Source organism: Pseudomonas sp. GW822-FHT06B12 (assembly GCF_058799675.1).
Window position 1 is genome coordinate 170,355 of record NZ_JBXALR010000003.1, and the last position, 54,198, is coordinate 224,552.

The 54,198-nt window shown below is 59.0% G+C and carries 57 protein-coding genes, 2 tRNA genes and 1 pseudogene (1 of these 60 cut by a window edge); 39 read left to right on the top strand and 21 right to left on the bottom strand.

Annotation, left to right across the window (positions count from 1 at the left end):
- Positions 1 to 266 carry the 3' portion of an MAPEG family protein gene (locus AC1RKH_RS08175; protein WP_493063641.1) on the top strand. Its footprint begins 136 nt before the window's first position, so the window shows 266 of its 402 coding nt (coding positions 137-402); its start codon lies off the left edge, out of view; the stop codon is at positions 264 to 266.
- A gap of 67 nt (positions 267 to 333) precedes the next feature.
- On the opposite strand, the gene AC1RKH_RS08180 is transcribed toward AC1RKH_RS08175, so the two are convergent.
- Positions 334 to 573: a hypothetical protein gene (locus AC1RKH_RS08180; protein WP_493063640.1), complete on the bottom strand. Its 240-nt coding sequence runs from the start codon at positions 571 to 573 to the stop codon at positions 334 to 336.
- 160 nt (positions 574 to 733) lie between these two features.
- Between AC1RKH_RS08180 and AC1RKH_RS08185 the strand changes: the two genes are divergently transcribed.
- From AC1RKH_RS08185 to AC1RKH_RS08200, 4 genes are all read left to right on the top strand, one after another.
- The gene (locus AC1RKH_RS08185) at positions 734 to 1,210 is read left to right on the top strand and encodes a PaaI family thioesterase (RefSeq protein WP_493063639.1); all 477 of its coding nucleotides are present in this window, start codon (positions 734 to 736) and stop codon (positions 1,208 to 1,210) included.
- Positions 1,207 to 1,659 carry a PaaI family thioesterase gene (locus AC1RKH_RS08190; protein WP_123423259.1) on the top strand — a complete coding sequence of 151 codons (453 nt, stop codon included), beginning with the start codon at positions 1,207 to 1,209 and terminating at the stop codon, positions 1,657 to 1,659. Before AC1RKH_RS08185 ends, AC1RKH_RS08190 begins: the two co-directional genes overlap by 4 nt.
- 89 nt (positions 1,660 to 1,748) lie before the next feature.
- Positions 1,749 to 3,653, top strand: coding sequence for a molecular chaperone HtpG (gene htpG, locus AC1RKH_RS08195; protein WP_123423413.1), 1,905 nt, complete (start codon positions 1,749 to 1,751; stop codon positions 3,651 to 3,653).
- A 66-nt stretch (positions 3,654 to 3,719) separates the two neighbouring features.
- A complete protein-coding gene (locus tag AC1RKH_RS08200; protein ID WP_493063638.1) occupies positions 3,720 to 4,448 on the top strand; it encodes a dienelactone hydrolase family protein in 729 nt (242 codons plus the stop codon).
- Positions 4,449 to 4,610: 162 nt separating this feature from the next.
- On the opposite strand, the gene AC1RKH_RS08205 is transcribed toward AC1RKH_RS08200, so the two are convergent.
- The 7 genes from AC1RKH_RS08205 to AC1RKH_RS08235 all read right to left on the bottom strand — a co-directional run bounded on the left by AC1RKH_RS08205 (position 4,611) and on the right by AC1RKH_RS08235 (position 13,055).
- Positions 4,611 to 5,471 (bottom strand): pirin family protein, encoded by an 861-nt coding sequence (locus tag AC1RKH_RS08205; RefSeq protein WP_493063637.1) that lies wholly within the window; start codon positions 5,469 to 5,471, stop codon positions 4,611 to 4,613.
- 62 nt (positions 5,472 to 5,533) lie between these two features.
- Positions 5,534 to 5,950, bottom strand: a complete 417-nt coding sequence (locus tag AC1RKH_RS08210; RefSeq protein WP_123423256.1) for an OsmC family protein — start codon at positions 5,948 to 5,950, stop codon at positions 5,534 to 5,536.
- 161 nt (positions 5,951 to 6,111) lie between these two features.
- Positions 6,112 to 7,332, bottom strand: a complete 1,221-nt coding sequence (gene fabB / locus AC1RKH_RS08215; protein WP_123423255.1) for a beta-ketoacyl-ACP synthase I — start codon at positions 7,330 to 7,332, stop codon at positions 6,112 to 6,114.
- Positions 7,333 to 7,343: 11 nt separating this feature from the next.
- Positions 7,344 to 7,859 (bottom strand): 3-hydroxyacyl-[acyl-carrier-protein] dehydratase FabA, encoded by a 516-nt coding sequence (gene fabA, locus AC1RKH_RS08220; protein WP_010211704.1) that lies wholly within the window; start codon positions 7,857 to 7,859, stop codon positions 7,344 to 7,346.
- 246 nt (positions 7,860 to 8,105) lie between these two features.
- Positions 8,106 to 10,004 carry an ATP-binding protein gene (locus tag AC1RKH_RS08225; RefSeq protein ID WP_493063636.1) on the bottom strand — a complete coding sequence of 633 codons (1,899 nt, stop codon included), beginning with the start codon at positions 10,002 to 10,004 and terminating at the stop codon, positions 8,106 to 8,108.
- Positions 10,001 to 10,930: an ABC transporter substrate-binding protein gene (locus AC1RKH_RS08230; RefSeq protein ID WP_493063635.1), complete on the bottom strand. Its 930-nt coding sequence runs from the start codon at positions 10,928 to 10,930 to the stop codon at positions 10,001 to 10,003. The genes AC1RKH_RS08225 and AC1RKH_RS08230 overlap by 4 nt, the downstream gene beginning before the upstream one ends.
- Before the next feature lies 1 nt (position 10,931).
- Complete coding sequence (locus AC1RKH_RS08235; protein WP_493063634.1) at positions 10,932 to 13,055, bottom strand: TonB-dependent receptor plug domain-containing protein; 2,124 nt, start codon at positions 13,053 to 13,055, stop codon at positions 10,932 to 10,934.
- Between the two features lie 197 nt (positions 13,056 to 13,252).
- Here AC1RKH_RS08235 and AC1RKH_RS08240 point away from each other — a divergent pair, with 197 nt between their 5' ends.
- From AC1RKH_RS08240 to AC1RKH_RS08285, 10 genes are all read left to right on the top strand, one after another.
- The gene (locus AC1RKH_RS08240; RefSeq protein ID WP_123423251.1) at positions 13,253 to 14,278 is read left to right on the top strand and encodes an NAD(P)H-dependent glycerol-3-phosphate dehydrogenase; all 1,026 of its coding nucleotides are present in this window, start codon (positions 13,253 to 13,255) and stop codon (positions 14,276 to 14,278) included.
- A 31-nt stretch (positions 14,279 to 14,309) separates the two neighbouring features.
- Positions 14,310 to 14,657, top strand: a complete 348-nt coding sequence (locus tag AC1RKH_RS08245) for a DUF4389 domain-containing protein (RefSeq protein WP_493063633.1) — start codon at positions 14,310 to 14,312, stop codon at positions 14,655 to 14,657.
- Positions 14,654 to 15,103 carry a phosphohistidine phosphatase SixA gene (gene sixA, locus AC1RKH_RS08250; protein WP_493063632.1) on the top strand — a complete coding sequence of 150 codons (450 nt, stop codon included), beginning with the start codon at positions 14,654 to 14,656 and terminating at the stop codon, positions 15,101 to 15,103. The genes AC1RKH_RS08245 and sixA overlap by 4 nt, the downstream gene beginning before the upstream one ends.
- Before the next feature lie 122 nt (positions 15,104 to 15,225).
- Complete coding sequence (locus tag AC1RKH_RS08255; protein WP_493063631.1) at positions 15,226 to 16,893, top strand: AMP-binding protein; 1,668 nt, start codon at positions 15,226 to 15,228, stop codon at positions 16,891 to 16,893.
- A 30-nt stretch (positions 16,894 to 16,923) separates the two neighbouring features.
- Complete coding sequence (locus tag AC1RKH_RS08260) at positions 16,924 to 17,367, top strand: hotdog fold thioesterase (RefSeq protein ID WP_493063630.1); 444 nt, start codon at positions 16,924 to 16,926, stop codon at positions 17,365 to 17,367.
- A 125-nt stretch (positions 17,368 to 17,492) separates the two neighbouring features.
- Complete coding sequence (locus tag AC1RKH_RS08265; protein WP_493063629.1) at positions 17,493 to 18,299, top strand: alpha/beta fold hydrolase; 807 nt, start codon at positions 17,493 to 17,495, stop codon at positions 18,297 to 18,299.
- Positions 18,296 to 19,147: an alpha/beta hydrolase gene (locus AC1RKH_RS08270; RefSeq protein WP_493063628.1), complete on the top strand. Its 852-nt coding sequence runs from the start codon at positions 18,296 to 18,298 to the stop codon at positions 19,145 to 19,147. Before AC1RKH_RS08265 ends, AC1RKH_RS08270 begins: the two co-directional genes overlap by 4 nt.
- A 50-nt stretch (positions 19,148 to 19,197) precedes the next feature.
- Positions 19,198 to 19,857, top strand: a complete 660-nt coding sequence (locus tag AC1RKH_RS08275) for a glutathione S-transferase family protein (protein ID WP_493063627.1) — start codon at positions 19,198 to 19,200, stop codon at positions 19,855 to 19,857.
- A gap of 23 nt (positions 19,858 to 19,880) precedes the next feature.
- Positions 19,881 to 20,687: a DUF4892 domain-containing protein gene (locus AC1RKH_RS08280; RefSeq protein ID WP_493063626.1), complete on the top strand. Its 807-nt coding sequence runs from the start codon at positions 19,881 to 19,883 to the stop codon at positions 20,685 to 20,687.
- Between the two features lie 73 nt (positions 20,688 to 20,760).
- Entirely contained in the window at positions 20,761 to 21,813 is a 1,053-nt protein-coding gene (locus AC1RKH_RS08285; protein WP_493063625.1) for an AI-2E family transporter, read from the top strand.
- A 116-nt stretch (positions 21,814 to 21,929) separates the two neighbouring features.
- Here the strand turns inward: AC1RKH_RS08285 and xopAW are convergent, their stop codons facing one another.
- The 3 genes from xopAW to AC1RKH_RS08300 form a co-directional block, all read right to left on the bottom strand.
- Positions 21,930 to 22,718, bottom strand: a complete 789-nt coding sequence (gene xopAW, locus AC1RKH_RS08290) for a XopAW family type III secretion system calcium-binding effector (RefSeq protein WP_493063624.1) — start codon at positions 22,716 to 22,718, stop codon at positions 21,930 to 21,932.
- A 113-nt stretch (positions 22,719 to 22,831) separates the two neighbouring features.
- The gene (locus tag AC1RKH_RS08295; protein WP_123423239.1) at positions 22,832 to 23,869 is read right to left on the bottom strand and encodes a sensor histidine kinase; all 1,038 of its coding nucleotides are present in this window, start codon (positions 23,867 to 23,869) and stop codon (positions 22,832 to 22,834) included.
- On the bottom strand, positions 23,869 to 24,633 hold the full coding sequence (locus tag AC1RKH_RS08300) for a response regulator (protein ID WP_493063623.1): 765 nt from the start codon (positions 24,631 to 24,633) through the stop codon (positions 23,869 to 23,871). The genes AC1RKH_RS08295 and AC1RKH_RS08300 overlap by 1 nt, the downstream gene beginning before the upstream one ends.
- Before the next feature lie 305 nt (positions 24,634 to 24,938).
- Here AC1RKH_RS08300 and pyrF point away from each other — a divergent pair, with 305 nt between their 5' ends.
- Positions 24,939 to 25,637, top strand: a complete 699-nt coding sequence (pyrF, locus tag AC1RKH_RS08305) for an orotidine-5'-phosphate decarboxylase (RefSeq protein ID WP_493063622.1) — start codon at positions 24,939 to 24,941, stop codon at positions 25,635 to 25,637.
- A 138-nt stretch (positions 25,638 to 25,775) separates the two neighbouring features.
- Here the strand turns inward: pyrF and AC1RKH_RS08310 are convergent, their stop codons facing one another.
- A complete protein-coding gene (locus AC1RKH_RS08310; protein WP_123423235.1) occupies positions 25,776 to 26,780 on the bottom strand; it encodes an NADP-dependent oxidoreductase in 1,005 nt (334 codons plus the stop codon).
- A gap of 232 nt (positions 26,781 to 27,012) precedes the next feature.
- Here AC1RKH_RS08310 and AC1RKH_RS08315 point away from each other — a divergent pair, with 232 nt between their 5' ends.
- From AC1RKH_RS08315 to AC1RKH_RS08330, 4 genes and pseudogenes are all read left to right on the top strand, one after another.
- Positions 27,013 to 27,774, top strand: coding sequence for an SDR family oxidoreductase (locus AC1RKH_RS08315; protein ID WP_123423234.1), 762 nt, complete (start codon positions 27,013 to 27,015; stop codon positions 27,772 to 27,774).
- 227 nt (positions 27,775 to 28,001) lie between these two features.
- Positions 28,002 to 29,408 (top strand): aminotransferase-like domain-containing protein, encoded by a 1,407-nt coding sequence (locus AC1RKH_RS08320; RefSeq protein WP_493063621.1) that lies wholly within the window; start codon positions 28,002 to 28,004, stop codon positions 29,406 to 29,408.
- Positions 29,409 to 29,578: 170 nt separating this feature from the next.
- Positions 29,579 to 30,646 (top strand): annotated as a pseudogene (locus AC1RKH_RS08325) (HAMP domain-containing protein); the annotation flags it as partial.
- A complete protein-coding gene (locus tag AC1RKH_RS08330; RefSeq protein WP_493140149.1) occupies positions 30,644 to 31,507 on the top strand; it encodes a methyl-accepting chemotaxis protein in 864 nt (287 codons plus the stop codon). The pseudogene AC1RKH_RS08325 and the gene AC1RKH_RS08330, both read left to right, overlap by 3 nt.
- 93 nt (positions 31,508 to 31,600) lie before the next feature.
- Here AC1RKH_RS08330 and AC1RKH_RS08335 read toward each other — a convergent pair whose 3' ends face one another.
- On the bottom strand, positions 31,601 to 32,359 hold the full coding sequence (locus AC1RKH_RS08335; RefSeq protein ID WP_493063620.1) for a hypothetical protein: 759 nt from the start codon (positions 32,357 to 32,359) through the stop codon (positions 31,601 to 31,603).
- 370 nt (positions 32,360 to 32,729) lie between these two features.
- On the opposite strand from AC1RKH_RS08335, the gene AC1RKH_RS08340 reads away from it, so the two are divergent.
- Positions 32,730 to 32,805, top strand: a tRNA-Glu gene (locus AC1RKH_RS08340).
- 2 nt (positions 32,806 to 32,807) lie between these two features.
- A tRNA-Gly gene (locus AC1RKH_RS08345) sits at positions 32,808 to 32,883 on the top strand.
- Positions 32,884 to 32,941: 58 nt separating this feature from the next.
- Here the strand turns inward: AC1RKH_RS08345 and AC1RKH_RS08350 are convergent.
- A complete protein-coding gene (locus AC1RKH_RS08350; RefSeq protein WP_493061389.1) occupies positions 32,942 to 33,805 on the bottom strand; it encodes a helix-turn-helix transcriptional regulator in 864 nt (287 codons plus the stop codon).
- Between the two features lie 432 nt (positions 33,806 to 34,237).
- On the opposite strand from AC1RKH_RS08350, the gene AC1RKH_RS08355 reads away from it, so the two are divergent.
- From AC1RKH_RS08355 to AC1RKH_RS08410, 12 genes are all read left to right on the top strand, one after another.
- Entirely contained in the window at positions 34,238 to 34,438 is a 201-nt protein-coding gene (locus tag AC1RKH_RS08355) for a Flp family type IVb pilin (protein ID WP_493061390.1), read from the top strand.
- Positions 34,439 to 34,594: 156 nt separating this feature from the next.
- On the top strand, positions 34,595 to 34,795 hold the full coding sequence (locus AC1RKH_RS08360; RefSeq protein WP_103317729.1) for a Flp family type IVb pilin: 201 nt from the start codon (positions 34,595 to 34,597) through the stop codon (positions 34,793 to 34,795).
- A gap of 30 nt (positions 34,796 to 34,825) precedes the next feature.
- Positions 34,826 to 35,356, top strand: coding sequence for an A24 family peptidase (locus AC1RKH_RS08365; protein WP_493061391.1), 531 nt, complete (start codon positions 34,826 to 34,828; stop codon positions 35,354 to 35,356).
- A 2-nt stretch (positions 35,357 to 35,358) separates the two neighbouring features.
- Positions 35,359 to 36,693: a DUF8689 domain-containing protein gene (locus AC1RKH_RS08370; protein WP_493061392.1), complete on the top strand. Its 1,335-nt coding sequence runs from the start codon at positions 35,359 to 35,361 to the stop codon at positions 36,691 to 36,693.
- A gap of 15 nt (positions 36,694 to 36,708) precedes the next feature.
- Positions 36,709 to 37,527 carry a Flp pilus assembly protein CpaB gene (gene cpaB / locus AC1RKH_RS08375; protein WP_493061393.1) on the top strand — a complete coding sequence of 273 codons (819 nt, stop codon included), beginning with the start codon at positions 36,709 to 36,711 and terminating at the stop codon, positions 37,525 to 37,527.
- A 75-nt stretch (positions 37,528 to 37,602) separates the two neighbouring features.
- A complete protein-coding gene (locus AC1RKH_RS08380; RefSeq protein WP_493061394.1) occupies positions 37,603 to 38,937 on the top strand; it encodes a pilus assembly protein TadG-related protein in 1,335 nt (444 codons plus the stop codon).
- Positions 38,938 to 38,945: 8 nt separating this feature from the next.
- Positions 38,946 to 39,440 (top strand): TadE/TadG family type IV pilus assembly protein, encoded by a 495-nt coding sequence (locus tag AC1RKH_RS08385; protein WP_493061395.1) that lies wholly within the window; start codon positions 38,946 to 38,948, stop codon positions 39,438 to 39,440.
- Positions 39,440 to 39,934, top strand: coding sequence for a TadE/TadG family type IV pilus assembly protein (locus AC1RKH_RS08390; protein WP_493061396.1), 495 nt, complete (start codon positions 39,440 to 39,442; stop codon positions 39,932 to 39,934). The genes AC1RKH_RS08385 and AC1RKH_RS08390 overlap by 1 nt, the downstream gene beginning before the upstream one ends.
- Positions 39,928 to 41,151, top strand: a complete 1,224-nt coding sequence (locus AC1RKH_RS08395; protein WP_493061397.1) for an AAA family ATPase — start codon at positions 39,928 to 39,930, stop codon at positions 41,149 to 41,151. Before AC1RKH_RS08390 ends, AC1RKH_RS08395 begins: the two co-directional genes overlap by 7 nt.
- A gap of 3 nt (positions 41,152 to 41,154) precedes the next feature.
- Complete coding sequence (locus AC1RKH_RS08400; RefSeq protein WP_493061398.1) at positions 41,155 to 42,597, top strand: TadA family conjugal transfer-associated ATPase; 1,443 nt, start codon at positions 41,155 to 41,157, stop codon at positions 42,595 to 42,597.
- On the top strand, positions 42,594 to 43,580 hold the full coding sequence (locus AC1RKH_RS08405) for a type II secretion system F family protein (RefSeq protein WP_493061399.1): 987 nt from the start codon (positions 42,594 to 42,596) through the stop codon (positions 43,578 to 43,580). Before AC1RKH_RS08400 ends, AC1RKH_RS08405 begins: the two co-directional genes overlap by 4 nt.
- Before the next feature lie 29 nt (positions 43,581 to 43,609).
- Positions 43,610 to 44,572: a type II secretion system F family protein gene (locus AC1RKH_RS08410; protein WP_493061400.1), complete on the top strand. Its 963-nt coding sequence runs from the start codon at positions 43,610 to 43,612 to the stop codon at positions 44,570 to 44,572.
- 198 nt (positions 44,573 to 44,770) lie between these two features.
- Here the strand turns inward: AC1RKH_RS08410 and AC1RKH_RS08415 are convergent, their stop codons facing one another.
- The 4 genes from AC1RKH_RS08415 to AC1RKH_RS08430 form a co-directional block, all read right to left on the bottom strand.
- Positions 44,771 to 45,043, bottom strand: a complete 273-nt coding sequence (locus tag AC1RKH_RS08415; RefSeq protein WP_103317710.1) for a DUF3613 domain-containing protein — start codon at positions 45,041 to 45,043, stop codon at positions 44,771 to 44,773.
- 19 nt (positions 45,044 to 45,062) lie between these two features.
- Positions 45,063 to 45,773, bottom strand: a complete 711-nt coding sequence (locus AC1RKH_RS08420; protein WP_493061401.1) for a tetratricopeptide repeat protein — start codon at positions 45,771 to 45,773, stop codon at positions 45,063 to 45,065.
- 35 nt (positions 45,774 to 45,808) lie between these two features.
- A complete protein-coding gene (locus tag AC1RKH_RS08425) occupies positions 45,809 to 47,050 on the bottom strand; it encodes a type II and III secretion system protein family protein (protein ID WP_493061402.1) in 1,242 nt (413 codons plus the stop codon).
- A gap of 103 nt (positions 47,051 to 47,153) precedes the next feature.
- Complete coding sequence (locus AC1RKH_RS08430; RefSeq protein ID WP_493061403.1) at positions 47,154 to 47,447, bottom strand: hypothetical protein; 294 nt, start codon at positions 47,445 to 47,447, stop codon at positions 47,154 to 47,156.
- A 570-nt stretch (positions 47,448 to 48,017) separates the two neighbouring features.
- Between AC1RKH_RS08430 and AC1RKH_RS08435 the strand changes: the two genes are divergently transcribed.
- The 4 genes from AC1RKH_RS08435 to AC1RKH_RS08450 all read left to right on the top strand — a co-directional run bounded on the left by AC1RKH_RS08435 (position 48,018) and on the right by AC1RKH_RS08450 (position 51,132).
- On the top strand, positions 48,018 to 48,797 hold the full coding sequence (locus AC1RKH_RS08435) for a transporter substrate-binding domain-containing protein (protein ID WP_123423214.1): 780 nt from the start codon (positions 48,018 to 48,020) through the stop codon (positions 48,795 to 48,797).
- Between the two features lie 57 nt (positions 48,798 to 48,854).
- On the top strand, positions 48,855 to 49,583 hold the full coding sequence (locus AC1RKH_RS08440) for an ABC transporter permease (protein WP_493061404.1): 729 nt from the start codon (positions 48,855 to 48,857) through the stop codon (positions 49,581 to 49,583).
- A complete protein-coding gene (locus tag AC1RKH_RS08445) occupies positions 49,580 to 50,290 on the top strand; it encodes an ABC transporter permease (RefSeq protein ID WP_493061405.1) in 711 nt (236 codons plus the stop codon). The genes AC1RKH_RS08440 and AC1RKH_RS08445 overlap by 4 nt, the downstream gene beginning before the upstream one ends.
- A gap of 77 nt (positions 50,291 to 50,367) precedes the next feature.
- On the top strand, positions 50,368 to 51,132 hold the full coding sequence (locus tag AC1RKH_RS08450) for an ABC transporter ATP-binding protein (RefSeq protein WP_123423212.1): 765 nt from the start codon (positions 50,368 to 50,370) through the stop codon (positions 51,130 to 51,132).
- A gap of 393 nt (positions 51,133 to 51,525) precedes the next feature.
- Here AC1RKH_RS08450 and AC1RKH_RS08455 read toward each other — a convergent pair whose 3' ends face one another.
- Both AC1RKH_RS08455 and AC1RKH_RS08460 read right to left on the bottom strand, forming a co-directional pair.
- Positions 51,526 to 51,903 carry a DUF6124 family protein gene (locus AC1RKH_RS08455; protein ID WP_493061406.1) on the bottom strand — a complete coding sequence of 126 codons (378 nt, stop codon included), beginning with the start codon at positions 51,901 to 51,903 and terminating at the stop codon, positions 51,526 to 51,528.
- 95 nt (positions 51,904 to 51,998) lie between these two features.
- Positions 51,999 to 52,625 (bottom strand): alanyl-tRNA editing protein, encoded by a 627-nt coding sequence (locus AC1RKH_RS08460; RefSeq protein ID WP_493061407.1) that lies wholly within the window; start codon positions 52,623 to 52,625, stop codon positions 51,999 to 52,001.
- A gap of 89 nt (positions 52,626 to 52,714) precedes the next feature.
- Between AC1RKH_RS08460 and AC1RKH_RS08465 the strand changes: the two genes are divergently transcribed.
- The gene (locus tag AC1RKH_RS08465) at positions 52,715 to 53,713 is read left to right on the top strand and encodes a LysR family transcriptional regulator (RefSeq protein ID WP_493061408.1); all 999 of its coding nucleotides are present in this window, start codon (positions 52,715 to 52,717) and stop codon (positions 53,711 to 53,713) included.
- Positions 53,714 to 53,795: 82 nt separating this feature from the next.
- Here the strand turns inward: AC1RKH_RS08465 and AC1RKH_RS08470 are convergent, their stop codons facing one another.
- Positions 53,796 to 54,194: a PA2817 family protein gene (locus tag AC1RKH_RS08470; protein WP_493061409.1), complete on the bottom strand. Its 399-nt coding sequence runs from the start codon at positions 54,192 to 54,194 to the stop codon at positions 53,796 to 53,798.
- Positions 54,195 to 54,198: the final 4 nt, after the last annotated feature.

The window sequence follows — 54,198 nt, forward strand, 5'->3', positions numbered from 1 at the left end:
GTTTCGGCGCTCGCGCACTGGCCGCGCATCAGAACAGTTTCGAGGCCTTCATATTGTTTGCGGTCGGGGTGTTGATGGCGCACACCACGCAAACGGCGGGGTGGCTGGTCGACTGGCTGGCAATCATCTTTGTGATTGTCCGGGTGATCTACTTGCTGTGCTACTGGGCAGACCTGGCCTGGCAACGAAGTCTGCTGTGGTTTGTTGGCTTGGTCTGTTCGTTGTTGCTGATGCTTAGTCCAACCTTGCGCACGGTGTTGCTCTAACGCTTTATCGACGCGCAAAGTAAAGCCCGCACTTGGCGGGCTTTACTTTTGCAGCGCTAAAACCGGATTAGTTGGTTTTAGGAGCGGCTTCTTCAGTGGCTGCTTTGTTCGAATCAACCTGAGCTTTGGCAGCATCGGCGGCTTCTTTCGCAGCGTCGTTCACTTTATCCTGAGCTTCACTCATTTTTTGCTGGGCTTGTGCAGCCGGTTGGGTGGCTTCTTGAGCTTTGTCCTCGGGTTTTTTACCGCAGGCAGCGATGCCGAGGGAAGCGGTCAACATCAAGGCAATAGCTAAAGTCTTACGCATGGGGTGTTTCTCCTGGTGGAAAATATCTACTTGCCCTTTCGAGCGCAGTACCACGGATTAAGTTCCATGTTTCCTACAGATATATAAGATTTATCTTGGAGGGAACTTTTTCTTAGTCCCTCTGCTGCTATGCAACAACACTAAAAAGAGCCTTTATCGAATGACCGATAACCCCATTTTCGAGCGCGCGACACGGTTTTTATCGGCGCTGAGGCATTGCCAGGTGCTCGGGTTACGCGTGCACAGCGCCAGTAACGACGGGCTGACAATCACGTTGCCGTACAGCCTGCAGATCGTTGGTAATCCGCAGACCGGTGTGATTCATGGTGGCGCCATCACCTCGTTGATGGACACTGCGTGCGGCATGGCAACGCTGTGTGTTTTGCCGGAGTTCGAGGTTTGTCCGACTCTGGATCTGCGTATCGACTACATGCATCCCGCCGAGCCGCATAAAGAGGTGCATGGCTTCGCCCAGTGCTACCGGGTGACGACCGATGTGATCTTTACGCGCGGGTTTGCCTACCAGGATGATCCGGAGCAGCCGATCGCCCACGTGGTCGGGACCTTCATGCGCATGGGCAAAGGCGTCAAAGGCACCAAAGGTTTTGGTGGCGTCATCAGTGGTGGTACGAAATGACTGATAATTTCAAAGAACAATTGCAGCAGGCCCACGAGCGTGGGGATTACGCCTCGCTGCTGCAGCTGATTCCTTACGCCAAGCTGATCGGCGTCGAGTGCTCGCGTCTGGGCGATGAGCTGCTTTTTCGTCTGCCGGCGAACAAGGACAATATCGGTAACCCTTTGCTGCCAGCGATTCATGGCGGCGTGATTGCAGGCTTCATGGAACTGGCGGCGGCCCTGCATTTACTGATCTTCACCGGTTCCCCCGGTGTGCCGAAGATCATCGATTTCTCGCTCGATTATCTGCGTGCCGGGCAGTTTCGCGACACCTACGCCAAATGCCAGGTGTGCCGCCAGGGACGGCGGGTCGCCAACGTTGCGATAACCGCCTGGCAGAGCACCCAGGCTGAGCCGATTGCCACGGCGCGTGCGCATTTCAAGATTGAAGAGACCCCCAGCCCTTGAAATCCCCGTCATAGCCCCCAACTCTGATGACATCCCGCCGCCACCCCCTCTGGGCGCGGCCACTGCCATCCAATCGGAGTTTGATGACCATGAGCGTGGAAACTCAAAAGGAAACCCTGGGCTTCCAGACCGAGGTGAAGCAACTGCTGCACCTGATGATCCATTCGCTGTATTCCAACAAGGAAATTTTCCTTCGCGAACTGATCTCCAACGCCTCCGACGCTGTCGACAAATTACGTTTCGAAGCCCTGTCCAAGCCTGAGTTGCTGGAAGGTGGCGCCGAACTGAAAATCCGTGTGAGCTTCGACAAGGACGCCAAAACCGTCACCCTCGAAGACAACGGTATCGGCATGAGCCGTGACGATGTCGTGACCCACCTGGGCACCATCGCCAAATCCGGCACTGCCGATTTCATGAAACACCTGTCCGGCGATCAGAAGAAAGACTCGCACCTGATCGGTCAGTTCGGCGTGGGTTTCTACTCGGCATTCATCGTTGCCGATAAAGTTGACGTATTCAGCCGCCGTGCAGGCTGTGCTGCCAGCGAAGGCGTGCACTGGTCGTCCAAGGGCGAAGGCGAATTCGACGTCGCCACCGTCGATAAGGAAGACCGCGGTACGCGCATCGTCCTGCACCTGAAGTCCGCTGAAGACGAATTCGCCGATGGCTGGCGTCTGCGCAACATCATCAAGAAGTACTCCGATCACATCGCTTTGCCGATCGAACTGCCGAAAGAAGTGACGGCTGCCGAAGGCGAAGAGACTCCTGCCGTTGAATGGGAAACCGTCAACCGCGCCAGCGCGCTGTGGACCCGTCCGCGTACTGAAGTAAAAGACGAGGAATACCAGGAGTTCTACAAACACATCGCTCACGATTTCGAGAACCCGCTGAGCTGGAGCCACAACAAGGTCGAAGGCAAGCTGGAGTACAACTCGCTACTTTACGTGCCGGCCCGTGCTCCGTTCGACCTGTATCAGCGTGAAGCGCCACGCGGCCTGAAGCTGTACGTGCAGCGCGTGTTCGTCATGGACCAGGCTGAGTCGTTCCTGCCGCTGTACCTGCGCTTCATCAAAGGTGTGGTCGACTCTAACGACCTGTCGCTGAACGTGTCGCGGGAAATCCTGCAGAAAGACCCGATCATCGATTCGATGAAGTCGGCACTGACCAAGCGCGTTCTGGACATGCTGGAAAAACTGGCGAAGAACGAGCCTGAGCAATACAAGGGCTTCTGGAAAAACTTCGGTCAGGTCATGAAAGAAGGCCCGGCTGAAGATTTCGCCAACAAAGAGAAAATCGCTGGCCTGCTGCGCTTCGCCTCCACCCAGGGTGAAGAGGGCGAGCAAGTGGTCGCACTGGCCGAATACCTGGCTCGCGCCAAGGAAGGTCAGGACAAGATCTACTACCTGACCGGCGAAACCTACGCACAGGTCAAGAACAGCCCGCACCTGGAAGTCTTCCGCAAGAAAGGCATCGAAGTGCTGCTGTTGACCGACCGTATCGACGAGTGGCTGATGAGCTACCTCAGCGAGTTCGACGGCAAGAGCTTTGTCGACGTGGCACGCGGTGACCTGGATCTGGGCAACCTGGACTCGGCAGAGGACAAGAAAGCCGCAGAAGAAGTCGCCAAGAGCAAAGAAGGCCTGGTTGAGCGGATCAAGACTGCGCTGGGTGAAACCGTCAGCGAAGTGCGGGTTTCTCACCGTCTGACCGATTCCCCGGCGATTCTGGCCATCGGTGAGCAGGATCTGGGCATGCAAATGCGTCAGATCCTCGAAGCCAGCGGTCAGAAGGTTCCGGATTCCAAGCCGATCTTCGAATTCAACCCGGCTCACCCGCTGATCGAAAAACTCGACGGTGAGCAGAGCGAAGAGCGTTTTGGCGACTTGTCGCACATCCTCTTCGATCAGGCAGCCCTGGCTGCCGGCGACAGCTTGAAAGACCCGGCCGCCTATGTGCGCCGTCTGAACAAGCTGCTGGTTGAACTGTCGGTTTAACCGCGTTAAATAAAAACCCGCTTCGGCGGGTTTTTTCATTCTGGTGTTTCTTTACGGGAGTTAGTCATGAGCCAGGTTACTGTGCGTTCCGTGGTCTATCAGGTTGATGGTCAGTCTTACGAAGGTCGTCTGGCGTTCGATGCCAGCCACACAGGTCCGCGTCCGGGCTTGCTGATGGCACCGAACTGGATGGGTGTCAGCGCCGGGGCCGAGAAAATTGCCCAGGAGGTCGCCGCCCAAGGTTATGTGGTGTTGATCGCTGACCTGTATGGGCAGACGGTTCGCCCGCAAAACGGCGATGAGGCGGGTGCGGCGATGATGCCGCTGAAGAATGACCGTGCGTTGCTGCGCAAGCGCATGCAGGCGGCATTCGCTGCCTTGCAGAGCCAGGGTGAAGCGGCAGTCGATACCTCGAAACTGGCGACATTCGGTTTCTGCTTCGGCGGTTGCTGTGCTCTGGAGCTGGCCCGTACCGGCGCGCCGCTCAAGGCTGCGGTGTCGTTCCATGGCACCTTGGACACACCGAATCCTGCCGATGCGAAAAACATCAAAGGCTCGGTGCTGGTATTGCACGGTGCATCCGACCCATTGGTTGCAAAAGAGCAGCTGCCGGCCTTCGAAGCTGAAATGAACGCTGCGGATGTGGATTGGCAATTGCTGAGCTACGGCGGCGCGGTGCATTCCTTTACCGACCCGCACGCCAAGGTGCCGGGCATGATGATGTACGACGCCAAGACCGCTAGGCGAGCCTTTGTGTCGATGCATAATTTGCTGGAAGAGGTGTTCAGCGGCTGATTGCTGTTTCTAGCCTTGGCGCTGTCGGTGTCAGGGCTGGCCTCATCGCGAGCAAGCTCGCTCCCACATTAGGTCTCCAGTGAGCACAGAATGTGTGCACGAATGCGATCCAGTGTGGGAGCGAGCTTGCTCGCGATGGCGGTGTAACTGACACCGAAGATCTTAAGGGAGTTCGATCCGCTCACTCTCACCCGGCACCGTCGGCCAATCCCTGGCCGCCCAGCGCCGGCGGGCCTCATCGATTACCGCTGGATCGCTGGCGACGAAATTCCAGTTGATCCGTCGCGGTCCGTCCATGGGCGCGCCGCCGAACAGCATGGCGTGGCAATCGCTTTCGGCGAACAGGTCCATTTCCTCCCCGGCGGGCAGCACCACCAGCGAGTGCGGTTCAATCGGCTCGCCATTGAGTTGGGCGTCACCGTCCAGCACGTAAAGTGCGCGTTCTTCATGTTCCGTGGGAATCAGCAACGTCGTCGCCGTTTTCAACTCAAGCTCTGCGTACAACGTAGGCGAGAGCACCGGCACCGGTGACTCCAGGCAGAACCCTTTCCCGGCAATCATCCTGATCTTCACCCCAAGATTCTCGCTGACCGGCAGGCTGGCGGCCGGGTGATGGCTGTAATGGCCCGGGCCTTGTTCGTGCTCTTTAGGCGAGGCCAGCCAGATTTGCAGGCCGTGCATCTTGAAATCGGTATCCAACAGCGCTTTCGGTGTGCGCTCGACGTGAGCAATCGCACTGCCTGCGGTCATCCAACTGACGTCACCCGGTTTTACGATCTGGTCGGAGCCCAGACTGTCCTTGTGCTGGAGTTCGCCTTCAAACAGGTAGGTGAGGGTGGACAGACCGATGTGCGGGTGCTGGCGGATGTTCATGCCACGACCTGCCGGATAGCGGGTTTCGAGCATGTGATCGAAAAACACGAAAGGCCCGACGCTGCGGCATTGGGCCGACGGCAACTGGCGCAGGATCGGTTGGCCTTCGACATCTTCGGTGCGTGGGCGGATCACGAGCGGACTGTTCATGGTGCATTCCAGGCTGTACGAGTGATGCCGTTGAGCATAACTCGCACAGCCTGTGCTTGCCGCTATTGGCTGAAGGCGCCTTCAGACAGGAGAGTCTCGATGGTCACTTCGCTGGTGGTCATCAGCTTGTGCACCGGGCAACGGTCGGCCACGCGGTGCAGCTCTTCACGCTGGGCGTCGGTGAGCACGCCTTTGAGGGTCAGTTTGACCTGCAGTGCGTATTTGCCTTTCTGCTCCTGGCTGTTGTCGCGTTTGACCTCGACCGTGACGCCGGTCAGCGGGATTTCCTTCTTCTGTGCGTAAAGCTTGAGGGTCAGTGCCTTGCACGCCCCCAGCGCCGCATCGAAGTAATCGTGGGGCTCTGGCGCGGAGCCTTCGCCGCCGAAGGCTTTGGGCACGTCGGCGAAAAGTTGATGGTCGTCGATCTGGATGCTGTGACGAAAACCTTCGCTGGATTCGGTATTGACGGTAATGGTCATGACAAACCTCATAAGCAGTAGGAAAGAGTACGCGTCAGGAAAAGACCTTGCAGTTATAGAACATCCGGCGATTCAGGCGTTCCACTGGCTTATCGATCGCCCAATAAAAAACGCCCCGAACCAGTCGGGGCGTTTTTATGTGCAGCGAAAGCAGCGGGGCGTTATTTGCCCTGCCAGCGCTTCAGGACCAGGGTGGCGTTGGTGCCGCCGAAGCCGAAGCTGTTGCTCATCACGGTGTTGATGGTGGCGTCTTCGCGAGTCTTGGTCAGGATTGGCATGTCAGCCACTTCCGGATCCAGTTCGTCGATGTTGGCAGAACCTGCCATGAAGTTGCCTTCCATCATCAGCATGCAGTAGATCGCTTCGTGAACGCCGGCGGCGCCCAGGGAGTGACCCGACAGGCTCTTGGTGGAGCTGATGGCCGGAGCCTTGTCGCCGAAGACTTCACGTACACCTTTCATTTCCGCGACGTCGCCGACCGGAGTCGAAGTGCCGTGGGTGTTCAGGTAGTCGATCGGCGTGTCGACGGTGGACATGGCCATCTGCATGCAGCGGATGGCACCTTCGCCGCTTGGAGCGACCATGTCGTAGCCGTCGGAGGTCGCGCCGTAGCCGACGATTTCCGCGTAGATCTTCGCGCCACGGGCCAGAGCGTGTTCCAGCTCTTCGACCACGACCATGCCGCCACCGCCGGCGATGACAAAACCGTCACGCTTGGCGTCGTAGGCACGGGAAGCTTTTTCCGGTGTCTCGTTGTACTGGCTGGACAGTGCGCCCATGGCGTCGAACAGGAACGATTGGCTCCAATGCTCTTCTTCACCGCCACCTGCGAACACGATGTCCTGCTTACCCATCTGGATCTGTTCCATGGCGGTACCGATGCAGTGAGCACTGGTGGCGCAGGCAGAAGCGATGGAGTAGTTCAGGCCCTTGATCTTGAATGGCGTGGCCAGGCAAGCGGAAACCGTGCTGCTCATGGTCCGCGTAACGCGGTATGGGCCAACGCGCTTGACGCCTTTTTCGCGCAGGATATCCAGCGCTTCCATCTGGTTCAGGGTCGATGCGCCACCGGAGCCGGCGATCAGGCCGGTGCGCGGGTTGGAAACCTGCTCGTCGGTCAGGCCGGAGTCAGTGATGGCGTCTTTCATGGCCAGGTAGGCGTAAGCCGCAGCGTGGCCGACGAAGCGATAGATCTTGCGATCGATCAGCTCTTCGAGTGGCAGGTCAATGGAGCCGGAAACCTGGCTACGCAGACCCATTTCGGCATATTCCGGGTTGAACCGGATGCCAGGGCGACTTGCACGCAGGTTAGCGGAGACGGTCTCTTTGTCATTGCCCAGGCACGAAACGATGCCCAGACCAGTGATAACGACGCGGCGCATGCGGATAACCCTTAGAAGTTGTCAGTGGATGTGAATACGCCGACCCGAAGGCCTTCGGCGGTGTAGATCTCGCGGCCGTCGACGCTGACCGAACCATCGGCGATGGCCAGGTTCAGCTTGCCCTTCAGAACGCGTTTGATCTGGATGTTATAGGTGACTTTTTTGGCGGTCGGCAGAACCTGGCCGAAGAATTTCACTTCGCCCGAGCCCAGGGCGCGGCCGCGGCCCGGCAGACCTTGCCAGCCGAGGAAGAAACCGACCAGTTGCCACATGGCGTCGAGGCCCAGGCAGCCTGGCATCACCGGGTCACCTTCGAAGTGGCAGGCGAAGAACCACAGGTCCGGAGTGATATCCAGCTCGGCGACCAATTCACCTTTGCCGTACTTGCCACCTTCTTCGCTGATATGAGTGATGCGATCCACCATCAGCATGTTCGGGGCGGGCAGTTGCGCGTTACCAGGGCCGAACAGCTCACCGCGACTGCAGCGCAGCAGGTCTTCCCGGGTAAAGGCGTTTTGTTTGGTCATGCGAGCTCCTCAATAATCCCATGCGGCAGGTGGGGCAAATCTTCCCGGCCGATCGAAGCATTCATGCTTCGAATTGGCAGCCTACTCATAGACTATTGCGTTGTGGTGAAAGTCACAGCACAAGGGACATGAATGTACACTTGTGCACTGAAATTATTTTTCAAGCCCAATTTCGAGCTGTCAAGGTGCCTAAGACTGCCGCACTTTCGCCTTTCACGCCAGTCGCAGATGGTCGATCACTCTGCACTAGCGTACCCAACGTTGCAGAATTTGCTGCAGATCAGTGCGTTTGAAAGGTTTGGCCAGATAATCATTCATCCCCACCGATAGACAGGCCTCGCGGTCACCCTGCAAAGCGTTGGCCGTCAGGGCGATAATCGGTAGATCGGCGCAGCCGGGCAGTTGGCGGATCTGCCGGGTGGCTTCGTAACCGTCGATGACCGGCAGCCGGCAATCCATCAGAATCGCCTCGAAAATCAGGCTCTCGGCGCTGCGTACCGCCTGTGCGCCGTCGGTGGCGACGCTGACAGTAAAGCCCAGGCTGCGCAGCATCGCTTCGATAACGGTCTGATTCACCGGGTTGTCTTCTACCAGCAGCACATTGCGCCCCTCTCCGTGGTCGTTGCCGGCCAGCGTGCGCGGTGTCAGGGCCGGCGGCGTCTGCCGGGACAGCGCCAGCGGAATCTCCAGAGTAAACACCGAGCCACGGCTTTCCTCGCTCTGGGCGCGCAGTGTGCCGCCCATCCGCTCGGCCAGCGTGCGCGCAATCGGCAGGCCCAGGCCGGTGCCGCCGTAGCGCCGGGAGATCGAGCTGTCGGCCTGCTGGAATGCGTTGAACATCAGCTCCAGGCTTTCGGCCGAAATGCCAATCCCGCTATCGCGCACGGTGCAGGTGAACCACAGCAGTTCGTGGTCCAGCGATTGCCACTGCGACTCGATCGTCACCCGACCTTTCTCGGTGAACTTCATGGCATTGCCGATCAGGTTGACCAGGATCTGCCGGATCCGTGTCGGGTCGCCCTGGACCTGCAGTGCCTGCATATCGTCGGGGATCTGCAGTTCCAGGCTCAGCCCCCGTTGCACCGCACTGTGCTGGAAGGCCTGGGCGCAGCTGCCGATCAGCTCGGCGAGGTTGAACGGGATGTGCTCCAGCTCCAGGGCCGAGCGTTCAATGCGCGAGAAGTCGAGAATGTCGTTGATGACCTTGAGCAAATGCTCGGTGGATTCCGACGCCAGTGCGGCGTACTCGATCTGTTCCTCGGTCATGTCGGTGGTTTCGAGCAGTTGCAGCATGCCCAGCACACCATTCATCGGCGTGCGCAATTCATGGCTCATCATCGCCAGGAAGTCGGACTTGGCGCTGTTGGCCTTTTCCGCTTCTTCGCGGGTCTGGATCAGTTGCGCCATGGCCTGATGCTGCTCGCGGCTGGCGAGTTCGAGGCCATCGGCGAGGTTGTTGATGTGGCGCGACAGGTTGCCCAGTTCGGCGTCATCGACGATGGGCAGCGGTGTTTTGAAATCGCCCTGCTGAATCGCCTTCACCGCATTACCCATGGCGCTGATGGGCTCTGACAGGCTGGCGGCCAGGCGCCGCGCGAGCAGGAAGGTAAAGAGCAGGGCGAACAGCGCAAGGATCGCGGCCTTGAGCAGGATTTCCTGTTGCCGCTGGCTGAAGGCATCGTTGGACATGCCGACGATGACCCGCCCCAGATAGTCTTCGGAGGGGCCAATGGCCGGTGGCGGCCCCTGCAGGAAATCGTCGCTGAGCTTGATCCGTTGCAAGCGCACCGGTGCCTGGAACTCTTCGATCTGTTGCGCGCGTTGGCGGCTTTGCGAGGGCTGCTCGACGTGTACCAGAACCTTGTTGGCGTTGTCCTGCACCTCCAGAAAACGCACATGCGGCGTTGTCAGCGACGCCTTCATCAAGCTTTCGAGCACCTCATTGTTACCGGAGATCACGCCGTACTCGGTGGCCGGGGCCAGTTGATTGGCGATCAGTTGGCCGGTGTGATTGAGCTCCTGGCGCAAGTCCTGGATTCGCACGATGGTAAAGAAGCTGATCAGCAGCAACGTCAGCAGCAGCGCCGGGCCGAGGCTGATGATCTGGGTGCGGGTATTGATGCCCCAATGGCGACGGAAGGTCATGGGCGGTTTTCTCCTTCGGCCAACTGTGTTGCAACAGCTGCGGGGTCAATCTGTTCGATGCCTAAGGAACGAGCGACTTGCGGATTACTTAACACCTTGAAGCGCTGCGGATAGAGCTCGCGCGGCCAACTGGCCGGTGAGCGGTCAAGCAAATCATCAAGGATGGCCAGCCAATCGCTCTGATCGCTGTAGCTGCTGGCCAGGCTGCCGGCCTTGACGAAGCCCGCGTTGGGACCGATCAACGCGAGCTGTCGGCCATAACTGGTGAGCAGCAGATTCTTGGCGGTTTTCGGGTTGTACAGGTCCGGGTCGTCGAGCCCCAGCAATACGTCGCTGTTCTTCAACAGGGTTTGCAGAGGCCGGCTGTCATTGGTGTTGTCCCAGCGTTCGGCGACGATCTCCAGCCCCAGTCGGTGCGCGGCGTAGTGCAGTTCCTTGAGCAGAAATTCGCTGTTCGCCCCGTACAGCACGCCGACTCGTCGCGCTTGTGGCAACAGGGCCTGGGTCAGGCGAAGCTGGCGGCTCAGCGGTGGGTCACTCCACAACAGACTCAGGTGCGGGGGCAGGGCATTACCCAAGCGCTGTTTGGCTTGCAGGCGGCTGATGCGCAGCACCAGAGTCACCGGCCCCTGGTTGTCTTGCAGGCGCCAGTCCAGGCTCGGCAGGTCGAGCAGGATCAGTCGGGTTGCGCTGGGTAGCCGGGACGGCGCGGGGAGGTCGGCAAGGCGTGTGAAGCGCACGCTGTCTTCGGGCCGCTGCTTGGCCAGGGCGCGGGTAAAGGCCTGCACGCCAGGACTGTCTTCGGCGCCGGTCAGCAACACCTCGGCAGCGCGCACGGGCAGACTGCTCAGGCAGACAAGCAACAGTCCCCAAACCCAAGGCCGGCGGCTTCGGGGGGAGAGGGTGCGAGTCTGGCTGTGGCGCATGTCAGAACTCTAACTCGGCGCTGAAGTAGAGCGCGTGGCGCGAGTCATAGTTGTTGTCGACGAAGGTGGTCGGCTGATTGTCGAGGCGTTGTTGCAGGATGCCGGCCAGTTCGAGGTTGGCCTTGCCCAGCGCAATGCGTTTGGCGATGCGCGTGTCGACACGTTCGAAGCGGTAGCCATTCAGTGCGTCGTCACCGTAGTAGAACAGCGCGCTATTCCAGCCGTCGCCCCAATCGCGCAGCCAACCGGCCGAGCCGCTGTTGCGCGCAGTGAATTGTGCATCCTGAGGGTTGCTGGCCTCGGCATCGACATAGGCGTAGGTCAGGCGCAGCCGGTCGGCGGCGCTGACGCGCCAGTCAAGCTGGGTTTCAGTGCCGCTGAAGCGCGAGGCATTGCTGTTGCTGGCAATGTACTGATTGTTGCGCAGCGGCTCGCTGATCATGTCGGTGATTTCGTCGTAGAACAGTTTCACGTCGACGTTCAGCCCAAGGTCAGCGAAGAAGCCGTTATACCCCAGTTCCCGCGAACGCATGTGTTCTTGATCGAGGTTGCCGGGACCACGGGTCTTGACGAAGTAACGGGCACTGGACTGACCGTAGGCAGCGGGACTGAGGTTGGTCACCTGGTAGCTCCAGTTGACGTTGTTCTCGAACATGTCGGGCGAGCGAATAGCCTCCGAATACACCGCACGCAGACCGTGACGAGGGTTGATCAGGTAATTGATCGCCACCCGTGGGGTTAGCGAATCGCCGATCAATTGGGTTTTTTCGTACATCGCACCGCCTTGCAGCAACCAGTGCTCGGTGGCACGCCACTCCAGTTGACCGAACAACCGCCAGATGGTGTCGTCTAGGGTGCCATTGAAGTACGTCTCTGAGTCGGCCCGGTCGTATCGATAGTTCATGCCACTGACCAATCGCAGACTGTCGGACAGGCTCAGGGTGTCCTGCAGTTCAAGGTCGTAACGCGACTCGCGGGTGCTCTGGTCGATGTCACCGCAGACCGTGCGTTTGGCGCCACCCTTCCATTGATCAAGCACCTGGTTGGCCAGCGTCTGCTCGGCGGGTGTGCCGCGCGGTGCCCCTGTGCCGGTATAGCTTTCCATGTGCCGCGCCAGTCGCTCGGAATAGTTGGGGTTGAGCTGCCAGAGTTCGGTGAGTTCAGGGCTGAAGGACACTTCGGCGTCGCAGGCGCGCCAGACCTGCTGACGATCCCAGTGCTGCGCCGAACCCTGGACGTAAAGACTGTGATCCGGATTGAGCTCCAGGTTCCAGCGCAACGAGCCGGCGTAATCCTTGGCTATCACGTCAGAGTTGTCGCCGGCCGAGGTAATCCCGGAAAACACCGGGCGGTAGGTATAAGGCCGCTGGTTGGTGCCGTCTTTGGCATTCAGTTGCCAATCGATGCTTTGCTGTTCGTTGAGCGTCTGGCTGACGGCCAGGTTGAAGCGGTTCAAGCGGCGACTGTCGCGGTAGTCCGCACCCCGGCGATCCGAGTCGAAACCGTGGTCTTCCTGACCGGACAGCGACAGGCGCAGGTCGCCGGTTTCCCAGCCGGTGCCCTGGCTGGCGTACCAGTCGTTGATGCCGCGTTCACCGCGGGTGACTTTCATCCGCGTGCCATGGCTGTTGGCCGGCGCGCGGGTGATGATATTAACCACTGCCATCAGCGCGTTGGCGCCATAGCTGACGGTGTTCGGGCCACGGAAAACCTCGATGCGCTCGATGTCCTCCATGGCCACCGGAATGTCGCTCCAGTCCACGGTCGCCAGGCCGGCGCGGTACACCGAGCGGCCGTCGATCAACACTTGCATGCGCCGTGCTTCGCTGGCATTGGTGCCGTGATAGTTCACCGCTGCCTGGTTGCCGCTGACGTTACCGACCATCATCCCCGGTACCAGCCGCAGCAATTCGCTGATGTCCCGGGCACCGCTGGCCTTGATCAACTCGCTGTCGATCACCGTCATGCTGCCGGGCACGGCGGCTGGCGACTGTTTCAGTCGGGTGGCGGTCAATACCTGGGGTAGCGGAGGGTTGTCGAGGAACAGGTCGTCGGCCAATAGCGGGTCGCTGAGCATCAACGCCAGAGCCAGCGATGAACGAAAGTGTGGGGGGCCAACAGACACGGAGCAGCCTTGATCGCGGTTGATTGCGGCGCATGTTAACCGAGCTGTTCGAGTTTTTCAGTCACGATGCCGGCATTTTCCTCGGATTTGGTGGTCTGCTTCCTACAAGTGCCGGTAATTGACACAGGGGCTGGCCGGCGCTGGACCGCTCCGTATAATGCGGTTATTGCCACTGGTATTGGATTAACGGATTACATATGACTGAACAGCGCCCGATTGCGGTCCTGGGAGGCGGAAGTTTTGGTACCGCCGTGGCTAATTTGTTGGCCGAGAACGGTCATCAGGTCCGGCAGTGGATGCGCGATCCTCAACAGGCCGAGGCCATTCGGGTCAACCGCGAGAATCCACGCTACCTCAAAGGCATCAAGGTTCACCCTGCGGTGGAGCCGGTCACCGACCTGCTGGCCACCCTGAATGATTGCGACCTGTGTTTCGTCGCACTGCCTTCCAATGCCCTGCGTTCGGTACTGGTGCCGTATGCCGAGCGCCTGAGTGGCAAGTTGCTGGTGAGCCTGACCAAAGGCATCGAAGCCCACACCTTCAAGCTGATGAGCGAAATTCTTCAGGAAATCGCCCCACAAGCGCGCATCGGCGTGTTGTCCGGGCCGAACCTGGCCCGTGAAGTGGCCGAACACGCGCTGACCGCCACGGTGGTCGCCAGTGAAGATGAAGAACTTTGTCAGCGGGTTCAGGCTGCGCTGCACGGTCGGACCTTTCGCGTGTACGCCAGTGCCGACCGTTATGGCGTGGAGCTGGGCGGGGCACTGAAAAACGTCTACGCGATCATCGCCGGGATGGCGGTGGCGTTGGGTATGGGCGAGAACACCAAGAGCATGCTGATCACCCGGGCATTGGCGGAAATGACCCGCTTCGCGGTGAATCAGGGCGCCAACCCGATGACTTTCCTCGGACTGGCCGGGGTAGGCGACCTGATCGTCACCTGTTCGTCACCGAAAAGCCGCAACTATCAAGTTGGTTTTGCTCTCGGCCAGGGCATGAGCCTGGAGGAGGCGGTGACGAGCCTTGGTGAAGTCGCCGAAGGCGTCAACACCCTCAAGGTGCTTAAGACCAAGGCACAGGAAGTCGGGGTTTACATGCCGTTGGTCGCTGGTTTGCATGCGATTCTGTTTGAAGGGCGCACGCTCAATCAGGTCATTGAACTGTTGATGCGCGGCGAGCCGAAAACCGATGTCGACTTTATCTCCACCAGCGGTTTCAACTGAGTAATCAATTCACAGGGGCAGGGAGCGAGACATGAACGATCCAAAAGTAGAAGCCAAGTACGAATCCATTCTGCTACGCGTGCTGTGGATGCTGGTGTATGTGCTGGTCTGGCAGGTCGCGCAATTTATCCTTGGCGCTGTGGTGCTGGTGCAGCTCATCTATCGGTTGATCTACGGCGCACCGAACGCCGGCCTGATGAACTTCGGTGACAGCCTCAGCCAGTTCCTGGCGCAGATCGGCCGTTTCGGCAGTTTCCACAGCGACCAGAAACCGTGGCCATTCGCCGACTGGCCAGCCCCGCGGACACCGGAAGGCGAGGCTCCGCACGCCGTACCGCCAGCGCCGCATCCGGCCCGTGATGAGGAGCCGAAGCTATGAAAGTCTGGGTGTTGCGCCACGGTGAAGCCGAGTCTCACGCCCGTAGCGACGCTGAGCGGGAGTTGACCGCGCAGGGTCGCGAAGAAGTGCTGCGCAGTGCCGCGCAACTGATCGGCCAGCCGATTCAGGCAATTATCGCCAGCCCGTATGTACGGGCGCAGCAGACTGCGCAATTGGTACGCGAGGCGCTGGGCTTCGAGCCGGAGATCCGCACCGAGGCATGGCTGGCGCCTGACAGCAATCCGTTGAGCGTCGTCGATCATCTCGACTCGGCGGATAACATCCTGTTGGTCAGCCATAACCCGCTGGTGGGGAGTTTGATCAGTTACTTGCAGCACGGCCATTTGCGTGAGCCGCAGCCGATGAGCACCGCCAGCCTGGCCGAGCTTGAGGCTGATTTACCGTTGGCCGGGGGCATGACGCTCAATAGCGTCAAGAACCCCTAGGTCAAAAGATCGCAGCCTGCGGATTGTGAGTACCACGTAGGAGCTGCCGCAGGCTGCGATCTTTTGATTTTGCCTGGTTGGACTACGCTTGCCGCCACACCGAACAAAAAGGAGCGCATCGCATGTCCGCCGCTTTTCGTTTGCCGCTGCAAGTGTTCTACGAGCGTGAAACTCGTCATCCCCGTCAGCGTTTTCTGGTCCAGCCAATTGGCGGTGGTCGGATTGAGACGCTGACCTGGGCCGACGTTGGCCACCAGGCGCGGTGCGCCGCTCACTGGCTGCGTGCCCGGGAGCTGCCCCAAGGCAGCCACATTGCCCTGATCTCGAAAAACTGCGCGCACTGGATCATCGCCGACCTGGCAATCTGGATGGCCGGGCATGTCTCCGTTCCGTTGTATCCCAACCTGACCGCCGACTCGGTGGCCCAGGTGCTTGAACACTCCGAAGCCGCGCTGGTGTTCATCGGCAAACTGGACGATTGGCCGGGCATGTCCCGGGGTGTCAAAGCTGATCTGCCGAGCATCAGCCTGCCGTTGTGTCCGGCGGGTGAATTCGATTTCAGTTGGGCCGACCTGCAGCGCAGTTCACCGATTCAGGATGATCCGACACCCGGCGCCGACCAGTTGGCGACGATTATCTACACCTCCGGCACCACCGGTTTGCCGAAAGGTGTGATGCACAGCTTCGGCAACCTGGGTTTCGCCACGACTCATGGCACGCAGCTGTTTGGTCTCGATGAGTCGGACCGCTTGTTGTCGTACCTGCCGCTGTGCCATGTCGCCGAACGGATGTTTGTCGAGCTGGCGTCGATCTACACCGGGCAAACGGTATTTTTTGCCGAAAGCCTCGACACCTTTCTCACCGATTTGCAGCGCGCGCGGCCGACGGCGTTGTTTGGCGTGCCGCGCATCTGGAGCAAATTTCAGATGGGCGTGTACAGCAAGATTCCGGCAAAGCGCCTCGACTTTCTCCTTGGCTTGCCGATCATCGGCAAGCGGATCGGGCACAAGGTGCTCGCAGGTTTGGGGCTGGATGCCTTGCGTATTGCCTTGTCGGGCGCTGCGCCGGTGCCGCCGGCCTTGTTGCACTGGTACAAGCGCCTTGGGCTGGAGGTGCTAGAGGTCTACGGCATGACCGAAAGCTGCGGTTACTCCCATATTTGCCTGCCGGGCCAGAACAAGCCTGGCTGGATCGGCAAACCGTGCCCGGAGGTGGAGGTGCGGATCGAGGACTCGGGTGAAGTGCTGGTGCGCAGTGGCGCGACCATGCTCGGCTATTTCAAGGAGCTGCAGAAAACTGCTGAGACGATCACCGAGGACGGCTTTCTGCGCACCGGTGACAAGGGCGAACAGGACGCCGAAGGCAACTTGCGTCTGACCGGGCGACTCAAGGAGATTTTCAAGACCAGCAAGGGCAAATACGTAGCACCGGCGCCGATTGAAAACCGTCTGGCGGTGCATTCACGCATCGAGCAGGTGTGTGTGGTCGGCGACGGTCTGAGTGCGCCACTGGGGCTGTGCGTGCTCTCGGCAGTGGGTTTGCGGGACGCCGCCAGCGTGGCGCGCAATGCCTTGCAGTCGAGCCTGGAAAGCTTGCTCGAAGAGGTCAACGGCGCCCTCGACAAACACGAACGCTTGCGCCAACTGGTGGTAGTCAAGGACAGTTGGGCGGTGGAAAACGGCTTTCTCACGCCGACCTTGAAGATCAAGCGCAACGTGATTGAAGCAGCGTATGGCGCACGGTTCGAAGAGTGGAGTGCACGCAGCGAAGCCGTGTTGTGGCAGGATTGACCTGAACTAAAACCAACGAAGGATGCAGCGATGAGTCTGTGGCGTACCGCTCCCAACATTGAACAGTTGAACGCGATTCAGAAAAACACTATCGGCGAAGTGCTGGATATACGCTTCGAGGCGTTTGATGATGAATCGTTGACCGCCAGCATGGTCGTCGACCATCGCACCCATCAGCCTTACGGTTTGTTGCATGGCGGCGCCTCGGTGGTGCTGGCCGAAACCGTCGGCTCCATGGCCAGCTTCCTGTGCATCGACACCAGCAAATTCTATTGCGTGGGCCTGGAAATCAACGCCAACCACTTGCGCGGCCTGCGCAGCGGTCGGGTGACGGCGGTGGCCAAGCCGATCCACATCGGCCGCACCACGCACGTCTGGGATATTCGCTTGAGCAGCGATGAAGGCAAGGCCAGTTGCGTGTCGCGGTTGACCATGGCGGTGGTGCCACTGGGTGAAACGCCGCCGGCTCGCTAAACCTGAAGATCAAAAGATCGCAGCCTTCGGCAGCTCCTACCACTCTTCTTGGCAGTTACGGTCATTGCTGTGAGCGTGCGTCTTACGGACAATCAACACCTGATTTCGTTTATGGACGCGCCGTTATGTCGCAGCAGATATTTTTCGCCCATGCCAATGGCTTTCCTTCAGGCACTTACGGCAAGTTGTTTGCCGCGCTGGCGCCGGAGTACCAGGTCGCGCATCTGCAGCAGCACGCCCATGACCCACGGTTCCCGGCCGACGATAACTGGTACAACCTGGTGGATGAACTGATCCATCACCTTCAGCTGCAACCCGAACCAGTGTGGGGCGTTGGCCATTCCTTTGGTGGCGTTTTGCACCTGCACGCGGCGCTGCGTTGCCCTGAACTGTATCGCGGCGTGGTGATGCTGGATTCACCGGTGCTGACCCGCCCCGATCAGTGGGTCATCCGCGCGGCCAAGCATTTTGGCTTTATCGATCGCTTGACCCCGGCTGGCCGCACCTTGGGGCGTCGCGAGGAGTTCGCGGACCTGGAATCGGCGCGCAGTTATTTCGCCGGTAAAACCCTGTTTCGCGGCTTCGACCCGGAATGCTTCGATGCCTATTTGCAACACGGCCTGCACAAGGTCGGTGATCGCCTGCGCCTGCGCTTCGATCCTGCCACCGAGATCAGCATCTACCGTGGCGTGCCGCACATCAGTCCAGGCCGTCCTCGCCAGTTGAAAGTGCCGCTGGCGGTGGTTCGTGGCCGGCAGAGCCGGGTGGTGATGCGCCATCACGCAAGCTTCGTGGGGCGTTTGCCGCAAGGCGAGTCGTTGACGATGCCCGGCGGCCACATGTTTCCCCTCGAACGTCCGCAAGACACCGCGACGTTGCTGAAAAGCCTGTTCAGCCGTTGGGAAGGGCGCAGCGAACGGAGTTGCGCATGAGCAACGTCGAAGAAGTTCGTTTGAGCCTGCCGCATATCGAGTTGGCCGCGCACTTGTTCGGCCCCGAAGATGGCCTGCCGGTGATTGCCTTGCACGGTTGGCTCGACAACGCCAACAGCTTTGCGCGCCTGGCGCCCAAACTTGAAGGTTTGCGGATTGTCGCGCTGGATATGGCCGGCCACGGGCATTCCGGGCATCGGCCGTTGGGCGCCGGTTATGCGTTGTGGGATTACGCTCACGACGTGCTGCAAGTCGCCGAGCAGATGGGCTGGAAGCGTTTTGCGCTGCTGGGTCACTCCATGGGCGCGATCGTTTCGGTGGTGCTCGCCGGTGCCCTGCCTGAGCGCGTGACGCACCTGGCGCTGATCGATGGGGTGATTCCGCCCACCGCCGCTCATGACAACGCCGCCGAACGCATGGGCATGGCCCTGCAAGCGCAGCTGGACCTGCAAGAAAAGCGCAAACCGGTTTACAACACCCTGGATCGAGCCATCGAAGCGCGCATGAAAGGCTTGGTCGCGGTCAGTCGTGAAGCCGCTGAATTACTCGCTCAGCGTGGATTGATGCCAGTGCCGGGCGGCTACACCTGGCGTACCGACAGTCGCCTGACGCTGGCGTCCCCACTGCGTCTGTCAGATGAACAGGCAATGTCCTTCGTTCAGCGCATCGGTTGTCCCACACAGCTAGTGATTGCCGCTGATGGCATGCTCGCCAAACATCCAGAATTGCTGGAGCGTCTACCCTTTAGCCGTGAACAGCTGCCTGGCGGCCATCATTTGCACCTGAATGACGAGCCCGGCGCCGCCCTTGTTGCAGACTGTTTCAATCGGTTCTTCGCCGTTCCTTGACTTGCAGCGGGCAACTGTCGAGGCTGTGCGGGTTGAAATGGGAGACAACCATGATAGATCTCTACACTGCTGCGACCCCGAATGGCCACAAGGTCTCTATCGTGCTCGAGGAACTCGGCATGCCCTACACGGTGCATGCCTTGAGTTTCGACAAGAAGGAACAAAAGGCTCCAGAGTTTCTCAAGATCAATCCCAATGGCCGGATCCCGGCGATTGTCGACCGTGCCAACGGTGATTTCACCGTATTCGAATCCGGCGCGATCCTCATCTATCTGGCAGAGCTGAGTGGAAAACTGCTGCCCAAAGACCCGAAAGGGCGCTCGGTGGCGATCCAGTGGCTGATGTTCCAGATGGGCGGCATTGGCCCGATGCAGGGCCAGGCCAACGTGTTTTTCCGTTACTTCCCGGAAAAGCTTCAGGGCGCCATCGACCGCTATCAGCATGAAACCCGGCGTTTGTATGAAGTGCTGAACACGCGTCTGGAAACCGTCGAGTACCTGGCCGATGAGTACAGCATTGCTGATATCGCCACGTATCCGTGGGTTCGTGGCTATGAATGGTCCGGTGTTTCGGTAGACGGTCTACCTGACTTGCAGCGCTGGATGGCCGCGATGGAGGCCCGTCCAGCGGTGCAGCGTGGCTTGCAGGTCCCGCCGCGTACCGAAGATGCCGATGTGGTCAAAGGCGCCCAGGCCATGCTGATCCGATGAGAGTACCTTCAAGGTTGAAAAGCATGCGTTTGATCGGTTTGTTGGGGCTGGGGTGTTTCAGTTCGCTGGTGTTTGCCGTCGATGTACCTGGAAGTCACGATTTGCCACTGGTGCCGCGTCTGGCCGATGCGCAGATCGTCGACTATCGCCCGGCGGCTGAGCTTGAACGGATCTATCCCGTTGGCTCGGTCCGCAAAATCAGCGGCCAGCTGCGTTTTGATGGTCAGGTCAGCGCCCGTGGAAAAGTAACGTCGGTGACCTACGAGTTGCCGCCGGAGCACTCATCCACCGAGGCCTTCACCGCCGCTCGCGAAGCCTTGCAGAAACAGGGCGCCGAGCTGTTGTTCTGGTGCCAGGCCCGCGATTGCGGCGAAAGCAGCCTGTGGGCCAATCAAGTGTTCGGCAACGCAAAACTCTATGGTGCCGACGATCAACAGGCTTATCTGCTGCTGCGACTCGCGGCACCGCAGGATAACTCGCTGGTGGCGCTTTACAGCATCACTCGCGGTAATCGAAAAGCCTATCTGCATGTCGAGCAATTCGAGGCCAGTACGCCGCTGGGCGAGTTGTTGCCGACTTCGGCGACCCTGTTGCGTCAACTCAAGGACACCGGCGTGCTGGATCTGCCGCGTCTGACGGGTGATCCGCAAGCGGTTTGGCTGACGTTGCTGTCGCGTGGCTTGAACCTCGATACCACCTTGCGCGTCAGTGTTTCCGGAATCAACGCCGAGGCCTGGCGTCAGGCGCTGGTCGGGCAGGGCGTGCGTGCGGCGCGGATGGAGCTTGGCAACGTGCCAGCAACCGGCCTGCACATCGAGTTCCTGCGCTAGGCTTTTCCCTTTGGCGAACGTGCCATTGGCCGTTCGCCTACTCTTTGTTGGTTGACCTTGCTCGAGACATTTCATGCTCAATAACGATCGACTGTTGGTGCAGATCCTGCTCCTGGTGTTGTTCGGTGCCAGCTTCTGGGTGATGGCGCCCTTCTGGTCGGCGCTGTTCTGGGGCGCGGTGCTGGCGTTTGCCAGTTGGCCGCTGATGCGCTTGCTGACCCGCTGGCTCCACGGTCGCGAATCCCTCGCGGCGGCGCTGCTGACGCTGGGCTGGATGGTGCTGGTGGCGGTGCCGTTGGTGTGGCTCGGTTTTAACCTGGCCGATCATGTGCGCGATGCCACGGTATTCATCAAGGACGTGCAGGTTGAAGGTTTGCCGGAAGCTCCGGTGTGGCTGGCCGGGATTCCGCTGGTGGGTGAGCGTCTGGTAGGACTCTGGAACAGCATTGACCAGCAAGGCGCAGCGCTGATGCTGGCGGTCAAACCCTATCTGGGGCAGGTCGGCAACTGGTTGCTGGCGCGCAGTGCGCAAATCGGCGGGGGGATTCTCGAGCTGACCTTGAGCATCGTTTTCGTGTTCTTTTTCTATCGGGACGGCCCGCGGCTGGCGACGTTCGTTCATCGTCTGCTGGAACGGCTGATCGGCGAGCGTGCCGGTTACTACATCGAACTGGTGGCCGGAACAGTGCAGCGGGTGGTCAATGGCGTCATCGGCACTGCCGCCGCCCAGGCGATCCTCGCGTTGATCGGCTTCCTGATTGCCGGTGTGCCCGGCGCGCTGGTGCTGGGTATCGTCACCTTCCTGCTCAGCCTGATTCCCATGGGCCCGCCGCTGGTGTGGATTCCGGCCACTGCCTGGCTGGCCTGGAAGGGCGAATACGGCCTGGCGGTGTTCCTCGGCATTTGGGGCACGTTCATCATCAGCGGTGTCGACAACGTGCTCAAACCTTACCTGATCAGCCGTGGCGGCAACTTGCCGCTGGTGATCGTGTTGCTTGGGGTGTTTGGCGGGTTGATCGCCTTTGGCTTTATCGGGTTGTTCATCGGCCCGACCCTGTTGGCCGTGGCGTACAGCCTGTTGATCGACTGGAGTAACAGTCAGGCGCGGATTGAAGAAAAGCGCTGATCACCTGTGGCGAGGGAGCTTGCTCCCGCTGGACTGCGTAGCAGTCCCATTTTTAGGGCCGCTTCGCGCCCCAGCGGGAGCAAGCTCCCTCGCCACAGGTTATGGGTTCAATAGCCTCAGGCTGCAGCGCTCAGGTTTTTGCTTGCGTTCAGCGAGTTGGTCTGTGAGTACTGCTGATTCATGCTGACGATCAACTTGCTCAGGGCCTCGGCGACGGCGCTTTGATCGATGGTGCCGCTGGTTTGGCTGCTGCCCGTTTGCAATGCCTTGAGCAGGGCTGCGCCATTGTCGGTGCTGCTGGTGGATGAGCTTGAAGCCAGGGCGCTGTTCAGTTCGCTGGCGCTGATACTGCCATCACCGTTTGTGTCGAGTTGACCAAACAAGGACTGGCTGGACAGTTGTTGCGGCGGCTGAGGCGGTGTGAGGGCGGCAACCAATTCGTCCTTGCTCACGGTCCCGTCGTTGTTCGTGTCCAGCGCGGCGAACAGGCTCTTGCTGTCGGCAGTGCTGCCGGCTTTCGTCAGGCCCGCGCTCAGCTCATCGCTGCTGATGCTGCCATTACCGTTGCTGTCCAGGAGACTGAGCATTGAGTCGGCCAGTTCCGTGCTGGGCGGCTGATCCTGATTGCTGCACTGTGACTGCGGGGTCATGGCGGCCATTTCAGTGCTGCTCAGGCCACCGCTGTTATCGGCATCCAGGCTGCTGAATTGCTGGCTCAGGCTGTTCAGTACGCGGCTGTCGCTTTTCTTCGCCAGGGCGGTGTTCAGTTCATCCTTGGAAACGGTTCCGTCGCCATTGGTGTCGAGCTTGGCGAACAGTTCTTTCTGACGCTGCTGGAGGCGGGCGGCATAGGCCGCACTGGTGGCGCTGGTATAGCTGGAGTTACTGCTGACGCTGCCGATCATGGGCTCACTCCCTGCGGATGGATAAAACCGGTGAAGGCACCGGCCCATGCAGCCTCGGGGGAGGAGTTGTCGTGGGTATGTGGAATTTGTACGAATCAGCACACAGAGGCTGTTCAGACCCTTGGCAGGCATACCACGGCGGTCAGACCGCCGCCCGGGGTTTCTTCCAGGCTTAACGCGCCGCCCAGCCGTTCGGCAGCTTCGCGCGCGATGGTCATGCCCAGGCCAACGCCGCCGGAGTTGCGATTGCGCGAGCCTTCCAGGCGATAGAAGGGTTCGAACACCGCTTCGCGTTTGTCGGCGGCGATACCGGGACCATGGTCGATCACTCGAATAATCAGCTGTTCGCGGCTGTCTTCAAGGTTGATCAGCGCCTGGCCGGCGTAACGCAAGGCATTGTCCAGCAAGTTGTTGATGCAGGACCGCAAGGCCATTGGCTGGACTTGCAAGGGCGCACAGTGCCCGCTGGCCAGCACGTCCGCGCCCTGGTCCTGGGCGTTTTCGCAGAGTGATTCGATCAGCGCCTGCACGTCCATCCACTGCAGGGCTTCGCTGGTACGTTGTTCGTGCAGGTAGCTGAGGGTTGCGTCGAGCATGCGAATCATGTCGTCGAGGTCCTGACGCATCTGCCCTTGCAGTTTGTCATCGTCGATCTGCTCCAGACGCAACTTGAGCCGCGAAAGGGGCGTGCGCAAATCATGGGAGACGGCGCCGAGCATGCGCGAGCGCTGCTGCACCTGTTCACGGATACGCTTTTGCATCAAGTTGAACGTGTGCGCCGCTTGCCGCGCTTCCCGTGGGCCGGATTCATCAAGCGGTGGGCTGTCGAGGTTTTCGCTGAGGCTCTCGGCGGCCGCGCTCAGGCGCTGAATCGGCCGGGAGAGCAGTTTCGCGCCGTACCAGGCGGCGATCACCAGCGAGATCATCTGAAAGGTCAGCGGTACGATCGGGCCGCCAAACCAGGGCCGCGGTGGTCTGTTTTTGAAGGGCGGCGGTTGCCCATTGAACCCGGCAGAAAACTCCGGCGGTGGAGGGGGCGGGGGATGGCCATAATGGTGGAACCAGAAGAACGCCAGCAGGTGCGCCAGGATAATCGCCAGCAACAGCACGCCAAACAGGCGGCCGAACAGCGTATCGAAGCGCGCACGCATCAGCCGATGTCTCGGGCGTCGAACAGGTAACCTTCGCCGCGAACGGTTTTGATCAGCGCAGGTGATTTGGGATCGTCACCCAGCTTTTGCCGCAAGCGCGAAACCAGCAAGTCGATACTGCGATCAAACGCTTCGATCGAGCGTCCACGGGCGGCATCCAGCAATTGTTCACGGCTGAGCACCCGTCGCGGGCGTTCGATGAAGACCCAGAGCAAGCGGAATTCGGCGTTCGACAGCGGCACCACCAGGCCATCGGCCGAGATCAACTGGCGCAGCACGCTGTTGAGGCGCCAGTTGTCGAAGCGGATGTTGGCGCGTTGTTCGGTACGGTCATCGCGCACACGGCGCAGGATGGTTTGAATCCGTGCGACCAGCTCCCGTGGCTCGAACGGCTTGGCCATGTAATCGTCGGCACCGAGTTCCAGGCCGATGATGCGGTCGGTGGGTTCGCAGCGGGCGGTGAGCATCAGGATCGGGATGTCCGATTCGGCGCGCAGCCAGCGGCACAGTGACAGACCGTCTTCGCCGGGCAGCATCAGGTCCAGCACCACTACGTCGTAATGCTCCGCTTGCAGCGCCAGGCGCATCGCGGCGCCATCGGTAACGCCACTGGCGTGGATGTTGAAACGGGCCAGGTAGTCGATCAGCAGTTCGCGGATCGGCACGTCATCGTCGACGATCAGTGCACGGGTGTTCCAGCGTTTGTCTTCGCCGGCTGCTGGGGCTTTTTGATCGTCGTTCAGAGGAGCGGGGCTATTATGCATGCGTACGTTCATCTGCCAGAGAGGCTGCCAACCACAAAAGATGGGCTGCGAGGTTGTGGCTTCAGCATAGGCGTCCGGCCGTGAGGCGGGAAGTGCTGTAGGAGGTCTTGCGGTTCGCGAGGCTAACCTTTGGCGGTGTTGAGGGCGTGTCGTGAGTGTATCGGACTCGACACAATTGCGCTGCCTGCGGGGTTTATCATCCGGTGTTCGGCACCGTTGAAGATGATTTACCGATCATCGGGTCCCGGACGGGCTCGCGTTCCGCTACAATGCGCGCCGATTTCGACTTGCCTGAGAGCCCACTCATGTCCGCCTGCCAGACTCCTATCATCGTCGCCCTGGATTTCCCTACCCGTGACGCCGCACTGAAGCTGGCCGACCAGTTGGACCCGAAACTGTGCCGGGTCAAAGTCGGTAAAGAACTGTTCACCAGTTGCGCTTCGGAAATCGTCGGGACCTTGCGTGACAAGGGTTTCGAGGTGTTTCTCGATCTTAAATTCCACGATATTCCGAACACCACCGCAATGGCCGTCAAGGCGGCTGCGGAAATGGGCGTGTGGATGGTCAACGTGCATTGCTCCGGCGGTCTGCGCATGATGGCAGCCTGTCGCGACGTGCTCGACCAGCGTAGCGGTCCAAAACCGCTGTTGATCGGTGTGACCGTGCTGACCAGTATGGAGCGTGAGGATCTGGCCGGGATTGGCCTGGACATCGAACCACAGGAGCAGGTATTGCGTCTGGCGGCACTGGCGGAAAAGGCCGGGATGGACGGTCTGGTGTGCTCGGCACTGGAAGCCAGGGCGTTGAAAACGGCGCATCCGTCGCTGCAACTGGTGACTCCGGGGATCCGTCCAGCCGGCAGTGCCCAGGACGATCAGCGCCGCATCCTGACGCCGCGCCAGGCACTGGATGCAGGTTCCGATTATCTGGTGATTGGTCGTCCGATCAGCCAGGCGGCTGATCCGGCCAAGGCCTTGGCCGACGTCGTGGCCGAACTGGCCTGATCAATCGCTGAAGATCCAAATGTGGGAGCGAGCTTGCTCGCGATGGGGCCATAACAGTCAGCATTGATGTTGAATGTCAGTCCGTCATCGCGAGCAAGCTCGCTCCCACAGGGTTTGCAGTATAAGTCAGGTGCTGGATTAAACCTTCAACACCAACTTGCCAAAGTTCTCCCCGCTGAACAGCTTCATCAGCGTTTCCGGGAACGTCTCCAGTCCTTCGACGATGTCTTCCTTGCTCTTGAGCTGCCCCTTGGCCATCCACCCGGCCATTTCCTGCCCGGCGGCGGCAAACTGCGCGGCATAGTCCATCACTACAAAGCCTTCCATTCGCGCACGGTTGACCAGCAGCGATAGATAATTGGCCGGACCTTTGACCGCTTCCTTGTTGTTGTACTGGCTGATGGCGCCGCAGATCACCACGCGAGCCTTCATGTTCAGACGGCTGAGCACGGCGTCGAGAATATCCCCGCCAACGTTATCGAAATACACATCTACCCCTTTCGGGCATTCGCGTTTGAGGCCGGCAACGACGTCTTCGTGCTTGTAGTCGATGGCACCGTCGAAACCCAGTTCATCGATCAGGAACTTGCACTTGTCCGCGCCGCCGGCGATACCCACCACGCGGCAGCCTTTGATCTTGGCAATCTGCCCGGCAACGCTGCCCACTGCGCCTGCCGCGCCCGACAGCACCACGGTGTCACCGGCTTTTGGAGCGCCAACGTCGAGCAGCGCGAAGTAAGCGGTCATGCCGGTCATGCCCAGCGCTGACAAATAGAGCGGCAATGGCGCCAGTTTCGGATCGACCTTGTAGAAACCTCGTGGCTCACCGAGGAAATAATCCTGCACACCCAGCGCACCGTTCACGTAGTCACCCACGGCAAAACCCGGGTTGTTCGAGGCAATCACCTTGCCCACGCCGAGCGCGCGCATGACTTCGCCGATGCCCACCGGCGGGATGTAGGACTTGCCTTCGTTCATCCAGCCACGCATGGCCGGGTCCAGCGACAGGTACTCGTTCTTGACCAGGATCTGGCCCGCCACCGGTTCGCCGACCGGGACTTGCTGATAGGTGAAGGTCTCGCGGTTCGCAGCTCCCACCGGGCGTTTGGCGAGCAGGAACTGACGGTTGGTCTGGGCGGTCATGGCGGGCACTCAAGGTTGAATGAAGTCTGATTGATAGACGCTCATGGCCGTTGTCGCAAGGTTTGCTGATGCAGCGAATACAGCCCGATCCAGCGGAGTGATAGTTGGATGGGGATATCCATCACTGCAACTCATAAGCAATCAACCGGCCCTCTGATAGTGCTGCCGCGTGACGGGGCCGGATGGCTAGACTGCGAAAACGCGATCACCCACATTTTTCGAGGACATAACAATGAGCATGACGTTTTCCGGCCAGGTAGCGTTGGTGACGGGTGCAGCCGCCGGTATTGGCCGCGCGACCGCCCAGGCGTTTGCCGCCGAAGGGTTGAAAGTGGTGGTCGCGGACCTCGATGTGGCGGGCGGCGAAGGCACCGTCGAGTTGATCCGGGCGGCCGGTGGCGAAGCGCTGTTCGTGCGTTGCAACGTGACCCTGGAAAGCGACGTACAAAATTTGATGGCCCAGGCGGTGAGCACTTACGGCCGCGTCGATTACGCCTTCAACAATGCCGGGATCGAAATCGAAAAGGGCAAGCTGGCCGAAGGCACCGTCGATGAGTTCGACGCGATCATGGGCGTCAACGTCAAAGGCGTCTGGCTGTGCATGAAGTACCAGCTGCCGCTGATGCTTGCCCAGGGTGGCGGCGCCATCGTCAATACCGCTTCGGTGGCGGGTCTCGGCGCGGCGCCGAAGATGAGCATCTACGCGGCGTCCAAGCATGCGGTCATCGGCCTGACCAAATCGGCGGCCATCGAATATGCGAAGAAGAAAATCCGCGTGAATGCGGTCTGTCCGGCGGTGATCGACACCGACATGTTCCGCCGCGCCTATGAGGCCGATCCGAAGAAAGCCGATTTCGCCGCCGCCATGCACCCGGTTGGACGTATCGGCAAGGTCGAGGAAATTGCCAGTGCGGTGCTGTACCTGTGCAGCGATGGTGCGGCGTTCACGACCGGTCACTCGCTGGCGGTGGACGGTGGGGTGACGGCGTTCTGATGGTTTGACGATAAGCCGTGCTTGCATGAGTGGAGCAGGCGGCAGTGACGTAGGAGAAAGCCCGCGCATTTAGGCGGGCTTTCTCATTGCGCGGTTTGCCTGCGGCGAATCACCGGACATTGTGTTTCAAAGGGTTAGAAGATCGCGTTTTGGCGGCGTTGTCGCACATCTTCATCAGAGCGCCTGTGCTTAACTGGCTCCAGAAAAACAGTTGGAGTTGGTCTCTCATGGAATTGAGAATCGATCGACAGGCGTTGGTGCCCGTCGTGCAGCAAATTGTTGACGCCCTGGCTGGCTGGATTCGCCAAAATGCCGTTGAGCCAGGAACGCGTTTGCCGTCTATTCGGCAATTGGCCCGGGATAACTTGCTCAGTCAGTCCAGTGTCATTGAAGCGTATGAACGCATGGTCGCCCAAGGCGTGCTTGCGTCGCGTCACGGCTCGGGCTTTTTCGTCGCCGGGCCTTTGGTTGCGACCTATCGTTGCGGTGATCAATCGGGCCCCGCGGGGGCTGACGCAAACAGCGTCTGGTTGGGCGATAGCCCGTTGGGCAAGCTGCCGCTAGGGCGCGGTGGTATGCCCGAAAGCTGGCGTGAAAGCGACGATCTCAGTTATGCCATTCGCCAGGTTTCTCGTACCGACATGGCTGGATTGTTCAACTACAGCACCTCGTATGGGTTGCCTGCCTTGCGCCAGCAGATTCTCAGGCGTCTGCAACAGATCAATATCTCCATCGATGAGAATCAGGTACTCACCACCGCGGGGGCCACTCACGGGCTTGACCTGATCGTACGGGCTCTGCTCAAGCCGGGTGATTGCGTGGTGGTCGAAAGTCCGGGCTATTCGAATCTGTTCGACCTGCTCAGGCTGCACGGCGTCAGAATGCTGGAGGTGCCACGCACCCCTCGCGGTCCGGACATTGAAGTCCTGGAGGCACTGTTGAGTGCGAATAATCCCCGCGCCTTGTTCATCAATAGCCTGTTCCACAATCCGACCGGCAGTAGCCTGGCACCCGCCGTTGCGCAACGGATTCTTGAGTTGGCGAAGCGTCATGAGCTCATCGTTATCGAAGATGACGTCTACGCTGATTTTCAGAGCAGTGTCGGTACTCGTCTGGCGGCGATGGACGCGGGGGAGAGCGTGGTCTATGTCGGCAGTTTTTCGAAAACCCTCAGCAGTTCGCTGCGGGTCGGTTATGTCGTGGCCAGCGCCGCAATCATTGCCCGCCTGGCAGAAGTGAAGATGATTACCAGCCTGGGGGCTTCGCGGTTTTGCGAGTCGGTGCTGAGCAGCCTGTTGGCCAATGGTGCCTATCGCAAACTGGTACAGCGTCAGCGTCAGCGTTTGAAGCGAGATATGGCGGCGACGTTGCTGGTGCTTGAAGACGCCGACTGGGAGGTGTTCGGCAAGCCCGCCGGTGGGTTGTACATTTGGGCCCGACCACGAGCGCACGAGCCGGCGCAGGTGCGCGCGCGGGCTCACGAATTCGGTATCGTGCTGTCCTCCCGAACGGCTTTCACTCCCGGTGGCGAGGCCAGCGACTGGTTACGCATCAATGTGGCTTATGCCAGTGATCCACGGGCACAGGCGTTTTTTCGGGCCTGCGGATTACCGGATCGACTTCGACCGTTCTGAAAACGACTTTTGCGTAGCTTTTTGCCATTATTGCGGCGGCAAAGACTTGTGCTTGAGTACGCCCCGTTGCGAACCTGCAACAACTGAAAATGGCCATGTTGCCATTGGGTATGGGAAGGGGGTTACGAGCAATGATTTCGGCCGTGCAAGGACGTTTTGCCAACCTCGGTATGGCAAAAAAACTGGGTGTCGGTTTTGTTCTGGTTCTGTTGTTGACGGCCCTGGTGGCCGCCATCGGCGTCTGGTCCTTGCAAACCATCAGTCAGCGCTTCGACGGGCTCAAGCAGATGTCGTCGCTCAACAGTGGTTTGCTCAAGGTACGTTTGCTGGAGCAGGAGTACGCCTTGCACAGTGATCCGAAAACCGTCGATGCCTTGCACAAGGGCGTTGATGCGTTGATCGCCCTCGCAACGCAACTCAAGGCTCAGTCGGCGGCTAACGTCCCGGTGATGAATGATGTCGAGCAATCGCTGGGGGCTTACCGCAAAGCCTTCGATGAGTTCGTTGAGCTGACCCAGTCCAAGGACCTGGCGCTGGAAATGGCCAGTTGGTCGGTGTCCAGCGTGGCGAATAACCTCGATGTGCTGCAGGCCGGTCTTGCCGACGATGGCGCTTATGCGCTCAAGGATTCGCAAGGCAAGGAGGGTGCAGAGTTTATCGAGCAGGCCAATCAGGTCAGTCAGGTGTCGCGACTGATGTTGCAGGCGATGAACGAGGCGCGGGTGCGCCTTGATCAAAGCCGCAAGGCCAGCGCCGAAAGCGCCGGGCAAGGCAAGATCGAGCAGGCCGATCAGGCGTTGACGCAGGCCGAGACGCTGAAGAACACGGTCAAGGATGCGGGCTACCAGACCGTGCTCAATGAAGTGACCGGGCATATCGCCAGTTTTAGCGAAAAACTTGCCGAGTACACGGGACTCCTTACTCAGGAAAAACAGGTTTATCAGCAGTTGCATGAGCGCGCCGCCGAAGTGGTGCAGCGGGTTGATCAGGCCTATGGCGCTGAGGACCAGTCGATGCAGGCAGAGCTGAAGAAGAATTCGCTGCTGATCATCGCTTCGTCGGCGCTGGCATTGCTGGTTGGGTTGATTGCAGCGTGGGTGATTACCCGCTTGATCGTTGCGCCACTGCGCAGTGTGATTCTCGTCGCTCAGCAAATTGCCTCGGGCGATCTGAGCGCGACCGTGCAGGTGACACGACGTGATGAAATCGGCCAGTTGATGCAGGCCATGCAGCAAATGGGTGCCGGGTTGAGCAGTATCGTCAGTGGTTTGCAGGCCGGCATCGAGCAGCTTGCGAGTTCCGCGCAATCACTCTCTGCGGTCACCGAGCAGACCAACCTGGAAGTCAGCAGCCAGAAGGAAGAAACCGAGCAAGTCGCCACCGCGATGAATCAGATGACCGCGACCGTACACGACGTTGCCCGCAACGCCGAGGAAGCGGCACTGGCGGCGCAGACGGCGGATGGCAAGGTCGAAACCGGTCAGCAGGTCGTGCGTCAGAGCATGCAGCGCATCGAACAGCTGGCTGATTCAGCGACGTCGGCCAGCTCCAGCATCGAAAGCCTCAGCGCGGAAATCCAGAACATTGGCACTGTACTGAGTGTGATCAAGAGCGTTGCCGAGCAAACCAACCTGCTGGCACTCAACGCGGCCATCGAGGCCGCACGAGCAGGTGAGCAGGGCAGGGGCTTTGCCGTGGTGGCAGATGAAGTTCGTGCCTTGGCCAAGCGTACTCAGCAATCCACCGAAGAAATCGAGCGTCTGGTGAGTGCCTTGCGTTCAGCTGCGCAGGCGTCGGTGCAGCAAATCCAGAGCAGCGGTGAGTTGGTCAAACTCGCCGTCAGTGATGCGCTACAGACTGAAAGTGCGCTGGGCAGTATCGCTGCGGCGGTATCGCTGATTCAGCAGATGAACCAGCAGATCGCTGCTGCGGCCGAACAACAGAGCTCGGTTGCCGAAGAGATCAATCGCAGCGTGACCAGCATCCGCGCCAGTGCCGATCAATCCTCGGTGGCCATGCAAGGCAATGCTACGTCGAGTATCGAGCTGGCGCAGTTGGGGGCTGAGCTGAAGGGGATGGTGGGGCATTTCAGGTTGTAAGCGTGAGAGAGCTCAGAGTCTGTGGCGAGCGAGTTTGCTCCCTCGCCACAGGTGTTGTGTCAGCCTTTAGAGCGGCCTTGCACAACATCGCTATCAGTCGTAGATAGCCTTCTTTTTCCAGTCAGCGTCGGCTTCCACGTCTTTGAGGCCTTCGGTCAACTCGTTAACTTCACCTTCCACCGGTGCAATGTTGGTCAGCACCATGGAGTTGGCGCGCGCCAGGAGTTTTTCCAGGTACTGCAACTGTTCGCTGTAAACCTGCGGGTCTTGCTGTTTACGCAAGTACTGCACGCCACGCTCGAACGCCAGGCGGGCTTGCCCCGGTTGTTCTTGTTGCAGCGCGTGTTGGCCGAGGTTGTTGAAGAACTCGATGTGCAGCAATACCAGGATGTGCCGAACTTCACGAATCCAGCGCTTGGCTTCGTTGGCTGGCAGGAAACCGTCCTGTGCCGCGCGAGTGATCTGGCCATGCAAGGCTTCAAGCAAAAAGCGTACGTCCTTGGCCTTGGCTTCGGTCTGGATCGGTGCCGGCGGGTTGTTGACCGGAATCGATTCGCCTTGTGCGACCAGCGCACTCAGTTCGTCAATGCGGGCTTTGGCCGCCGAATTGGCTTTATCCAGATTAAGCAGGCGTTGGCAGACGTTGAGTTCCAGTCGCGTCAGCAGCAGCTTGAGCGCCGGAGTCATCAGCTGGCCTGGGAAGGTCTCGGTGATTTCGCCACAGCGACGCAATCGATCATTGAGTTCGACCTTGGTGCGGGCCTTTTCCAGTTTATTGTTTTCCACCACATGGTTCATGTAGCCAATGGCGATCAATATTGCGATCCCGACTATTACTAGCAGGGTGATCATGAGTGGTGTCACCGTGAAGACCTCTTTATAGGGTTTGCGTGCGAGTGTAGTGGCTAAGCCAGAGAGCGCATAGGGTGGCGCGACGAGTTGAATCGAGCCTGTGCGCTGTCTATATAGGTAATGTGTGGATGGATGCACATTGCCATCATCTGCTGGTGAGGACTATAGCGTCTTGGCGAGTGACAGAATATAGGCGTCAAACCCTGGTCGGGCGAAAACCTCGAATTGCCCCTCAAAGGGCGGCGAAGTCATTGATTTAAATAAATTTATAGTTGGGGGTTGACGACCCCTCAATCCATCCATAGAATGCGCGCCACTTACAGCGTAAAGCACACAGCGAAACGCGGTAGGGAGTGAATGTTGTACGTGTGTCCCCTTCGTCTAGTGGCCTAGGACACCGCCCTTTCACGGCGGTAACAGGGGTTCGAGTCCCCTAGGGGACGCCAATGCGGGAATAGCTCAGTTGGTAGAGCACGACCTTGCCAAGGTCGGGGTCGCGAGTTCGAGTCTCGTTTCCCGCTCCATATTTAACAAAAACGCCGCTCATTGAGCGGAGTTTTTGTGTGCGCGTTAAAAAATACCTCAGCCGCCGAGGCTATGTACCAGGCTCTCGAGCACTTCGGCGGTTGTTTCATCCAACTCAGCGACTACCGACGCTCTAAGCTGGTGCGCCAAGCGGAATTCGCTCGGAGTGCAATTGGTGACCTGCTTGAAGGCACGAGCGAAGTAGGAAGGGTCCTTGAAACCGGCTTCATAGCCGATGCTGGTAATAGGCATCTGGCTGTTGTTGAGCAACTCCTTCGCGAAGCTCATCCGTTTGTTCAAAATGTAATCCATGAAGCCGAGTCCGTAGGCTTCCTTGAACAGGCGGCTGAAGCGAAAGGTCGTCATGCCGCAGCGCTTCGCCAATTCCCTCTGATCGATGTTGTCCCGAAAGTGCTGATCGATGTACAGCAGTACATTGCTGAGTGCCTGGTGTTTTTGGTGTCCTGAAGTCAGCCGGATGCTGTCCGGCAGGGTCGGTGAGTGGTCGATCAGCAACGTCTTGCGTTGGTCGTTGATATTGCGGCGCAACTCGTGCAGCTGAACGACAGCCGTCAGGTAGCGATTCTTTTCGGAGGCTGAAAGGGGCAGCACCATGTATTCCCAGACACAGGAACGCATCGCCCATACGGCCAGTTCTTCGGAGTGCTGCACGGTGAACATGGTGATCGGAATAGCCGGTGCGGTGCGTTTGATCTCCAGCAGCATCCTCAGGCCAGGTGTGTCGGGGCGATCAAAATGGATGCAGATCATGTCGGCCTGCATCCCGCTGGAAAATGCGGAGTCTTTCACCAGTTTGCAGTCGCAGGCGTGCTCGAACTGCGCCATGAGTTCTGGGGTGGACCGATCGTGGGTCCGATCGAACCAGAGTAGTGATGGTTTCCTGATCACGTTTGACGTCATGTGTTTGGCTCTGGCTTCTGAGGTTCTACGTGCCTCTCTCCGCTGAGTAGTATTGTCAATGTGATATCGCTTTGCAGACTAAATCCTGATAAGAAAAACCGAATTTAGTTCTATGCGCTCTATGGTTTGCTTGTCAGTCGGTGTCGGGCGGTTATTTATTGGCGCGTTGGCGGCGGATTTGCGATCAACCGTTCGTCGCTTGTGAATCAAGGGCAATGGCCTTTGCCCGCCGTTCCTTGTTTAGAGCCTTTCCTTTCCCTTCTTTTCCTTCTGCGGACAGCCACTACTCGCTAGTTGGCCGTGCCCGCAAAAAAGTCCTAGCGATGCGCAAAATCCTCCTAACCCCCTAGGGGATGCCCTGACTAAGGTAGCTACAAGCAGTGCAAAAAGTGCTGCTCCCCGGAAGAACAACATTCGAGTGAGGTGGGCAAAATGACTCTGCAAACTATCAAGGCTTCGGTACTGAAGTTCGCCAAAGATGAAGACGGTCTGACCATTGTGGAATACGCGGTGGCCGGTGGGCTGATTACGATAGCTGCGGTCGCAGCGTTCGGTCTTCTAGGTGGGGCAGTGAATACCAAGATCAGGGCGCTGTGCGGCGCGGTTACTAGTGCTGCTAATACTCCCTGCTGACAACAAACACTCACGGTGGGGGGACATGGCGATGTCCATGGAGTAACCGGTTGCTACTGTTTTGCTGATAGAGCTACCGGATAAATCAATGGACTTCGCGCTGTCCCTGCCAGTGGACGTTCTGAACGGTATGACCGCTGATGTGAGGTACGCAAAATGACTCTACAAACAATAAGAACTTCGATAGTGAAGTTCTCCAAAGATGAAAACGGCTTGACCATTGTGGAATATGCGGTGGCAGGTGGCTTGATTACGATTGCTGTTGTCGCAGCGTTTGTTGCTTTGGGCGGCGCAGTGGATACCAAAATCAGGGCACTGTGCGGCGCGGTTACTAGTGCTGCTAATACTCCCTGCTGACAACAAAAACTCACGGTAGGGAGGCACGCCATGTCCACGGAACTGCTGGTTTCTACCATTTTGCTAATAGGACTTTTGGGCGTGGCGGTGGTGAGCGATCTTCTTCGCCACCGTATTCCCAACACGCTGGTCCTATTGGGACTTGCCTTGGGATTGGCCGGTCAGATGTATTCAGGAGGGGTGAGCGGATTGGGTGACAGCCTGTTGGGCATCCTGATCTGTTTTGCACTGTTCCTGCCCATGTACGCCTTGGGTGGCATGGCTGCCGGTGACGTTAAGTTGATGGCCATGGTCGGCAGTTTCCTACCGTTCCATTACGCGTTATGGGCTGCTTTTTTCAGCCTGATCGCCGGTGGCGTGTGCGGTTTCCTGATAGTGCTGGTTCGCGGTCAGTTGTTACAGACCCTGGGGCGCTATTGGTTGATTCTGCGGGCGCAGTCTTATCTGGCGCCAACTTCAGACGAGGTGGCCGGGAAGCCTTTCCCTTATTCGGTTGCCATTTTGCTCGGTACTTTAAACGCCGTTTCCTGGCAACTCTTTGCCAGTGGATTGGGAGGTTAGCCATGCACGTCATTGTCGAGAGTGATACCTGCCACAATGAACGAGAGGCGGTGCAGCGTCTGGCTCCCCAACCTTGCACTATCAGCGAGACGGGTCTGACGGACAGTTTTCTCGGCGAGTTGGTGTGCAAACATTTGTACGATGCCGGCGTGCTGGACATGTCGCGGCTGGTAGAGCGCCTGGCGCTGACCGGAGCCGTATTGGAAGAGGTCCTGGTGTTTCTGCGCAAGGATGGTCGCGTCGAAGTACTTGGGCAGATGGGCGCGCAAACGGGAGGCGGGCAGTCGCTGCGTTATGGCCTGACTGAACGCGGTCGCAGTACCGCCCGTGATGCCCTGTCGCGTAGCGGCTATATCGGAGCGGCGCCGTTCCCGGTGAGTGCCTACCGTTCCCTGCTTAAGCTGCAGACCATTCACCATGGACGCATCAGCGCTCACGATATGCACACGGCGCTTAACGGCGTAGTGCTCTCGGAGGGGATGCTCGATCAGTTGGGTGTGGCACTGAACTCCGGGCGCGCGATCATGATTTATGGCCCCGCGGGGACCGGCAAGACCTATGTCAGCAGTCGGCTGATCCGCCTGTTCGCCGAGGCCATCTGGGTACCCCATGCCATCGTGATCAACGAGTCGGTGATCGAGATCTATGACCCGCAGGTACACCAGCGGCTGGATGATGGCAGTCAACAGAAAAATCTGATGCTCAACGAAGGGATCGACCGTCGACTGATTTGCTGCAAACGCCCGATTGTCATCACCGGTGGTGAGTTGAGCATGGAACAGCTGGACGTTCGCTATGACCCCTTCACCCGTCAGTACCAGGCCGCCTTGCAGCTCAAAGCCAGCAATGGCCTGTTCATCATCGACGACATGGGGCGCCAGCGCATGGCCCCCGCCGAGCTGCTGAATCGCTGGATCGTCCCGATGGAAGAGAAGCGCGACTTCCTTAACCTGGGGGGCGGGCGGCATTGCGAGCTGCCGTTCGATCTGATTCTGGTGTTTTCCACCAACCTCAATCCCCTGGAGTTGGCCGATGAAGCCTTTCTCCGCCGGATTGGCTACAAGCTGCAATTCGGTTACCTGAAACCCGAAGAGTACGAACGGATCTGGCAGCAGGAGTCCGAGCGTCTGGGCATTCGTTATGACCCGCTGCTGGTGCGTTATGTACTGCAGAGACTTTACGCCATTGAAGGCATGCCCCTGGTGCCTTGCCACCCCCGTGATCTCCTGAACATGGCGCTCGATCGTCAGCGCTACCTGGGCGGTTCCGGGTCACTATCGCCGCAGGAGCTTGAATGGGCGTGGCACAACTACTTCGTCCAGCTCGACTTTCTTTGAGTAGGAGATACAGACATGAGCTCTCGTACTGCAACGCTGATTGGTATTTCGTTGGTCATGGGCCTCGGCGCCGCGTGGATGGCCAATTCCTGGCTGAGCGCACGGCTCAATGCCAGCCCGGATGATCACCTTCGAAGCGTGGTAGTCGCCACGGTCGAGATTCCTTTCGGGCAGTTGGTCGAGGCCCAGCAGGTCACGACCGTGCGCATGCCCATGGATACGATCCCGGACGATGCCTTCGATTCCAGCGACAAGGCGGTGGGCAAGATCGCCACGTTCGACATCCTGCGGGGCGATATTGTGCGCGGCGCTCGCCTGAGTGAGCACCTGGGGGGCAGCACCCTGGCCTCGCTGATTGCCCCCGACAAACGCGCCATTTCGGTACGGGTGGATGATGTGGTCGGTGTCGGCGGGTTCCTGTTACCGGGTAACCGGGTCGATGTACTGGCAACCAAAACCACGAGTGCCGGCGGTAACAACGCTGTCTCCAGAACCATCCTCGAGAACTTGCGAGTATTGGCGGTGGATCAGACGGCGGGTACTGACAAGACCCAACCGGTGGTGGTGCGCGCAGTGACACTGGAGATGACGGCCACTGAGGCGGAAGCACTGGTCACGGCGCAGACGGAAGGGAAGTTGCAACTGGCGCTGCGCAATCCGCTGAACCTCACGAAAAAACCGACCGCCGCGCCTGCTGCGCCTGCGCCTGTTACACAGGTCATCGCGATGGCCACCGAAACTGCGCCAAGACGCGTAGTGCACCGGAGCGCCAGTGGCGGCGGGGCTGTCACCGTTATCCGTGGCATCGAAGCCCATGTCGTCAATGTGCGCTGACAGAGCGCCATAGTTTCCTGGGCACCTATGTAGTGGCGGAGCCGATCCGGGTCCGTATCGGTAAATGAGGGCTTGATGATGAATTCTCGAATTCAACGGCCGTTTCCGGTAACGCCAAGGCGCCAGCGGGGATCGGTGACCGTACTGATGGTGATCGCGTTGGCGGCGATTACCATGATGGCGGCATTGGCGCTGGATGGCAGCCACATGCTGCTGAACAAGACCCGCCTGCAAAATGCGGTGGACGCCGCGGCCCTGAGCGGCGCCAAAACCCTGAGTCAGGTCACCGGCGGTACCAGTATTGCCAGTACAACGCGCACTGCCGCACTGAATACGCTGACGCTCAATGCCAATGCCACGGGCAACACCGAACTGGCAACGGCCATCGCCAACAGCGCGGGCACCTTCGCGGTGGTGGAACTGGCCAGCAACGTCTACGGACCGTTCTCTTATCCAGGGCCGGCGAATGCCACTTACGTTCGGGTGACGGTACCAAGCTATCGCCTGACCGGTTTTTTCTGGAGTTTCGTCCAGTCATTGGGCACTGCCGGTCTGGGCAACAAGGCGGTGGCGGCGATGGCTACCGCCGGACCCAGCCCCACCAGCCCCTGTGATCTCGCGCCATTGATGGTCTGTGGTAACCCGACTCAATACAACCCGAGCACCGGGGTGTTCTGGGGCTATCACTTTGGCGATTTGCAGGATTTGAAAACGGGTTCTGGTACTACATCCGCCATTGGCCCAGGCAATTTTCAACTACTCGATTTTGGCTCGGGCGGCAGCACGGTCAGGGACGACCTGGCTGGAGGCGGCTCGGTATGCCGCAGCGTCGGGCAAAATGTCACGACCAAACCGGGCAACAACGTCGGCCCGGTGTCCCAAGGTTTGAATACCCGTTTCGGTCAGTACAGTGGAGGGCTCAAAATCGCGGATTATCCGCCAGACCTGATCGTCAGCTACAGCACGCCAGTGATCACCAACAGCTCAGGCACACTGCAATACAAGGGCCAGACCATCATTTCGAACAACGGCACACTCACTGCTGGCGGCAACGCGGTGCTTGGCTACAACGACTGGCTGGCGAGCTCCGCGGCGTGTATTGCCGGCTCAGGCACGGGTTGCCAGAACCCAGGAGTCTACGAACGACGGATGCTGAAAGTCGTGATTGGCAACTGCACCGGGCAAAATAATGGCGCGACCTCGATTCCGGTCCTGGGTTTTGGCTGCTATTTCGTGGTGCAGCCGGCCGGTAGCACGGGTAGTACCTCGGAGATCTTCGGGCAGTTCGTGCAGGAGTGTACAGGCGACAACGTGCCGGGTCCCAATCCTTCGGGTGATGCCGGCCCACGGATCATTCAGCTCTACAAAACCTATATCAATGGCAGCGGCACTCCGAGCTCTGACTCGTAGGAGGCGTCATGGAACTTCGCGCTTTTAAACAACCGCAGGGCCAGCGAGGAATGGCATTGGTGGAATTCACCATCGTCCTGCCGTTGTTGCTGCTGCTGTTGCTGGCCCTCGGCGAGTTCGGTCGAATGCTCTTTCAGTACAACACCCTGTTACAGGCCAGCCGTGATGCCGGCCGTTACGTTGCCAGCCAGGCCTGGAACTCGACGCTCGGCGCTGTCGCTCTGAGCAGCACGTTGCAGACCCAGACAAAAAACGTGGCGGTCTATGGCGTGCCTTCCAACACCGGTACCGCAGTGGTATCAGGGTTGACGACCGCTAACGTGGCTGTCACCGCGGTGGGCACCAACCCCCTCCAACCCGACCATGTGAAGGTTACCATCACCTATACCTTCTGCCCGGTGATTGGCGGCGGCAATTGTACCGGCTCGATTACTGGGCTCTTTGGTAATCCGATTGTGCTGAGTGTTCCGCTGGTCGCCACAACCGTCATGAGGGTTCTGTGATGAATCGCAAACATATGCGCGGCGTCTATGCGGTGGAGTTCGCCTTCATCGGCTTGCTGGTGTTCATTCTGTTGTTCGGCGTGCTGGAAATGGGCCGCCTGTACTTCACGGTGAATGCCCTCGATGAATCCGTGCGGCGCGGTGCGCGCCTGGCGGCGGTGTGCAATATCAGCGATCCGATCGTGTTGCAGCGGGCGATCTTCAATCCCGCGGGCAACACCGGCACCAGCCAGCTGATCACCAATCTGGGCACTGGCAACCTGACGCTGACCTACCTGGACGCGAACGGTGCAGTGGTGACGAACCCCACCGACACCGTCAGCGCCACGGGATTTCGTGCCATCCGTTATGTCCAGGTGAGCCTGCAAAGCTACGTTTTCAATCTGTTTATCCCCGGGTTTGGCGTGCCGATTACCCTGCCGGTCTTCAGGGCGACCTTGCCACGCGAAAGCCTTGGGCATCATTCCGAGTCAGGGGAGGTCACTCCATGCTGAATATAAAGGAAACATCGTTAAGCACCGCGACGACCGGCAAGCCCGGGCTGCGATTGCTGATCAGCAGCCGTGATGCCACGGCACTGCGTGATCTGCAAAGCGTTTGCCAGCGCATGCCGAGCCTGGAGGTGAGCACGCGCCTGGTGAGCAATGGGCATGTCGACCCGCTTTATGGTCTGGAGCGGATGCCCGATCTGTTGTTGGTGCGTGTCAGCCATCTATGGCGTGAGGAGCTGGCGGCACTGTTACAGCATCCGGCCCATGAGCGTCCGCCGCTGTTGGTGTGCGGCCTGTTGAACGAGCAGGAAGCCATGCGCCTGGCGATGCAGGCCGGCGCCCGTGATGTCTTGCCGGAACCGATAGCCGAGACGGAACTGGTTTCAGCCTTGAGTCGTCTGGTCACAGAGGTCCGGGTCAACAGTGGGGCGGAAGGGAAGCTGATTGCCGTGATGGGCGCCAAGGGCGGCTCCGGCAGTACCTTGCTGGCCTGTAACCTGGCTCACCAGCTCAGCGTCAAGGGCGGCAACACCCTGCTTTTGGACATGGACCTGCAATTCGGCAGCGTGACGCATTACCTCGATGTGGCGCAGTCGCACAGCCATCTGGAGGTGTTGCAGCAGGTCGAGGACATGGACAGCGTCGCGTTGCGCGGTTTTTGCAGCCACTTCAGCCCGACCTTGCATGTGCTCGGTGGCCGGGCCGGCGAGCTGTGCCTGCCGCAGGATGCCCAGCCCGAGCAACTTGACAGACTGTTGCAGTTGGCCCGTGCCAGTTATGACTGGGTGGTGGTCGATCTGCCGCGGCAAATCGACCACCTCACAGGTTCTGTACTGGAGCAGGCGGATCGAGTGTACGTCGTGGTGCAGCAGAGCGTCAGCCATCTTCGGGATGCCAGCTCCCTGACGCGGATTCTTCGCGAGGACCTGGGCGTGCGCGGGGATCAATTGCAGGTAGTGGTCAACCGCTATGACAAGGCGGCAGCCATCAGCCTCAAGGATATCGGCGAGGCGTTGCGTTGCGCGAATTTGTTGAAATTACCCAACGACTTCAACCTGGTCAGCCAGAGTCAGAACTCTGGCGTGCCGTTGGGGGTGCAAGCACCGCGGGCTCCGATCACCGTCGCCGTACGGCAGATGTCCGAGGCGTTGGTCGGTCACCAGATGACCGGGAACAAAGGCTTGTTCAAACGTGCCTTCAACCGTTTTTTCGGGGGATAACCCATGATCAGCGACTTTCGTAACCGCTTGCGCAAACAGTCCGCTAAACCCGCCGCATCATTGTCTGGTCAGCCGGGCGACGACCTGCTGGACCCGGCAGAGGAATTGATGGCGTGGGAACGTTCGGTTCCGGACGTCATTTACGAGACCCGGAGCCAGGTCACCCCGGTGGAGGCCGAGTGGCGGGAGAAAATCTACCAGCAGTTGCTCAAGGTCATGGACCTGTCCTTGCTCGATTCCCTTGAGCAGGCCGAGGCCACGCGGCAGATTCGCGAGATTTGCCAGCGCTTGCTGGATGAGCATTCAGCCCCCGTGAGTTCGGTCAGCCGTCAGTTGATCATCAAGCAGATCACCGATGAGGTGCTGGGCCTTGGCCCACTGGAGCCGTTACTGGCGGATCACACCGTGTCTGACATTCTGGTCAACGGCTTTGCTTCGGTGTATGTCGAACGTTTCGGCAAGTTGCAGAGGACCGATGTGCGCTTTCGTGACGATCAGCATTTGCTCAACATCATCGACCGCATCGTTTCCAGTCTGGGGCGGCGCATCGATGAGTCCTCGCCGTTGGTGGACGCCCGGCTCAAGGACGGTTCGCGGGTCAACGCGATTATTCCGCCGCTGGCCATCGACGGGCCGAGCGTGTCGATCCGTCGTTTTGCCGTGGACCTGCTCAATACCGATAGCCTGATCCAGGTCGGTACTTTGACCCCGGCCATTGCTTTGCTGCTCAAGGCGATTGTTCGCGGACGCTTGAACGTATTGATCTCCGGCGGCACCGGCAGCGGCAAGACCACCATGCTCAATGTGCTGTCCAGTTTCATTCCGCAAAACGAACGAATCGTCACCATCGAAGATTCGGCTGAACTGCAACTGCAGCAGCCCCATGTGGTGCGCCTGGAAACCCGTCCTTCGAACATCGAGGGGCGTGGCGAGGTGAGCCAGCGCGAATTGGTGCGTAACAGTCTGCGGATGCGCCCGGACCGCATTGTGATCGGCGAAGTACGGGGCGCCGAGGCGCTGGACATGCTGACGGCCATGAACACCGGCCACGACGGCTCGTTGACCACGATCCACGCCAATACCGCGCGCGATGCATTGGGGCGAATCGAGAACATGGTGTCGATGACTGGTGCCACTTTCCCGATCAAGGCCATGCGTCAGCAGATCGCTTCGGCCATTGATGTGGTGATCCAGCTGGAACGTCAGGAGGACGGCAAGCGGCGCCTGGTCAGCGTGCAGGAGATCAACGGCATGGAGGGCGAGATCATCACCATGACCGAAATCTTCTCGTTTGCACGCAGTGGCATGGGCGAACACGGTGAAGTGCTCGGTGATTACCGGCCCAGCGGCATGATCCCGTCCTTTCGCGACGTGTTGGCCAAACGTGGTATCGAGTTGCCCCTGACCTTGTTCAGGCCTGAATGGATGGAGGGACGGCAGTCATGAACCATATATCCGGTGAATTCATTCTGGTCTTTCTCGGTATGGTGTTTATCGCCGTCTTCCTCCTGTCCCAGGGCGTGGTGGTGCCGGTGTTCGGCGAGGCGGGCAAGATGCGCAAGCGTATTCGCGGCCGCCTGCATGTGCTGGAGAGAGCCAACAATTTGCCCAACATGCAAACCGTGCTGCGGCAGAAATACCTGACACGCTTGTCGCCATTGGAAGCCTGGCTTGAGCAACTGCCGTTTATGGCGAGCCTGACACAGCTGATCGAGCAGTCGGGGCACGAATATCGGGCCTATCGGGTGCTGTTCCTCGGGATCGCCATGGGAGTTGGTGCAGGAGCCCTGGTCTTCTTGCTCTCGTCACTCTGGTGGATGGCGTTGGCGGTGGCCTTTGCGGTGGCTTGGCTGCCGCTGCTGAAAATCCTCCGTGACCGCAACAAACGCTTTGCCGAGTTTGAGGAAGGTTTGCCGGATGCGCTGGATGCCATGTGCCGGGCCTTGCGCGCCGGGCATCCATTCAACGAAACCCTGCGTCTGGTGGCCGAGGAGCACAAGGGGCCGGTGGCGCATGAGTTCGGTCTGACCTTCGCCGATATCAACTATGGCAATGATGTGCGCCGGGCCATGCTTGGCCTGCTGGAGCGCATGCCGAGTATGACGGTGATGATGCTGGTGACGTCGATCCTCATCCATCGTGAAACCGGCGGCAATCTGACCGAGGTGCTCGAGCGTTTGAGTCGCTTGATTCGGGGGCGCTTCCGCTTTCAGCGCAAGATTAAGACTCTGTCAGCTGAAGGGCGAATGTCGGCCTGGGTGCTGGTGTCAATTCCCTTCGTGCTGGCGGCGGCGATCCTGATCACGACTCCCAGCTACCTGCCTGTGCTGACCAATGATCCACTCGGCCACAAGCTGATCATCGGGGCTTTCTGCGCGATGTTGGTCGGGATTGTCTGGATTCGAAAAATCATCCGGATTCAGGTTTAAGCGGTATTCGCTACGTGGAGGTGCAGGTCATGGACTATTTGCTCGGGTTGTTGGGTCGGGTGACGGGTAATGAGGCGCTGGCGCGCCTGTTGTTCGTCAGTGCGATAGGGGTGAGTACGGTGCTTGCGGTCGTCACCGTGGTATTACTGGTGTTGGGGCTTCAGGACCCGATGCAGCGTCGTCTTGCGCTGATCAAGCGGGGGCAATACGGGAGTGCAGGGGGGCCGGACGCGCCGGGTAATCTGCAACTGTTGCTGGAGCGCGTCGGCCAGCGTTTTGGCTCCGCCGAAACCGCTCAGGCATCCGAAACCCAGCTGCTGTTGATGCACGCAGGGTACCGCTCGTCTTCGGCGGTGCAGATGTACTGGGCGGTGCGCTTGCTGTTGCCGCTGATATTGGTCGGCATTTCGTTGCTGGTTTTGCCGCTGATTCCCCGACTTTCTCTGCCTCTGGGCCTGCTGCTGGTGCTCATGGCGGCCGCTGTCGGTTGGCTGCTGCCAGCGATGTATATCGGCAAGCGCAAACAGCTACGTCAGACCCGGCTGCGTGTCGCGTTTCCGGATGCCCTGGATCTGATGGTGGTCTGCGTGGAATCGGGGCTGGCCTTGCCCACGACCATCGAACGGGTGGCTGAAGAGATGTCGGTCAGTCAGGTCGAGCTGGCGGAGGAACTGGCGTTGGTCAATGCGCAAATCCGCGCCGGGATTACCAGTACCGAGGCGCTAAAACAATTGGCCGTGCGCACCGGGCTGGAAGACGTGCAAGGGTTGGTCAGCCTGCTGGGGCAGAGCATCCGCTTCGGTACCAGTGTGGCCGATACTCTGCGAATCTATGCTGATGAGTTCCGCGACCGGCGTACGCAGGCAGCCGAAGAGATGGGGGCGAAAATTGGTACCAAGCTGATATTCCCGTTGATCTTCTGTCTGTGGCCGAGCTTCTTCCTGGTCGCTATTGGGCCGGCTTTGATCGGGGTGCTCAAAGCATTCGGGTGAGATAAGAGGGAGGGGCTGCCGAGCAGGATGGCGGCTCCTTTCGGAGCACAGGGTGGAGCAAGTCTTATGTGGGTCAGGCCCGGTGCCTGATCCACTTTTTTTATCCCTTTACACTTTTACCCACGCACGTTATTGGCCCCGGCGCTCTCGCCAGGTATCTCTGGGCTACGCCAGAGGCTGATCGGCCTCTGACGTGTCTTATTTACCGCCGTTGCTCATGCTTCCCGATGCCTTCTGGTCAAAATGTTCAGGAATCGGGTGGGTGAAGCTATCCAGCCAGCGTTGCATGGACAGATCACGTTCGGTGGCCGAAACGCTTTGTAGTCGAGGGGAAGCCACTACGCCGCGAATCTGTAGTTGCATCCATTGTTCGGTGCCTTGTTGCGGCACCGACGAGGGGCCTGGCTCAATAGCCCAGGCGGTCGTGGACAGGCAAGCCATGCACACTATCAACAGCCTCTTGGTATTCATTTGCGACTCCTCGTTTTGTCTACTTGATCGCATTGGCTGAGGCATCGACTACCTCTGTCATGCCTTTACCCTCGGTAGCCACCACTTTTTTGGCCGGGGCCTTGAGTCTTTCCGCGCGAGCTTGAGCATCCGAGACTTGCTTGGAGCTCAGGCTGGCGCGGTTTGCGAGTTCGGCAGCCTGCTTCCAGTTGTCCTGATAGATCAGCAGTGTCACCAGATTGAGTGCCGCCAGTGAATCCGACTGCTTGAGCTCCATGGCGGTCATAAACTGAAAGCGTGCTTCATTGATCCGACGCTGATTGAGGTAGACGACCCCCAGGTCATTGCGGATTTTATCGTCGGTAGGGGCCATCCTCATCGCACGCTCAAGGTGATCCGCGGCGGCCGCATTATCATTTCTGGCCGCGGCCAACTGGCCCAGGCCATGCTCGCCTTCAGCGGCCATACACGTGCCGAGCAGGCTCTTGTACAACGGTTCGGCCTCGTTACGACCCAGCAGGCGCAGGACTCGAGCCTTGCGCAGGCGAACCTGCGGCAGGTCTTCGGGCAACCCCTCCAGATTCGCCAGGCTGGCATACAAACGGCCATCGTTGGTCATGTCGTCGGCCAGGTTCAGGGACAACTGTTGATCGGAACCTGGACTCGCGCAGCTACTCGGTCGCGAAGACAGGCCATTGGTGGCACAACCTGCGAGCATCACTGTCGCTGCTATTGCTATGACCGCTTTCATTGAGTGTCCTCTGGCTACAACACGTTGAAACGGGCTCATTGCGAGAGTCCCATGCGACTGTCGAAGTCGCCGCTGTCGAGGAAGTACATGCGGTAGAAGTTCGGGTCGTAATTGCGCAGCTGTTCGCCAGGCAATGTCGGCAGTTGTGCGTTGACCGCCAGCGGTTGAACCAGGTGCGGAGTGACGATCATCAACAGTTCGCGCTCTTCACGGTTGATGGAGTTATTGCGGAAGAACGCGCCGAGAATCGGGATATCGCCCAGCCCCGGAAACTTGTTCACCTGGGAGCTGTTGCTGGTGCTGATCAGACCGCTGATGACGAAACTTTCGCCATCGGCCAGGGAAATGCTGGTGTCGGTACGGCGCACGGTAAATGCCGGGACCACGGTGCCGGCGATCTGTATGGCCTTGGTGAAATCCAGCTCGCTGACCTCGGGTGCCACCTTCAGGGCAATGCGATTTTTCCCGATGATGGTCGGGGTCAGGGTCAGGCGGACACCGAATTCCTTGTACTCGATGGAGATGTTGTCGCTGCCTGAACTGGGCACCGGAATCGGCACTTCACCACCGGCCAGGAAGCTCGCACTCTGTCCGCTGAGGGCCACCAGGCTCGGCCGCGCCAGGGTGTAGGCAAAGCCACTGCCTTCCAGCGCATTGATCATCCCCAGCACATTACCGCCGCCAAAGCCGATATTGAACGTGCCGTTATTCAGCGGGATGTTTGGCGCCAGATTACCAATATGGCCGGGGGTCACAGTCACCCCGGGTACAGACCCTGGCGAGCCGAACAGAAAATTACCGCTCTTGCCGAAGATCGACGTGCTGGCTTCTTTCAACTTGGTGCGGCTGACTTCGACGAAGCGAATATCGGTCTGCACCTGGCTCGGCAGCAGCGGGTCTTCAGAAGGCACCGTCGACACGCTGGTCAGTGCTGCGGTGGCCCTGCCCTTGACGAATACCATGCTTTGGCGCGGCGTGGGTGAACAGGCGGTCCAGACCATCAGGCTGGTGGCGCCGGGAGCTACACCCGTGAGTATGAAGGAGTTGCTGCTACTGGTTTGCACATCGGCAACTTTCGGGTCGCCGACGGCCAACTGCTTGATCGGGACCGGCATGCGCAACTCATCCTGAAGTCCCTGACCGACCTCGAACACGGCGGGCAGATTTGCCAGTTGCGAGCAATTGTTCGCCGCGGCCTGAGCCGCGTCCACTCCAAGGCCCATCCACAACAGACCATGGATAATTCGTTTGAAAGCGGGCACGGTACGATAGCTCATTAAGTGCATCCTCGCTGAATAGGCCATCTACGGGCTGACCTGGTTGCCTTGGATCGCTTCAAGGGGCCCGGGTCGGCCCTCCACTTCGCCAGACCACTAACCATTAATGGTCCCGGCAATATTCCTTGGTGCTGCGCGCGAGCAGGCGCAATACGCAGGTCTTGATGACCGGCGAGCGACCTACGCTAAAACTGTCGTCAGTGATCCAGATACCTGGGCTCAGGACACGCGAGGTTTTTTTGCCAACCTTGTCTGGCTCGGACAGGCTACCGACCAGAGCAATAGGCACAGGCTCGACAGCAGCAGTGGCTATAGACAGCACTGTCAGCCGACGCGGTTCCCCCAATAAGTAACCGGCAATCAAGGCACAAAGCAGAAAAACGCCAGCCAGGATCATGGTGAGGTAACTCCTTGTGCCAATCCGCTATCTGATCGCTGAACAAAACGTGGACAACTCACGCCGGTATAACTTTTCCTTGTTTGAAAGTAGTTCAACCAAGGCAAAGCGCCATGAATTAGAAGAAAAACCTCAGTGAAAATGTGCGCGCGTTGCTATTTTTCGAATCGTGCACTCACCTGCGAGCTGGCCCCGCGACGGGGTATTTCCGCACGTAATGCGTCCTTTCAAATTGTTACCGGATGCACCAACACGACACAAAACGCGGCTCAGGTAACAGTCGCGAACGCTGCTCGACAACCCTCGAGAATTTTTTTGTCATCGCCAAAGCCCCGTTCCAGAGGCCTTCCTGTTGCTTTAAAAGCTTTCTTCAGCTCCCGTTCAGCGAGTTGGCTGGTTGATTGCATATGCTTGTATGTACAAGTAAATGTGTGTGCGTGGGAGTCGCCGGCAGGCGTTGACGCGCAGCATTGCTTTGAGGTTTTGGTTCAGGTTCACAGCGTCACACGCATTCCAGTAACAGCACCCATGCGCCATAAGCGCCCGTAGTGGTTTTAGGAATTGATAATAATGAAAAGAACATTGCTGACCCTTTCTGCTTTGACCTTGTGCATGGCCGCAGGTGTAGCCACGGCCAAAGAGTACAAAGAGCTGCGTTTTGGCGTTGATCCTTCTTACGCACCGTTCGAGTCCAAAGCGGCTGACGGTAGCCTGGTGGGCTTCGATATCGATCTGGGTAACGCGATTTGCGCCGAGCTGAAGGTCAAGTGCAAATGGGTCGAGAGCGATTTCGACGGCACGATTCCAGGCTTGAAGGCCAACAAGTTCGACGGCGTGATCTCTTCCATGACCGTGACTCCGGCCCGTGAGAAAGTCATCGACTTCTCCAGCGAACTGTTCTCCGGCCCGACCGCGCTGGTCTACAAGAAAGGCTCCAGCGTTTCAGACGTGGCCTCGCTCAAGGGCAAAAAAGTCGGCTACGAGCAAGGCACCATCCAGGAAGCCTACGCCAAGGCCGTACTGGACAAGGCCGGGGTAGAAACCAAGGCCTACGCCAACCAGGACCAGGTTTACGCTGACTTGATGTCCGGTCGCCTCGACGCCACGATCCAGGACATGCTGCAAGCCAAGCTGAGCTTTTTGAAGTCGCCGCAAGGGGCTGATTTCGAGGTCAGCCAACCGATCGACAGCGAGTTGTTGCCCGCTAAAACAGCGGTGGGTATCGCCAAAGGCAACACCGAGCTCAAGGCCCTTCTCGATAAAGGCATCAAGGCGATCCACGATGACGGCACCTACGACTCGATCCAGAAGAAACACTTCGGTGATCTGAGTCTCTACAGCGGCAAGTAAGGCCCCGGTGCCCGTCCTAGGGACGGGCGCTTTTTTATCGCTATAGGTTCCTGAATTATGTTCGAAGCACTTTTGCAGACACTCGGGCTCTCCGGATTCAGCTTGAAGGGGTTCGGCCCTCTGTTGCTGGAAGGCTCCTGGATGACCGTCAAGTTATCGATACTGTCGCTGTTGTTGAGCGTTCTGCTCGGCCTGATCGGCGCCAGTGCCAAACTGTCCAGCGTCAAACTGTTGCGGATTCCGGCCCAGCTCTACACCACGCTGATTCGCGGCGTGCCGGACCTGGTGCTGATGCTGCTGATTTTCTACAGCTTGCAAACCTGGTTGACCAGTTTCACCGAGGCGCTGGGCTGGGAATACATCGAGATCAATCCGTTCGCCGCCGGGATCATCACCCTGGGTTTCATCTACGGCGCGTACTTCACCGAGACCTTTCGCGGCGCGATCCTCGCGGTGCCTCGTGGGCAGATGGAAGCGGCCACGGCCTACGGCTTGAGCCGTGCTCAGCGCTTTCGCTACGTGGTGTTCCCGCAAATGATGCGCTTTGCCCTGCCAGGCATCGGTAACAACTGGATGGTGATCCTCAAGGCCACCGCGCTGGTGTCGATCATCGGCCTCGCTGACCTGGTCAAGGCCGCTCAGGACGCCGGTAAAAGCTCCTATCAACTGTTCTTTTTTCTGGTGTTGGCCGCGCTGATCTACCTGGTGATCACCAGCGCGTCGAACTATGTCCTGCGCTGGCTCGAACGGCATTACGCGGCAGGTTCCCGGGAGGCTGTACGATGATCGAATTACTGCAGGACTACTGGAAGCCCTTCCTCTATAGCGACGGCTACCACATCACCGGCCTGGCCATGACCCTGTGGTTGCTCAGCGCCTCGATTTTCATCGGTTTCCTGGTGTCGGTTCCGCTGTCCATTGCCCGGGTTTCCAGCAGGCTCTACGTGCGCTGGCCGGTGCAGTTCTACACCTACCTGTTTCGCGGCACGCCGCTGTATATCCAACTGTTGATTTGCTACACCGGGATCTACAGCCTGGCCGCGGTCCGTGCACAACCGGTGCTCGATGCGTTCTTTCGCGATGCGATGAACTGCACCATCCTCGCGTTTGCCTTGAACACCTGCGCCTACACCACAGAGATTTTCGCCGGGGCGATTCGCAGCATGAACCACGGCGAAGTCGAAGCCGCAAAAGCCTACGGTCTGACGGGCTGGAAGCTCTATGCCTACGTGATCATGCCGTCGGCCCTGCGTCGCTCGCTGCCGTACTACAGCAACGAAGTGATCCTCATGCTGCACTCGACCACCGTGGCCTTCACCGCCACCGTCCCGGACATTTTGAAAGTGGCGCGGGATGCCAACTCGGCGACCTTTTTGACCTTTCAATCGTTCGGTATTACCGCGCTGATTTACCTGTTGGTCACCTTTGCGCTGGTCGGTCTGTTCCGCATTGCCGAACGTCGTTGGCTGGCCTTTCTTGGCCCGGCTCACTAATCAGGCCACGGGCTTTGTCGCCGCTTGCGACGTCTACGCAGCGGCGACCCATTTTCCCTTAGAGGATGATTGCGCACATGTACAAATTGACTGTTGAAGAACTACACAAGAGTTACGGTAGCCACGAAGTGCTCAAGGGCGTTTCCCTGAAGGCCAAAACCGGTGACGTGATCAGCCTGATCGGCGCCAGCGGCTCGGGCAAAAGTACCTTTTTGCGCTGCATCAACTTTCTCGAAACACCGAACGACGGCGCGATGAGCCTGGATGGCAAGCAGATTCGCATGGTCAAAGATCACCATGGCATGCGCGTGGCCGACGATGCCGAACTGCAACGACTGCGCACCCGTTTGGCGATGGTGTTCCAGCACTTCAATCTGTGGGGCCACATGACCGTGCTGGAAAACATCACCATGGCTCCGCGCCGGGTGCTGGGTGTCAGCAAGAAAGACGCAGAAGATCGTGCCCGTCGTTATCTGGACAAGGTCGGCCTGCCGGCTCGCGTGGCGGATCAGTACCCGGCGTTCCTGTCGGGTGGCCAGCAACAGCGTGTCGCTATTGCTCGCGCGTTGGCGATGGAGCCGGAAGTCATGTTGTTCGACGAGCCGACCTCGGCGCTGGACCCGGAACTGGTGGGCGAAGTGCTCAAGGTAATCCAGGGCCTGGCCGAAGAAGGCCGGACCATGATCATGGTGACTCACGAAATGAGCTTCGCCCGCAAAGTGTCGAATCAGGTGCTGTTTCTGCATCAGGGGCGAGTGGAGGAAGAGGGCGCGCCAGAGGACGTGCTGGGCAATCCGAAGAGCGAGCGTTTGCAGCAGTTTCTCAGTGGCAATCTGAAGTAACCCCCCAAAACACTGTAGGAGCTGGCGAAGCCTGCGATCTTTTGACTGCTCTGGAAATGCCCCACGAGCGAAGATCAAAAGATCGCAGCCTGCGGCAGCTCCTACAGGGTGGGGACGCCTCTATGAGCGGGCACGATTCACATGGACAGAATCAGGCGTCCGGCGAAGAGGATCAGGATCACCCCCCATGGTGCGCGATCATAAGTGCCACTCAGTCGGTACATAAAAAAAACGGGCGATCCGAATAAGATCGCCCGTTTTTTACATCGAAGCCTGTACCTGCAATCGTCGCCCAACGACGTCCAGCAAATCACAACCGTCGCGCAATGACGTCACCAACACCCGCGATAATTCACTGTAATCGCCCTCGCTAAGCGCCAGACTCACTTAGCGTTATTTGATTAATGGAACTTCAAGCACGCCTTCGGGTAAGTCCAGATTGTCTAGCGCTCGATTGATCAACAACTCGCCCAGCACCGCCAGTTGCTGAATGGCCAACGCTACGTTGCGGCGCGAGCCTTCCAGTTCACCGGCAAGATCGGTGGTCATGACGTTCAGGGAGGCGAGGGTTTCACTGGCATGACAGAGCAGAGATTCGGTGTCGACATTCGGGACGATGGTGAAGACGTGGCTGATTGGGTCGGGGCGGTCTGGATTACGTAGACGGGGGCTGACTAGGCGTGCAGTGTTTTTGGAAAGCGTGGTTAGATCGACGGTGTCGGTTGGTGAAGCGTCTGGTGATTCTGGAGAGTGCGAGGTGGTCTTTTTCATGTCTTAGGTCCATCCATAGAGAATCATCGGGCCTGCGAGTGCAGGCTCCTGGCATCAGGCGATGTCGCGCAGTGAGCGCAGCATTGCCGAATGATTCAGCCCACCTCGTAGCGGACCGAAAGCGTGCCCTTCTTCTGTGAAAGGGCTGCGATAGTGACTGTGCCTAAATCCTGTAGGCGCCTTACATGGGTACCGCCGCAGCCGTAGGCGGGCAGTTCACCGAAGCCGATTTCACGCGAACCTTCGCGCAGCGAAGTCAGGCGTGGCAGATCGTTGGCGATCCACTGGGCGAGAGCTTGCTGGATCGTTTCGGCTTCCAGTTCCTGGGGCGTTTCACCGGGTGTGAAGGTGACCTTGCCTTCGCCCGGCCAATGATGGGCCTTGATCGGTGTCCAGCCTTTGGTTTCGAGGAAGTGCCCGATCAAGTGGCCGGCCGAATGCAGGCGGGTATTAAGTTGACGGCGTTGTTCGTCGATCTTGATTGAGGTCATGCCCGGGCTTACCGGTCGGTCGACGTAGTGCACGATACGATCCTGCTCCTGCACGACTCGCGTGACCTGGCTTTGGCCGATCCAGCCGGTATCACACGGCTGGCCACCGCCCTGGGGATGAAACAGCGTGGCGCGCAGGACTACGGCGAACTCGGTTTCACAGGGCGTGCACTCGAGGACTTCTACGTTGGCGCCGAGGTCATCACTATGGAAAAAGAGGCGAAGCGTCATATTTCATTCCCTATTGAAATTGATGTTTTGATTATATGAAGGCTGCCATTACGTGATAATCCGTTCAAACATCAAAGGACTGTTGCGCTGTGAGCATAAATCTTCCACTACTACTGTTGGGTGAAATGGCGATTTTCGTCAAGGTGGTTGAGACCGGCAGCTTCTCGGAGGCAGCACGACAGCTGGGTTCGTCGCCGTCAGCGGTTAGCCGCAGCATCTCGCGCCTGGAAAAGGCCCTGGCCACTCGGCTGTTGCAACGCACCACCCGCAAGCTGCGCTTGAGTGATGGCGGCGAAGAGGTGTTCAAGCGCTGCCAGGAGATGGTCAGCGCCGCCCGTTCGGTGATGGAAACCAGTGGGCAGTTCACTCAGGAGGCCGAAGGGCTGGTGCGGGTCAGCGTGCCGAAGGCGGTAGGGCGATTTGTGATCCATCCGCATATGCCGGAGTTTCTGCGCCGTTATCCCAAGGTCGATGTGACGCTGTTGCTGGAGGATCGCCAGGTCGATTTGATCGATGATCATGTCGACCTGGCGATCCGCATTACTGACCGCCCGCCGGTGGGGCTGGTGGGTCGTCAACTACTGACGATCGACCACATGCTCTGCGCGACCCCGCAATACCTGGCAGAGCACGGCACCCCGACTCATCCCCATGACCTGCTGAATCACAGCTGTATCTATCTGGGCGAAACACCAAGCGATGCGCGCTGGAAGTTCAAGAAAGGCACCAAAGCAGTGACCGTCGGTGTCCGCGGCCGGTATGCCGCCAACCACACGGGCGTGCGGCTGGGGGCGGTTTTGCAGCACATCGGGATTGGCAGCTTGCCGTACTTCACGGCACGTTATGCGCTTGAACAAGGGTTGATCGTGCAAGTCCTGCCGGACTGGACTTTTCTCGCGTCCTATCACGGCGGCGCCTGGCTACTGCATTCACCGACACGCTATCTTCCGCCCAAGCTTCGAGTGTTTATCGATTACCTGGTGGAGTGCCTGGAGAAAGAGCCGACGCTGAGCAAACCGGGCAAGTTGAGTGGTTCGGGCAAGGTCGCGGCGGAGTATGAGTTGCCGGAGAGTGATGGATTGCTCTGACAAGATCGCAGCCTGCGACAGCTCCTACGGAACCGATGTAGGAGCTGCCGCAGGCTGCGATCTTTTGATCTTTTGATCAGGATCAGTGCTTGCTGTCCTGGTTGGACAGGGCCAGCAGTTGTTTTTCCTGGTTCCAGTCGAACGGTTCGTCATTTTGCTCGGCTTCGAAGCGACGTTCTTCAAGGGCTTGATACAGGTCGATTTCGTCATCAGGCATGTAATGCAGGCAGTCGCCAGCGAAGTACCACAGCAGGTCGCGTGGAACCAGGTGGGCAATTTGCGGATAACGGGTGATGACCTGACAAAGAATGTCCTGACCCAGGTATTGGCTTTCGATCGGATCGATGGGTAGCGACGCGCGCAGTTCGTCGAAGCGCTCCAGGAACAAGGCATGACTTTCGTCTGGAACCTGCTCGGCTTCACCGACAGCGACCAGGATACTGCGCAGGAGGTCGAGCTGGACGAGAATTTGGTCGAGCATAACG

Excerpts from the sequence above, each read along its gene's own strand:
- AC1RKH_RS08180 (WP_493063640.1), bottom strand. The coding sequence starts at position 573 with ATGCGTAAGACTTTAGCTATTGCCTTGATGTTGACCGCTTCCCTCGGC.
- AC1RKH_RS08185 (WP_493063639.1), top strand. The coding sequence starts at position 734 with ATGACCGATAACCCCATTTTCGAGCGCGCGACACGGTTTTTATCGGCG.
- AC1RKH_RS08190 (WP_123423259.1), top strand. The coding sequence starts at position 1,207 with ATGACTGATAATTTCAAAGAACAATTGCAGCAGGCCCACGAGCGTGGG.
- htpG (WP_123423413.1), top strand. The coding sequence starts at position 1,749 with ATGAGCGTGGAAACTCAAAAGGAAACCCTGGGCTTCCAGACCGAGGTG.
- AC1RKH_RS08200 (WP_493063638.1), top strand. The coding sequence starts at position 3,720 with ATGAGCCAGGTTACTGTGCGTTCCGTGGTCTATCAGGTTGATGGTCAG.
- AC1RKH_RS08205 (WP_493063637.1), bottom strand. The coding sequence starts at position 5,471 with ATGAACAGTCCGCTCGTGATCCGCCCACGCACCGAAGATGTCGAAGGC.
- AC1RKH_RS08210 (WP_123423256.1), bottom strand. The coding sequence starts at position 5,950 with ATGACCATTACCGTCAATACCGAATCCAGCGAAGGTTTTCGTCACAGC.
- fabB (WP_123423255.1), bottom strand. The coding sequence starts at position 7,332 with ATGCGCCGCGTCGTTATCACTGGTCTGGGCATCGTTTCGTGCCTGGGC.
- fabA (WP_010211704.1), bottom strand. The coding sequence starts at position 7,859 with ATGACCAAACAAAACGCCTTTACCCGGGAAGACCTGCTGCGCTGCAGT.
- AC1RKH_RS08225 (WP_493063636.1), bottom strand. The coding sequence starts at position 10,004 with ATGACCTTCCGTCGCCATTGGGGCATCAATACCCGCACCCAGATCATC.
- AC1RKH_RS08230 (WP_493063635.1), bottom strand. The coding sequence starts at position 10,930 with ATGCGCCACAGCCAGACTCGCACCCTCTCCCCCCGAAGCCGCCGGCCT.
- AC1RKH_RS08240 (WP_123423251.1), top strand. The coding sequence starts at position 13,253 with ATGACTGAACAGCGCCCGATTGCGGTCCTGGGAGGCGGAAGTTTTGGT.
- AC1RKH_RS08245 (WP_493063633.1), top strand. The coding sequence starts at position 14,310 with ATGAACGATCCAAAAGTAGAAGCCAAGTACGAATCCATTCTGCTACGC.
- sixA (WP_493063632.1), top strand. The coding sequence starts at position 14,654 with ATGAAAGTCTGGGTGTTGCGCCACGGTGAAGCCGAGTCTCACGCCCGT.
- AC1RKH_RS08255 (WP_493063631.1), top strand. The coding sequence starts at position 15,226 with ATGTCCGCCGCTTTTCGTTTGCCGCTGCAAGTGTTCTACGAGCGTGAA.
- AC1RKH_RS08260 (WP_493063630.1), top strand. The coding sequence starts at position 16,924 with ATGAGTCTGTGGCGTACCGCTCCCAACATTGAACAGTTGAACGCGATT.
- AC1RKH_RS08265 (WP_493063629.1), top strand. The coding sequence starts at position 17,493 with ATGTCGCAGCAGATATTTTTCGCCCATGCCAATGGCTTTCCTTCAGGC.
- AC1RKH_RS08270 (WP_493063628.1), top strand. The coding sequence starts at position 18,296 with ATGAGCAACGTCGAAGAAGTTCGTTTGAGCCTGCCGCATATCGAGTTG.
- AC1RKH_RS08275 (WP_493063627.1), top strand. The coding sequence starts at position 19,198 with ATGATAGATCTCTACACTGCTGCGACCCCGAATGGCCACAAGGTCTCT.
- AC1RKH_RS08280 (WP_493063626.1), top strand. The coding sequence starts at position 19,881 with ATGCGTTTGATCGGTTTGTTGGGGCTGGGGTGTTTCAGTTCGCTGGTG.
- AC1RKH_RS08285 (WP_493063625.1), top strand. The coding sequence starts at position 20,761 with ATGCTCAATAACGATCGACTGTTGGTGCAGATCCTGCTCCTGGTGTTG.
- xopAW (WP_493063624.1), bottom strand. The coding sequence starts at position 22,718 with ATGATCGGCAGCGTCAGCAGTAACTCCAGCTATACCAGCGCCACCAGT.
- AC1RKH_RS08295 (WP_123423239.1), bottom strand. The coding sequence starts at position 23,869 with ATGCGTGCGCGCTTCGATACGCTGTTCGGCCGCCTGTTTGGCGTGCTG.
- AC1RKH_RS08300 (WP_493063623.1), bottom strand. The coding sequence starts at position 24,633 with ATGCATAATAGCCCCGCTCCTCTGAACGACGATCAAAAAGCCCCAGCA.
- pyrF (WP_493063622.1), top strand. The coding sequence starts at position 24,939 with ATGTCCGCCTGCCAGACTCCTATCATCGTCGCCCTGGATTTCCCTACC.
- AC1RKH_RS08310 (WP_123423235.1), bottom strand. The coding sequence starts at position 26,780 with ATGACCGCCCAGACCAACCGTCAGTTCCTGCTCGCCAAACGCCCGGTG.
- AC1RKH_RS08315 (WP_123423234.1), top strand. The coding sequence starts at position 27,013 with ATGAGCATGACGTTTTCCGGCCAGGTAGCGTTGGTGACGGGTGCAGCC.
- AC1RKH_RS08320 (WP_493063621.1), top strand. The coding sequence starts at position 28,002 with ATGGAATTGAGAATCGATCGACAGGCGTTGGTGCCCGTCGTGCAGCAA.
- AC1RKH_RS08330 (WP_493140149.1), top strand. The coding sequence starts at position 30,644 with ATGGGTGCCGGGTTGAGCAGTATCGTCAGTGGTTTGCAGGCCGGCATC.
- AC1RKH_RS08335 (WP_493063620.1), bottom strand. The coding sequence starts at position 32,359 with ATGATCACCCTGCTAGTAATAGTCGGGATCGCAATATTGATCGCCATT.
- AC1RKH_RS08350 (WP_493061389.1), bottom strand. The coding sequence starts at position 33,805 with ATGACGTCAAACGTGATCAGGAAACCATCACTACTCTGGTTCGATCGG.
- AC1RKH_RS08355 (WP_493061390.1), top strand. The coding sequence starts at position 34,238 with ATGACTCTGCAAACTATCAAGGCTTCGGTACTGAAGTTCGCCAAAGAT.
- AC1RKH_RS08360 (WP_103317729.1), top strand. The coding sequence starts at position 34,595 with ATGACTCTACAAACAATAAGAACTTCGATAGTGAAGTTCTCCAAAGAT.
- AC1RKH_RS08365 (WP_493061391.1), top strand. The coding sequence starts at position 34,826 with ATGTCCACGGAACTGCTGGTTTCTACCATTTTGCTAATAGGACTTTTG.
- AC1RKH_RS08370 (WP_493061392.1), top strand. The coding sequence starts at position 35,359 with ATGCACGTCATTGTCGAGAGTGATACCTGCCACAATGAACGAGAGGCG.
- cpaB (WP_493061393.1), top strand. The coding sequence starts at position 36,709 with ATGAGCTCTCGTACTGCAACGCTGATTGGTATTTCGTTGGTCATGGGC.
- AC1RKH_RS08380 (WP_493061394.1), top strand. The coding sequence starts at position 37,603 with ATGATGAATTCTCGAATTCAACGGCCGTTTCCGGTAACGCCAAGGCGC.
- AC1RKH_RS08385 (WP_493061395.1), top strand. The coding sequence starts at position 38,946 with ATGGAACTTCGCGCTTTTAAACAACCGCAGGGCCAGCGAGGAATGGCA.
- AC1RKH_RS08390 (WP_493061396.1), top strand. The coding sequence starts at position 39,440 with ATGAATCGCAAACATATGCGCGGCGTCTATGCGGTGGAGTTCGCCTTC.
- AC1RKH_RS08395 (WP_493061397.1), top strand. The coding sequence starts at position 39,928 with ATGCTGAATATAAAGGAAACATCGTTAAGCACCGCGACGACCGGCAAG.
- AC1RKH_RS08400 (WP_493061398.1), top strand. The coding sequence starts at position 41,155 with ATGATCAGCGACTTTCGTAACCGCTTGCGCAAACAGTCCGCTAAACCC.
- AC1RKH_RS08405 (WP_493061399.1), top strand. The coding sequence starts at position 42,594 with ATGAACCATATATCCGGTGAATTCATTCTGGTCTTTCTCGGTATGGTG.
- AC1RKH_RS08410 (WP_493061400.1), top strand. The coding sequence starts at position 43,610 with ATGGACTATTTGCTCGGGTTGTTGGGTCGGGTGACGGGTAATGAGGCG.
- AC1RKH_RS08415 (WP_103317710.1), bottom strand. The coding sequence starts at position 45,043 with ATGAATACCAAGAGGCTGTTGATAGTGTGCATGGCTTGCCTGTCCACG.
- AC1RKH_RS08420 (WP_493061401.1), bottom strand. The coding sequence starts at position 45,773 with ATGAAAGCGGTCATAGCAATAGCAGCGACAGTGATGCTCGCAGGTTGT.
- AC1RKH_RS08425 (WP_493061402.1), bottom strand. The coding sequence starts at position 47,050 with ATGAGCTATCGTACCGTGCCCGCTTTCAAACGAATTATCCATGGTCTG.
- AC1RKH_RS08430 (WP_493061403.1), bottom strand. The coding sequence starts at position 47,447 with ATGATCCTGGCTGGCGTTTTTCTGCTTTGTGCCTTGATTGCCGGTTAC.
- AC1RKH_RS08435 (WP_123423214.1), top strand. The coding sequence starts at position 48,018 with ATGAAAAGAACATTGCTGACCCTTTCTGCTTTGACCTTGTGCATGGCC.
- AC1RKH_RS08440 (WP_493061404.1), top strand. The coding sequence starts at position 48,855 with ATGTTCGAAGCACTTTTGCAGACACTCGGGCTCTCCGGATTCAGCTTG.
- AC1RKH_RS08445 (WP_493061405.1), top strand. The coding sequence starts at position 49,580 with ATGATCGAATTACTGCAGGACTACTGGAAGCCCTTCCTCTATAGCGAC.
- AC1RKH_RS08450 (WP_123423212.1), top strand. The coding sequence starts at position 50,368 with ATGTACAAATTGACTGTTGAAGAACTACACAAGAGTTACGGTAGCCAC.
- AC1RKH_RS08455 (WP_493061406.1), bottom strand. The coding sequence starts at position 51,903 with ATGAAAAAGACCACCTCGCACTCTCCAGAATCACCAGACGCTTCACCA.
- AC1RKH_RS08460 (WP_493061407.1), bottom strand. The coding sequence starts at position 52,625 with ATGACGCTTCGCCTCTTTTTCCATAGTGATGACCTCGGCGCCAACGTA.
- AC1RKH_RS08470 (WP_493061409.1), bottom strand. The coding sequence starts at position 54,194 with ATGCTCGACCAAATTCTCGTCCAGCTCGACCTCCTGCGCAGTATCCTG.